41 protein-coding genes and 4 tRNA genes (2 of these 45 cut by a window edge) are annotated in these 57,671 nt (G+C 41.8%); 17 read left to right on the forward strand and 28 right to left on the reverse strand.

The features are described 5' to 3' along the window. A protein-coding gene (locus tag NDN11_RS02225; protein ID WP_251110646.1) for a hypothetical protein crosses the window boundary here: on the reverse strand, positions 1 to 449 show its 5' portion. It extends 157 nt beyond the left edge of the window; the window shows 449 of its 606 coding nt (coding positions 1-449); it begins with the start codon at positions 447 to 449; its stop codon lies off the left edge, out of view. Between the two features lie 87 nt (positions 450 to 536). Further along, a complete protein-coding gene (gene rnr, locus NDN11_RS02230) occupies positions 537 to 2,972 on the reverse strand; it encodes a ribonuclease R (RefSeq protein ID WP_251110647.1) in 2,436 nt (811 codons plus the stop codon). Between the two features lie 260 nt (positions 2,973 to 3,232). On the opposite strand from rnr, the gene NDN11_RS02235 reads away from it, so the two are divergent. The 3 genes from NDN11_RS02235 (at position 3,233) to NDN11_RS02245 (ending at position 3,533) form a co-directional block, all read left to right on the forward strand. After that, positions 3,233 to 3,322 (forward strand) — tRNA-Ser (locus tag NDN11_RS02235). Between the two features lie 11 nt (positions 3,323 to 3,333). Beyond that, a tRNA-Arg gene (locus tag NDN11_RS02240) sits at positions 3,334 to 3,410 on the forward strand. A 46-nt stretch (positions 3,411 to 3,456) separates the two neighbouring features. Then, positions 3,457 to 3,533: transfer RNA gene (locus NDN11_RS02245), tRNA-Arg, on the forward strand. Between the two features lie 119 nt (positions 3,534 to 3,652). On the opposite strand, the gene NDN11_RS02250 is transcribed toward NDN11_RS02245, so the two are convergent. Both NDN11_RS02250 and NDN11_RS02255 read right to left on the reverse strand, forming a co-directional pair. Continuing rightward, positions 3,653 to 8,029: a beta strand repeat-containing protein gene (locus NDN11_RS02250; RefSeq protein ID WP_251110648.1), complete on the reverse strand. Its 4,377-nt coding sequence runs from the start codon at positions 8,027 to 8,029 to the stop codon at positions 3,653 to 3,655. 610 nt (positions 8,030 to 8,639) lie between these two features. Next, a complete protein-coding gene (locus NDN11_RS02255) occupies positions 8,640 to 15,713 on the reverse strand; it encodes a beta strand repeat-containing protein (protein WP_502801894.1) in 7,074 nt (2,357 codons plus the stop codon). A gap of 494 nt (positions 15,714 to 16,207) precedes the next feature. On the opposite strand from NDN11_RS02255, the gene NDN11_RS02260 reads away from it, so the two are divergent. Continuing rightward, positions 16,208 to 16,284: transfer RNA gene (locus NDN11_RS02260), tRNA-Arg, on the forward strand. Between the two features lie 41 nt (positions 16,285 to 16,325). Here NDN11_RS02260 and NDN11_RS02265 read toward each other — a convergent pair. Beyond that, positions 16,326 to 17,624: an SRPBCC family protein gene (locus NDN11_RS02265; protein ID WP_502801327.1), complete on the reverse strand. Its 1,299-nt coding sequence runs from the start codon at positions 17,622 to 17,624 to the stop codon at positions 16,326 to 16,328. A 380-nt stretch (positions 17,625 to 18,004) separates the two neighbouring features. Here NDN11_RS02265 and NDN11_RS02270 point away from each other — a divergent pair, with 380 nt between their 5' ends. Together NDN11_RS02270 and NDN11_RS02275 are read left to right on the forward strand one after the other, a co-directional pair. After that, positions 18,005 to 18,502: a YcxB family protein gene (locus NDN11_RS02270; protein ID WP_251110649.1), complete on the forward strand. Its 498-nt coding sequence runs from the start codon at positions 18,005 to 18,007 to the stop codon at positions 18,500 to 18,502. Between the two features lie 33 nt (positions 18,503 to 18,535). Continuing rightward, positions 18,536 to 19,177, forward strand: a complete 642-nt coding sequence (locus NDN11_RS02275; protein WP_251110650.1) for a fumarylacetoacetate hydrolase family protein — start codon at positions 18,536 to 18,538, stop codon at positions 19,175 to 19,177. Between the two features lie 97 nt (positions 19,178 to 19,274). Here the strand turns inward: NDN11_RS02275 and NDN11_RS02280 are convergent, their stop codons facing one another. Continuing rightward, the gene (locus NDN11_RS02280; RefSeq protein WP_251110651.1) at positions 19,275 to 20,075 is read right to left on the reverse strand and encodes an AraC family transcriptional regulator; all 801 of its coding nucleotides are present in this window, start codon (positions 20,073 to 20,075) and stop codon (positions 19,275 to 19,277) included. A 107-nt stretch (positions 20,076 to 20,182) separates the two neighbouring features. Here NDN11_RS02280 and NDN11_RS02285 point away from each other — a divergent pair, with 107 nt between their 5' ends. Continuing rightward, entirely contained in the window at positions 20,183 to 21,088 is a 906-nt protein-coding gene (locus NDN11_RS02285; protein WP_251110652.1) for a DMT family transporter, read from the forward strand. A gap of 27 nt (positions 21,089 to 21,115) precedes the next feature. Here NDN11_RS02285 and NDN11_RS02290 read toward each other — a convergent pair whose 3' ends face one another. Then, positions 21,116 to 22,366, reverse strand: a complete 1,251-nt coding sequence (locus tag NDN11_RS02290) for a YihY family inner membrane protein (protein ID WP_167248723.1) — start codon at positions 22,364 to 22,366, stop codon at positions 21,116 to 21,118. A gap of 113 nt (positions 22,367 to 22,479) precedes the next feature. Between NDN11_RS02290 and wrbA the strand changes: the two genes are divergently transcribed. Further along, positions 22,480 to 23,079 carry an NAD(P)H:quinone oxidoreductase gene (wrbA, locus tag NDN11_RS02295; RefSeq protein ID WP_251110653.1) on the forward strand — a complete coding sequence of 200 codons (600 nt, stop codon included), beginning with the start codon at positions 22,480 to 22,482 and terminating at the stop codon, positions 23,077 to 23,079. Here wrbA and NDN11_RS02300 read toward each other — a convergent pair. Then, positions 23,076 to 23,450: a hypothetical protein gene (locus NDN11_RS02300; RefSeq protein WP_251110654.1), complete on the reverse strand. Its 375-nt coding sequence runs from the start codon at positions 23,448 to 23,450 to the stop codon at positions 23,076 to 23,078. The two genes, wrbA and NDN11_RS02300, sit on opposite strands and share 4 nt — an antisense overlap. 105 nt (positions 23,451 to 23,555) lie before the next feature. After that, entirely contained in the window at positions 23,556 to 24,368 is an 813-nt protein-coding gene (gene lgt / locus NDN11_RS02305) for a prolipoprotein diacylglyceryl transferase (protein WP_004657788.1), read from the reverse strand. Positions 24,369 to 24,477: 109 nt separating this feature from the next. On the opposite strand from lgt, the gene NDN11_RS02310 reads away from it, so the two are divergent. The 4 genes from NDN11_RS02310 to NDN11_RS02325 all read left to right on the forward strand — a co-directional run bounded on the left by NDN11_RS02310 (position 24,478) and on the right by NDN11_RS02325 (position 29,284). Next, complete coding sequence (locus tag NDN11_RS02310; protein WP_251110655.1) at positions 24,478 to 25,260, forward strand: NRDE family protein; 783 nt, start codon at positions 24,478 to 24,480, stop codon at positions 25,258 to 25,260. Between the two features lie 141 nt (positions 25,261 to 25,401). After that, positions 25,402 to 26,994, forward strand: a complete 1,593-nt coding sequence (locus tag NDN11_RS02315; RefSeq protein WP_167248727.1) for an alkaline phosphatase — start codon at positions 25,402 to 25,404, stop codon at positions 26,992 to 26,994. Between the two features lie 20 nt (positions 26,995 to 27,014). After that, entirely contained in the window at positions 27,015 to 28,553 is a 1,539-nt protein-coding gene (locus tag NDN11_RS02320) for an alkaline phosphatase (RefSeq protein ID WP_251111473.1), read from the forward strand. Between the two features lie 80 nt (positions 28,554 to 28,633). Continuing rightward, positions 28,634 to 29,284 carry a hypothetical protein gene (locus NDN11_RS02325; RefSeq protein WP_251110656.1) on the forward strand — a complete coding sequence of 217 codons (651 nt, stop codon included), beginning with the start codon at positions 28,634 to 28,636 and terminating at the stop codon, positions 29,282 to 29,284. A 229-nt stretch (positions 29,285 to 29,513) separates the two neighbouring features. On the opposite strand, the gene NDN11_RS02330 is transcribed toward NDN11_RS02325, so the two are convergent. The 4 genes from NDN11_RS02330 to tatA form a co-directional block, all read right to left on the reverse strand. Beyond that, a complete protein-coding gene (locus NDN11_RS02330) occupies positions 29,514 to 31,499 on the reverse strand; it encodes a PhoX family protein (protein ID WP_251110657.1) in 1,986 nt (661 codons plus the stop codon). Positions 31,500 to 31,681: 182 nt separating this feature from the next. Then, complete coding sequence (gene tatC / locus NDN11_RS02335; protein ID WP_251110658.1) at positions 31,682 to 32,446, reverse strand: twin-arginine translocase subunit TatC; 765 nt, start codon at positions 32,444 to 32,446, stop codon at positions 31,682 to 31,684. Next, positions 32,443 to 32,883 (reverse strand): Sec-independent protein translocase protein TatB, encoded by a 441-nt coding sequence (gene tatB, locus NDN11_RS02340; RefSeq protein WP_167248731.1) that lies wholly within the window; start codon positions 32,881 to 32,883, stop codon positions 32,443 to 32,445. The genes tatC and tatB overlap by 4 nt, the downstream gene beginning before the upstream one ends. A 12-nt stretch (positions 32,884 to 32,895) precedes the next feature. After that, entirely contained in the window at positions 32,896 to 33,111 is a 216-nt protein-coding gene (tatA, locus tag NDN11_RS02345; RefSeq protein ID WP_167248732.1) for a Sec-independent protein translocase subunit TatA, read from the reverse strand. A gap of 152 nt (positions 33,112 to 33,263) precedes the next feature. On the opposite strand from tatA, the gene NDN11_RS02350 reads away from it, so the two are divergent. Beyond that, positions 33,264 to 34,151: an AEC family transporter gene (locus tag NDN11_RS02350; protein ID WP_251110659.1), complete on the forward strand. Its 888-nt coding sequence runs from the start codon at positions 33,264 to 33,266 to the stop codon at positions 34,149 to 34,151. Between the two features lie 16 nt (positions 34,152 to 34,167). Here the strand turns inward: NDN11_RS02350 and rdgB are convergent, their stop codons facing one another. The 12 genes from rdgB to NDN11_RS02410 form a co-directional block, all read right to left on the reverse strand. Beyond that, positions 34,168 to 34,791 carry an RdgB/HAM1 family non-canonical purine NTP pyrophosphatase gene (gene rdgB, locus NDN11_RS02355; protein ID WP_251110660.1) on the reverse strand — a complete coding sequence of 208 codons (624 nt, stop codon included), beginning with the start codon at positions 34,789 to 34,791 and terminating at the stop codon, positions 34,168 to 34,170. A gap of 113 nt (positions 34,792 to 34,904) precedes the next feature. Beyond that, positions 34,905 to 35,372, reverse strand: coding sequence for a hypothetical protein (locus tag NDN11_RS02360; RefSeq protein ID WP_251110661.1), 468 nt, complete (start codon positions 35,370 to 35,372; stop codon positions 34,905 to 34,907). Positions 35,373 to 35,466: 94 nt separating this feature from the next. Further along, positions 35,467 to 36,054: a tetratricopeptide repeat protein gene (locus NDN11_RS02365; RefSeq protein ID WP_005185094.1), complete on the reverse strand. Its 588-nt coding sequence runs from the start codon at positions 36,052 to 36,054 to the stop codon at positions 35,467 to 35,469. Further along, positions 36,051 to 36,644 (reverse strand): methionine biosynthesis protein MetW, encoded by a 594-nt coding sequence (gene metW, locus NDN11_RS02370; RefSeq protein ID WP_016651551.1) that lies wholly within the window; start codon positions 36,642 to 36,644, stop codon positions 36,051 to 36,053. The genes NDN11_RS02365 and metW overlap by 4 nt, the downstream gene beginning before the upstream one ends. After that, positions 36,644 to 37,804 carry a homoserine O-succinyltransferase MetX gene (gene metX / locus NDN11_RS02375; protein WP_251110662.1) on the reverse strand — a complete coding sequence of 387 codons (1,161 nt, stop codon included), beginning with the start codon at positions 37,802 to 37,804 and terminating at the stop codon, positions 36,644 to 36,646. Before metX ends, metW begins: the two co-directional genes overlap by 1 nt. A gap of 126 nt (positions 37,805 to 37,930) precedes the next feature. Next, the gene (gene leuA / locus NDN11_RS02380; RefSeq protein ID WP_241271540.1) at positions 37,931 to 39,628 is read right to left on the reverse strand and encodes a 2-isopropylmalate synthase; all 1,698 of its coding nucleotides are present in this window, start codon (positions 39,626 to 39,628) and stop codon (positions 37,931 to 37,933) included. 457 nt (positions 39,629 to 40,085) lie between these two features. Then, positions 40,086 to 40,769 carry a Fe2+-dependent dioxygenase gene (locus NDN11_RS02385; RefSeq protein WP_251110663.1) on the reverse strand — a complete coding sequence of 228 codons (684 nt, stop codon included), beginning with the start codon at positions 40,767 to 40,769 and terminating at the stop codon, positions 40,086 to 40,088. Positions 40,770 to 40,872: 103 nt separating this feature from the next. Continuing rightward, positions 40,873 to 43,140 carry a TonB-dependent receptor gene (locus tag NDN11_RS02390; protein ID WP_251110664.1) on the reverse strand — a complete coding sequence of 756 codons (2,268 nt, stop codon included), beginning with the start codon at positions 43,138 to 43,140 and terminating at the stop codon, positions 40,873 to 40,875. Positions 43,141 to 43,467: 327 nt separating this feature from the next. Further along, positions 43,468 to 44,559: an alpha-hydroxy acid oxidase gene (locus NDN11_RS02395; protein WP_251110665.1), complete on the reverse strand. Its 1,092-nt coding sequence runs from the start codon at positions 44,557 to 44,559 to the stop codon at positions 43,468 to 43,470. Further along, the gene (locus NDN11_RS02400) at positions 44,559 to 45,242 is read right to left on the reverse strand and encodes a Fe2+-dependent dioxygenase (RefSeq protein WP_251110666.1); all 684 of its coding nucleotides are present in this window, start codon (positions 45,240 to 45,242) and stop codon (positions 44,559 to 44,561) included. Before NDN11_RS02400 ends, NDN11_RS02395 begins: the two co-directional genes overlap by 1 nt. Before the next feature lie 97 nt (positions 45,243 to 45,339). After that, positions 45,340 to 47,742 carry a catecholate siderophore receptor Fiu gene (locus tag NDN11_RS02405; RefSeq protein WP_251110667.1) on the reverse strand — a complete coding sequence of 801 codons (2,403 nt, stop codon included), beginning with the start codon at positions 47,740 to 47,742 and terminating at the stop codon, positions 45,340 to 45,342. A gap of 469 nt (positions 47,743 to 48,211) precedes the next feature. Beyond that, entirely contained in the window at positions 48,212 to 50,416 is a 2,205-nt protein-coding gene (locus NDN11_RS02410) for a TonB-dependent receptor domain-containing protein (RefSeq protein ID WP_251110668.1), read from the reverse strand. A gap of 248 nt (positions 50,417 to 50,664) precedes the next feature. On the opposite strand from NDN11_RS02410, the gene tig reads away from it, so the two are divergent. The 4 genes from tig (at position 50,665) to NDN11_RS02430 (ending at position 55,095) form a co-directional block, all read left to right on the forward strand. Beyond that, complete coding sequence (gene tig, locus NDN11_RS02415; RefSeq protein WP_005185077.1) at positions 50,665 to 51,996, forward strand: trigger factor; 1,332 nt, start codon at positions 50,665 to 50,667, stop codon at positions 51,994 to 51,996. A 271-nt stretch (positions 51,997 to 52,267) separates the two neighbouring features. Further along, on the forward strand, positions 52,268 to 52,873 hold the full coding sequence (gene clpP / locus NDN11_RS02420; protein WP_004775790.1) for an ATP-dependent Clp endopeptidase proteolytic subunit ClpP: 606 nt from the start codon (positions 52,268 to 52,270) through the stop codon (positions 52,871 to 52,873). Positions 52,874 to 52,914: 41 nt separating this feature from the next. After that, a complete protein-coding gene (gene clpX / locus NDN11_RS02425; RefSeq protein ID WP_016541515.1) occupies positions 52,915 to 54,225 on the forward strand; it encodes an ATP-dependent Clp protease ATP-binding subunit ClpX in 1,311 nt (436 codons plus the stop codon). Between the two features lie 153 nt (positions 54,226 to 54,378). Further along, positions 54,379 to 55,095, forward strand: a complete 717-nt coding sequence (locus NDN11_RS02430; RefSeq protein ID WP_251110669.1) for a DUF2846 domain-containing protein — start codon at positions 54,379 to 54,381, stop codon at positions 55,093 to 55,095. 14 nt (positions 55,096 to 55,109) lie between these two features. Here NDN11_RS02430 and NDN11_RS02435 read toward each other — a convergent pair whose 3' ends face one another. The 3 genes from NDN11_RS02435 to NDN11_RS02445 form a co-directional block, all read right to left on the reverse strand. Continuing rightward, complete coding sequence (locus NDN11_RS02435; RefSeq protein ID WP_251110670.1) at positions 55,110 to 55,652, reverse strand: DUF2059 domain-containing protein; 543 nt, start codon at positions 55,650 to 55,652, stop codon at positions 55,110 to 55,112. A 107-nt stretch (positions 55,653 to 55,759) separates the two neighbouring features. Beyond that, the gene (locus NDN11_RS02440) at positions 55,760 to 57,286 is read right to left on the reverse strand and encodes a fumarate hydratase (protein ID WP_004657827.1); all 1,527 of its coding nucleotides are present in this window, start codon (positions 57,284 to 57,286) and stop codon (positions 55,760 to 55,762) included. Positions 57,287 to 57,434: 148 nt separating this feature from the next. Then, on the reverse strand, positions 57,435 to 57,671 hold the 3' portion of the coding sequence (locus tag NDN11_RS02445) for an AraC family transcriptional regulator (protein WP_159886287.1). It continues 624 nt past the right edge of the window; only the last 237 of its 861 coding nucleotides appear in the window; the start codon falls outside the window, past its right edge; its stop codon occupies positions 57,435 to 57,437.

A 57,671-nucleotide genomic window follows, 5' to 3' on the forward strand; every position in this document is an offset into this window, starting at 1 on the left:
TTCAGAGATTTACTCTTTAATTCATACGAACACTTTGTCTTATTGCTTTTAGATATAACCGCAGTTGCAATAACCTGCTTTTCTGTTTGATGGCCAAAGTAATATGTATATAAATAAGGGGCTATACCACTGAACGTATAATAAAGCAGCGCAGCGAATAGAGGGGCAAGACAGATAAAGTTGAAAATATGCTGTATGGGGCCTGAGATTTGCTGTGTGAGGCTTTTAGGCATTTTCCATTGAGAGTGGTAAGCAAGATAATAGCTGAGCAATACAACACTATACGCTATGATGATGGAAAAATAGAACCCAAACTGAGCGACTCTATCCGTTGGCGTAAAGTGAGAACTTGCTGAAAAGAGATCAAAAAATCCCACAATTAGAATAAGGATGTAGAGACAACCAATGATTATTTTTTGAGGCTTTTTAGATGAATATTGATCAATCATTTTATTGTTAATATATCTTGATAACTTATGATTGTATTCACTTAAGCAAAAAGAGCAAGTCCATGACTGAACTTGCTCTAGAGTGAATTAGTCTTGTTTTGCTTTCGCATTCGACTTTTTCTTTTTCACTTTTTTCTTGGCCTTGTCTTTGCTTTCAGGCTTTGCAGACGCTTTTTTTGCAGGCTTCTTGGTATAAGAACTTGCTTTGTTCTTATCCTTTTTCTTGCGTATAGGCTTCTCACCATCTTCACTGACTTTGGATTGAGTAGAGGGCTGGTTGCCAAATACTTCTTCAGTTGTTGAAGCACGTTTCGAGCTAGAAGGATTCGCAGTACGCGGTGCTTTCTGACGAATTACACGGCCCAAATGGGTGAGTTGTTGAACTAACTGGAAGTCAATTTTACGTTCTTCCAAGTTCACACCCGCAACTTGAATCTTGACTTCATCACCGAGACTAAAGGATTGTCCGCGATTTTGCCCCACCAAACTTTGGCTCGCCTGATCATAAAGGAAAAAGTCATCACCTAACTGACTGACATGAATCATGCCATCAACATAGAGGTCTTTAAGGGTCACGAATAGTCCAAACTCAGTGACTGCACTGATAACCCCGACAAACTCATCACCGATATGCTGTTGCATATAGTGGCATTTCAACCACATGGTAACGCTACGTGATGCTTCATCAGCACGACGTTCAGTTTGCGAGAAATGTTCACCCGCATCATCTAATGCTGCACCTGACAGTGGATACACTTTTTTGTCTAAATACGCTTTGATCGCACGGTGTAGTAATAAGTCTGGATAACGACGAATCGGTGATGTGAAGTGGGTATATGCTTCATATGCCAAACCATAGTGTCCTGCATTGTTCGCACCATAATAGGCTTGCATCATTGAACGTAACAGCACCGCATGAATACTTGGTGCATCTAAACGGTCTTTGGTCGCTTCAATTACCGCCTGATAATCGGCCTGAGTTGGTTGTTCTGGGAATGGCAAACCGAGCAATTTGACGAAATCACGAACTTTTTGAATACGTGAGAACTCTGGAGCTTCATGCACCCGATAGAGCATTGGAATATCATGTTCCAAAGCATATTCCGCAGCGGCAACGTTCGCCAACAACATACATTCTTCAATCAGTTTATGTGCATCGTTACGACTACGCGGCAAGATTTCTTTGATCCCACCTAATTCGTCAAAGGTCATATAGGTTTCAATGGTTTCAAATTCCATTGCATGACGCTTAGCACGCAATTCTTTTAGCGTTTGATAAAGTTGGAATAAGGTATTCAGTGATTTATGAATGCTCTTATCTTCAGGGATGGCATTGGTTGCCCCTTCAAAATATTGCCCTACTTGGGTATAGGTTAAACGTGCTTTTGAGTGCATTACCGCAGGGTAGAACTCATATCCTGTGACTTTACCTGCGCGAGACAGTTTTAAATCACAGACCATACACAGACGGTCAACATGTGGATTGAGAGAACACAATCCATTCGACAGTGCTTCTGGCAACATAGGCAATACAAAGTGCGGGAAATAAACCGATGTACCACGTTCTTCTGCTTCTTCATTTAAAGGTGAGTCTAAACGCACATAATGGCTCACGTCTGCAATTGCCACTACGACACGGTAACCACCACCTGCACGTTTCTCAGCAAATACGGCATCGTCAAAGTCACGTGCATCTTCGCCATCAATGGTGACGAGCGGCAGATCACGTAAATCGACACGTCCTTTAAGATCTTTTGCCGAAGGTTCTTTAAAGCTTTCTGCTTCTTTCACTACAGCTTCTGGAAACTCGTAAGGCAGACCAAATTCTAGAATCGTTTGTGGGATAATAATTTCAGTATCTGCTTTATCCGCCATGGATTGAACGATGTGACCTGTTGCTAGTTCTTCACGGGTTGGGTAATCATCAATCGCAACACGCAGCATATCGCCCACTTTGGCATTGGCATGTTCAATCAGTTCTTTTTCGAGGGTAATCGGTTGGTGCTGATTTGGATTGCTCGGCTGAATAAAGTATTCACCTTCATGCTCAGCCACTTTACCAATAATCTGCTTAACACGACGTTGCGCGATTTCAGTAATAAAGCCCCAAGGCTTACCTTTACGGTCAACCGAGGTCTGACGTACCTTAACGCGGTCGCCATTAAAAACTAGGCGTAGTTCACGTTCAGGTAAAAGGATATCGTCCTGACCCGTGATATTGGCAGTACCTAGACCTTTACTATTGATATAGACCGTTGCTTCATGGCTCGGTAAATCGGTTGCAGGTTGGTATTTAAAGCCATCTTTCATAAGTTGACCATCACGAACCATGGCACTTAAACGGTGATTCAAGGCATCAATACTTTTTTGATCGGGGATATTAAAGTGATCAACCAATTCTGCATGGGACTGTGCAGTTTGTAATTGTTCTAATGTAGTTAGAATAAGAGTTCGGCTAGGAATAGGATTATCGTAACGTTGCGCTTCTGCTTTTGCTTCGGGATCGGCCCAATTTTTAGTCATATCGTTTCAATTCACATCTGGCAGATCGGTTTAGCATAAGTCATTCAAACTCTAACTGCACGTCAAAGATTGCAAGATTCTGTTTATTGTTCCGATCTGAATAAAGGAGATAACACTATATTAACAAGCGTTGAACCAAAAAATGCTGAAAAAATGTGGAAATTGATTAAAAAACATTTGATTGAACTTAAAAAGCAGAAAAAAACAGGAACATCCCTTGTGTAATGTGGTTTTAGTTTGTATTATTGCGCTCGTGTTACGGTGAGATGGGTGAGTGGCTGAAACCACATCCCTGCTAAGGATGCGTACGGGTAACTGTACCGAGGGTTCGAATCCCTCTCTCACCGCCACTTTACTTAAAGCGCTCATAGCTCAGCTGGATAGAGCACTTGGCTACGAACTAAGGGGTCGGGAGTTCGAATCTCTCTGAGCGCACCAAGTAAAGATTTAAAGTAACACATGCCTAAATAGGCACATAAGTAATGCGCTCATAGCTCAGCTGGATAGAGCACTTGGCTACGAACTAAGGGGTCGGGAGTTCGAATCTCTCTGAGCGCACCAACTTAATAGAAGAAACCGCTTAATTGCGGTTTTTTTGTGCCTGAATTTTATGATTGAATATGAATTAAATGATAAATGTAAAAAAGCCGCTGAAATCAGCGGCTTTTTAGTTGGTCTATTTAGAAATGATTGACTGAACTGAATAGATGGTCAGTTAAATTGTTTAAAGCAGATGGAAGAGAAATAAGATCGGTTAACGAACCACCATTTGGATTTGGTTCACCTACAGCGATGCCTGAAGTGACTGTGCCAGTCAACGCGTCTAAAATTCCATCCACGCTTCCGTGAGCACTGTAATCTCCATTGCCAACGCTTACACTGATTAGATTATTGATACTCTCTAATGAGCCATCGCTGAATAGGGTACTGACATGATCTTGTAAGGTATCTACTGCAATGTTGCCACTGCTAATGACGGTTTGAATCGGTTGAGCAATTCCTGCGATAACGTCTCCGCTATTTGCGCCATTATTAATGGTTCCAAGAATATCTGTAATCACACTTAGACTACCTTCACCACCGATACCACCAGTGATTCCACCGATAATCCCCGTGATTGAGCCTAAAGGACCACCTTCGCCACCACCGATACCGCCCGTAATCCCACCAAGGATGTCAGAGATTGAGCCTAAAGGACCGCCTTCACCACCGCCAATACCGCCAGTGATGCCACCGATGATTCCTGTAATTGCACCTAAAGGACCGCCTTCACCACCACCGATACCGCCAGTGATTCCACCGATAATGCCTGTGATCGCACCAAGAGGACCACCTTCACCACCGCCAATTCCACCAGTCACGCCACCGATTAAACCACCGACATCAGTGAGGTCACCAGCAATATGCTGAACCAGACCAGAAGCAGTTGAACCATTGTTAATCAATGTACCAACTACACCAGTCAGAGCACTCGCAGCGCCACCGATATCCGCACCCGCTAAATCAGAAATTGCTTCCAGTGTGCCATTTACCGTATCGCGCGAGGTCTCAAAGGTGAGGGTACCTAGATTAGTTAGATCAGTAACTGGATGAACACCCGGAAGAACACCGCCAATTGCACCACCTACGGTAGTAATCCCTGTGTTGATAATATCTGTTTTTAGACTTTCAACACCTTGAAGGACATCGATACCTGTTTGGATTACGCCCGTGACAGGGTTATTACCTAAGTCACCACCCGTGATGCCACCGATGATTCCTGTGATTGCACCTAAAGGACCGCCTTCACCACCGCCAATGCCGCCAGTAATCCCACCGATAATGTCTGTGATAGGACCAAGAGGACCGCCTTCACCACCACCAATACCACCAGTAATCCCACCGATGATTCCTGTGATTGCACCTAAAGGACCGCCTTCACCACCACCGATACCGCCAGTAATCCCACCGATAATGTCTGTGATAGGACCGAGAGGACCACCTTCACCACCGCCAATTCCGCCAGTGATGCCACCGATAATGCCTGTGATCGCGCCTAAAGGACCGCCTTCACCACCACCGATACCGCCAGTAATCCCACCGATGAGGCCACCAACATCAGTGATGTCACCAGCAATATGCTGAATCAGACCAGAAGCAGTTGAACCGTTATTAATCAATGTGCCGACAACACCTGTAAGCGAACCCGCAGCACCACCGATATCCGCACCCGCTAAATCAGAAATTGCTTCTAATGTACCGTTTACTGTATCGCGTGAGGTCTCAAAGGTGAGGGTACCCAGATTAGTTAGATCAGTAACTGGATGAACACCCGGAAGAACACCACTAATTGCACCACCTACGGTAGTAATACCTGTGTTGATAATATCTGTTTTTAGGCTTTCAACACCTTGAAGGACATCGATACCTGTTTGGATCACACCTGTGACAGGGTTATTACCTAAGTCACCACCCGTGATGCCACCGATGATTCCTGTGATTGCACCTAAAGGACCGCCTTCACCACCACCGATACCACCAGTAATCCCACCGATAATGTCTGTGATAGGACCAAGAGGACCGCCTTCACCACCACCAATACCACCAGTAATCCCACCGATAATGCCAGTGATCGCACCTAAAGGACCGCCTTCACCACCACCGATACCGCCAGTAATCCCACCGATAATGTCTGTGATAGGACCGAGAGGACCACCTTCACCACCGCCAATTCCACCAGTAATGCCACCGATAATGCCTGTGATCGCGCCTAAAGGACCGCCTTCACCACCACCGATACCGCCAGTAATCCCACCGATGATTCCTGTGATTGCGCCAAGAGGACCGCCTTCACCACCGCCAATTCCGCCAGTGATCCCACCGATGAGGCCACCAACATCAGTGAGGTCACCAGCAATATGCTGAACCAGACCAGAAGCAGTTGAACCGTTATTAATCAATGTGCCGACAACACCTGTAAGCGAACCCGCAGCACCACCGATATCCGCACCCGCTAAATCAGAAATTGCTTCTAATGTACCGTTTACTGTATCGCGCGAGGTCTCAAAGGTGAGGGTACCTAGATTAGTTAGATCAGTAACTGGATGAACACCAGGAAGAACACCGCCAATTGCACCACCTACGGTAGTAATACCTGTGTTGATAATATCTGTTTTTAGACTTTCAACACCTTGAAGGATATCGATACCCGTTTGGATCACACCTGTGACAGGGTTATTGCCTAAGTCACCACCTGTAATACCACCGATGATTCCTGTAATTGCACCTAAAGGACCGCCTTCACCACCACCAATACCACCAGTAATCCCACCGATAATGCCAGTGATCGCACCTAAAGGACCGCCTTCACCACCGCCAATTCCACCAGTCACGCCACCGATTAGACCACCGACATCAGTGATGTCACCAGCAATATGCTGAACCAGACCAGAAGCAGTTGAACCATTGTTAATGAGTGTACCAACTACACCAGTCAGAGCACTCGTAGCACCACCGATATCCGCACCCGCTAAATCAGAAATTGCTTCCAGTGTACCATTTACCGTATCACGTGAAGTTTCAAAGGTGAGGGTACCTAGATTGGTTAGATCAGTAACTGGATGAACGCCCGGAAGAACACCGCTAATTGCACCACCTACGGTAGTAATACCTGTGTTGATAATATCTGTTTTTAGACTTTCAACACCTTGAAGGACATCGATACCTGTTTGGATTACGCCCGTGACAGGGTTATTACCTAAGTCACCACCCGTGATGCCACCGATGATTCCTGTGATTGCACCTAAAGGACCGCCTTCACCACCGCCAATGCCGCCAGTAATCCCACCGATAATGTCTGTGATAGGACCAAGAGGACCGCCTTCACCACCGCCAATGCCGCCAGTGATCCCACCGATGATGCCAGTGATCGCACCTAAAGGACCGCCTTCACCACCACCGATACCGCCAGTAATCCCACCGATAATGCCAGTGATTGCACCTAAAGGACCACCTTCACCACCACCAATACCGCCAGTGACACCGCCGATAATGCCTGTGATTGCACCTAAAGGACCACCTTCACCACCACCAATACCGCCAGTAATGCCACCAATAATACCTGTGACAGTACCTAATGGACCTGTGCTACCAATGTTGGTTACATCACCAATGATATGCTGCACTGTATTTGACGCAACTGAACCGTTATTCACAAGCGTACCAACAACACCAGTCAGAGCGCTCGCAGCACCACCGATATCCGCACCGGCTAAATCAGAAACTGCTTCCAGTGTGCCGTTAACGGTATCCCGTGAAGTCTCAAAGGTGAGGGTACCTAAATGAGCTAGATCTCCAATAGGGTGTTCAGATTGGTGAACTGCACTGATAATGGTGCCTGCGACAGTATCAATTCCTGTATTAATGATTTCAGTCTTTAAGCTTTCCACACCTTGAAGGACATCAATACCTGTTTGAATGACGCCTGTTACGGGATTATTGCCTAAATCACCACCTGTAATACCACCGATGATGCCTGTGACTGCACCAAGTGGGCCACCTTCAGCTCCACCAGTGATACCGCCAATGATTCCAGTGACTGCACCAAGTGGGCCGCCCTCAGTTCCACCCGTAAGACCACCGATGATGCCTGTAACTGCACCAAGTGGACCACCATTTGTTCCACCCGTAAGACCACCAATAATGCCTGTGACTGAACCAAGTGGACCACCCTCGTTTCCGCCCGTAATTCCTCCAAGAATTCCTGTTACTGCACCAAGTGGATTGCCACTTGCGCCGCCTGTAACACCGCCTAGAATATTTGTGACTGTTGAAAGTGGGCTACTACTGCCTGTCACATTCCCCAGAATGCTAGTAATTGAACTTATAGGATTGTTGGCTGCTCCACCTGTAAGATTACTTACCGTATGAGTTACGGTATTTGTTGAAACGATATTTGTAATTGTAGATAAGGATAAAGGAGCAAGGATTGAACCGCCAACGTGTGATGTAGATGTACTACTATCAACTAAGCTTGAAGTAATACTTTTAATGGGTGAAAAAAGACTTTTGAAAAGCATAACGATACCTATATTTATAAAGTTGTGTTGTTTTGAGTAATTATTAAATTGCTATGATATTTTTGTGATTAAGGTCACATTAATCATATTTAGTGTTATATGTGGCTATTATTTTGTCAATCTGTAACGGATTGGAATATGATTGTTAAATGTGAATTTAAAATATTGAATTTTAATATATTTATTGGCTGTTAATTTTAACTAAATTTACACTTGTATTTTATTTGAAAGCTTGGAATGACTTTAATTTTAGTAGAATAAGTGTTTATTATCATGCAATTAAGGTATTGTTTTAGCTTAATCTATGCACTATAAATACTGTGTTGAAAAGAAAGTTTTAAAATTTGTTACTGGTTTGCAAAAAAATATTTCTAGTGTTTTTTGCATTTATTTAGTTAATAAAGATCAATGTTTTAAATTTTTTCTTAATTAATTTTTTTAAAATTTTAATAGATCTAAAGTCGTATTGTTTATGTTGTTATTGACTTGTTATTTAAAAAAACTTACCAATCAAATATGTTCTCCGTGCAGTATTTTGATTTTAGTTTGATGAACGAATTAAGCTGCAAGAAAAGCCACTGATGAAAGTGGCTTTTCTTATCGTTATATTTTAAAAGTGATGAAATGAGCCAAATAGATGATCGGTTAGGCTTGTTAATGGTGATGAAACCGAAATGAGATCGGTAATGCTACCACCATTTGGATGAGGTTCTCCAGCTGCGATTCCAGAAGTACTAGAAGAAACTGTGCCCGTGATGATATTCAAAATGCTATCGATACTATTACCACCATTGTCATTATTCACATGAACAAGGTTGGTTAGTCCTTCAAGTACATTCCCACTACTGAAGATATTACTCATATTCTCTTGTAATAAATCGAGTGTTAGGTTGCCACTTCCAACAACAATTTGGATAGGTTGAGCAACGCCAGAAATCACGTCACTGCCACCAATACCACCAGTAATACCGCTGAGAATGTCTGTTATTGAGCCAAGAGGACCACCGTCACCGCTGCCGATACCACCAGTAAGACCACCGATAATGCCTGTTACTGCGCCCAGAGGACCACCGTCACCGCCACCGATACCGCCAGTAATGCCACCGATGATTCCAGTGACTGCGCCAAGAGGACCGCCGTCACCACCGTCGATACCGCCAGTAAGACCACCGATAATGCCTGTTACAGCACCGAGAGGACCACCGTCACCACCGCCGATACCACCAGTAAGACCACCAATAATACCTGTGACTGCGCCAAGAGGACCGCCGTCACCACCGTCGATACCGCCAGTAAGACCACCGATAATGCCTGTTACAGCACCGAGAGGACCACCGTCACCACCGCCGATGCCGCCTGTGATACCGCCAATAATGTCAGTGACCGCGCCAAGAGGGCCGCCGTCACCACCGCCAATGCCACCCGTAAGACCACCGATAATACCTGTTACTGCACCAAGAGGACCACCATCACCACCGCCGATGCCACCAGTAAGACCACCGATAATGCCTGTTACTGCGCCAAGAGGGCCGCCGTCACCGCCACCGATACCGCCAGTAATGCCACCGATGATTCCAGTGACTGCGCCCAGAGGACCACCGTCACCACCGCCGATACCGCCAGTAAGACCACCGATGATTCCAGTGACTGCGCCAAGAGGACCACCGTCACCACCACCGATGCCACCAGTAAGACCACCGATGATTCCAGTGACTGCACCCAGAGGACCACCGTCACCACCACCGATACCGCCAGTAAGACCACCGATAATGCCCGTTACAGCACCGAGAGGACCACCGTCACCACCACCGATGCCATTAGTAAGACCACCAATAATGCCTGTGACTGCACCGAGAGGACCGCCGTCACCACCGTCGATACCGCCAGTAAGACCACCGATAATGCCTGTTACAGCACCGAGAGGACCACCGTCACCACCACCGATGCCATTAGTAAGACCACCAATAATACCTGTGACTGCGCCAAGAGGACCGCCGTCACCACCGTCGATACCGCCAGTAAGACCACCGATAATGCCTGTTACAGCACCGAGAGGACCACCGTCACCACCACCGATGCCATTAGTAAGACCACCAATAATACCTGTGACTGCGCCAAGAGGACCGCCGTCACCACCGCCAATGCCGCCAGTAATGCCACCGATGATTCCAGTGACTGCACCCAGAGGACCGCCGTCACCACCGCCGATGCCACCCGTAAGACCACCGATAATACCTGTTACTGCACCAAGAGGGCCGCCGTCACCGCCACCGATACCGCCAGTAATGCCACCGATGATTCCAGTGACTGCGCCCAGAGGACCACCGTCACCACCACCGATGCCACCCGTAAGACCACCGATAATGCCTGTTACTGCACCAAGAGGGCCACCGTCACCACCAATCACTCCACCAATTGTTCCAGTAATGATGTCGAGAGGATTGCCACCTCCACCACCGATTACACCGCCAACTAGACCAGTCACCAGATCAAGGGGACTGCCACCCTCACCACTGAGGACACCACCAACAATACCCGTGACAACATCAATAGGGTTGTAGTCGCCACTAATAATGCCTTCTACGCTAGCGGTTACACCGCCGACTGCACCTGTGACAGTACCTAAGACACCTGTGCTGTCAGCATCACCAGTCACAACCGTGACGAGATTGGTTACAGGAGTAACTAGATCACCGTGAGAGATGCTATTTAGATCGAGTACAGAGATTGCATTGCCTGAGAAATTGATTGGAATGGTAATTGGAGTCACGACGTTGGTACCATCTCCAACGCCATTGCCGATACCATAGTTATGGTCGCCATTGCCTGCACCAATACCATTACCGATACCACCAGATCCATTGCCAATCGAACCATTATTTTCGGTGTCATTGTCCTGGAAGTTATTATGTGTAGTCGTTGTAGCATTATTGGTTGAAGTTGAGGTTGCAGTACCAAATAAGGAAATGGCATTGCCAGAGAAGTTAACGGGGATTGCAATTGGTGCGACAAAGTTTGCGTCATCCGCAATACCATTGCCGATACCATAGTTATGTTCACCATTGCCTGATGCGATACCATTACCGATACCACCGCCAGAACCGACACCTGTACCGCTGCCGTTACTATTGTTGGTTGTATCATTGTCTTGGAAATTGTTATTGGTTGTCGTAGATGAATTATTGGTTGAATTTGCTGTCGCATTTCCAAAGATAGAGAAGGCATTACCTGATGCATTCACAGGCGTTGTGATCGGGATAATGATACTTGCGTCATCTGCAATACCATTGCCGATGCCGTAGTTGTGTTCACCATTACCTGAAGCGATACCATTACCAATACCGCCACCTAAGCCATCTGCACCGTTACCGCCGTTATTGCTGTTATTGGTTGTATCGTTGTCTTGAACATTGTTGTTGGTCGTGGTTGAAGAGTTATTTTGTGAATTTGAAGTTGCATCACCAAAGATTGAGAAGGCATTCCCTGATGCATTTAATGGTGTGGTAATTGGGATTACGATACTCGAATCATCTGCAATACCATTGCCAATACCGTAGTTATGCTCACCATTACCTGCGGCAATACCGTTCAGAATACCTCCAAGATCACTACCAGAACCGCTTGCTACGCCACCGTTATTGCTATTGTTGATCGTATCGTTGTCTTGGAAATTGTTATTGGCTGTTGTAGAGGAGTTGTTAATTGAGTTTGATGTTGCATTACCAAAAATAGAGCCTGCATTACCAGAGAAATTAACAGGGCTTGTGATTGGAGCGACGACATTGGCATCACTGCCGATGCCATTACCAATACCAAAATTATGGTCTCCATTGCCAGAGCCAATACCATTGCCTATACCACCGCCAACGCCATTACCAGTAGTACCACCTACAACTGTGCCGTTATTACTATTGTTGGTTGTGTCATTATCTTGCAGGTTATTGGTTGTTGTGGTTGAGCCGTTATTGACAGATGTATTGGTTGTATCACCAAAGAAGGTCCAAGAGTTACCTAAACCGTTGACTGGCGCGGTAACAGGCATGGTTACACTTGCGTCATCGCCATTACCATTGCCAATACCGTAGTTATGTTCACCATTCCCTGCACCAATACCATTGCCTATACCACCGCCAACACCATTACCTGTGGCTGTTCCAGTACCACCATTATTACTGTTGTTGGTGGTGTCGTTATCTAGCACAGTATTGGTTGTTGTGGTTGCTGCATTATTGTGGGACGCATTATTTGCATCACCAACAAAAGAAAACTCATTCCCTAAACCATTGATCGGGGTGGTGACAGGTGTAACAACATCAACGTCATCACCATTGCCATTGCCAATACCATAGTTTTGTTCGCCATTACCTGCACCAACGCCACTAAGCAGTCCGCCTACACCGTTACCAGTACCACTACCAGCACCTGTACCATTGTTGCTATGGTTGATGTTGTCATTGTCTGAGACGATGTTGGTTGTATTGGTTGTTGCTGTATTGGTTGAGGTATTACCGAGATCATTCGGATCACAGTCATTATCCAGTCCAGAGATGTTGTTACCCATGAAATTGATTGGCGTTGTGACTGGAGATGTCCAATCGGCATCGTCGCCATTGCCATTGCCAATACCGTAATTATGCTCACCATTACCAGCACTTACACCATTGAGTAAGCCATCACCACCATTGCCTGTTGTTCCAGTGACACCAGTGCCATTGTTACTATTGTTGGTTGTGTCATTGTCTTGTACATAGTTGAGTGTGTTGGTAGAACCATTATTGACAGAACTAACATCGCCACCGCCGATAACACCCGCTGAATTACCTAAGACATGAACAGGTGTTGTCCATGGGGCAGTAATATCTACATCATCACCGTTACCATTGCCAATACCATAGTTTTGTTCGCCATTGCCTGCTGCTGGACCATTACCTAAACCACCAAGGCCATTACCTGCATTTGTACCGATGCCATTGTTGCTATTGTTGGTTGTATCGTTGTCATAAACAATATTCGATGTATTGGTTGGCGCTGTATTGACGGAGTCTACATCACCACCAACGCCCGCAACTGAGTTACCAAGAACTTGGACTGGTGTCGTAATGGGTGTCGTGACGCTGGCATCATCACCATTGCCATTGCCGATACCATAGTTGTGTTCATCATTGCCTGCAGAAACACCATTTAATAGACCGCCTGCACTGCCATTGCCTGTTGCACCAACACCACTGTTGCTGTTGTTGATGGTGTCGTTATCTTCGATCACGGTAGAGGCATTGGTCGGAGCAGTATTCACCGAATTAACATCACCACCACCAATTGCAGAAACTGAGTTGCCTAGACCTTGGACAGGCGAGGTCACAGGTATGGTGACACTTGCATCATCGCCATTACCATTGCCGATCCCATAGTTTTGTTCACCATTGCCTTCGGCTGGACCGTTGGCTATACCGCCAAAACCATTGCCAGCCACACCAGTGGCATGATTGCTATTGTTGGTTGTGTCATTGTCTTGAATATGTGTGGTCGATGTCGTTGCTGCAGTGTTGACAGAATTAACATCACCGCCACCAATACCATTCACTGAGTTACCTACAGCTTGTACAGGTGTGGTCCATGGTGTGGTGATATCTGCATCGTCACCATTGCCATTGCCGATACCGAAGTTATTTTCATCATTGCCTCCGGATACACCGTTGAGTAAACCACCCTCATTACCATTAGTCGCTGATCCAACCCCATTGTTGCTGTTGTTGGTTGTATCATTGTCTTGAATCGCTGTGCTTGAGTTGGTTGAAACATTGTTTACGGAATCGACATCGTTTGTGCCTATGCCTGAAACTGAATTGCCAATTGTTTGGAATGGTACAGTGACGGGTGCAGTAAAGCTGGCATCGTCACCGTTGCCATTGCCGATCCCATAGTTCTGTTCACCATTACCAGCTGCTGGACCATTGGCTAAACCGCCAGAACCATTGCCAAGGACGCCAGTTGCATTATTACTATTGTTGGTTGTGTCATTGTCTTGAATATTGGTGGTTGAAGTTGTGGTTGATGTATTGACCGAATCTACATCACCACCGCCAATTCCTGCAATTGAGTTGCCAACTGCTTGTACAGGTGTGGTCCATGGTGTGGTGATATCCACATCTTCACCATTACCATTACCAATACCGTAGTTATGTTCACCATTGCCAGCAGATACGCCATTTAATAAGCCACCATTGCTGCCATTTCCAGCTGCACCCACACCGTTATTACTGTTGTTAGTGGTGTCATTATCTTGAATCGTTGTCGCTGAACTTGTTGATGTATTGTTGGCAGAATCTACATCACCACCGCCAATCCCTGCGACTGAATTACCAATAGTTTGGACTGGCACAGTGATTGGTGTTGTGACGCTGGCATCATCACCGTTACCATTGCCGATCCCATAGTTTTGTTGCCCGTTGCCTGCCGCTGGGCCGTTACCCAATCCACCAAGACCATTGCCGGTACCTGTTAGGCCTGTACCATTATTGCTATTATTTATGGTGTCATTGTCGTGGATTGTACTGGAGGTACTGGTTGTTGATGTATTTACCGAATTGATATCGCCACCACCAATGCCTGCAACAGAATTACCCACTGCTTGAACAGGTGTGGTCCAAGGTATGGTCACACTTGCATCATCACCGTTACCATTGCCAATACCATAGTTATGTTCACCATTCCCTGCACCAATGCCGTTAAGTAAACCAGCACCCACTCCATTGCCCGTACCAGCTACACCAACGCCATTATTGCTGTTGTTGGTTGTATCATTGTCATCAATTACACTGCTATTTGTGGTTGAAGTGCTATTAATTCCATTGATATTACCACCACCTATCGCTGCGGCTGAGTTGCCGATTGCTTGGAATGGTGTCGTAACAGGTGTGGTGATACCAGCATCGTCGCCATTACCATTGCCAATTCCATAATTTTGTTCGCCGTTACCAGCACCAATGCCATTTAATAGACCACCAGCGCTGCCGTTCCCAGCAGAACCTATGCCCGTATTACTATTGTTAGTCGTATCATTATCTTGAATTTGAGTTGAAGATGTTGTGGGTGATGTATTCACCGCGTTGATATCAGCACCGCCAACAGCAGCGATTGAATTACTGATTGCTTGGACTGGCGTGGTCCATGGCACTGTTACGCTGGCATCGTCAGCATTGCCATTTCCAACGCCATAATTATGTTCACCATTGCCTGCCGCGATACCATTTAATAAGCCACCAGCATTGCCATTGCCAGCTTGGGTACCTGTATTACTATTATTAACAATATCGTTATCGTGGATTTGAGTTGTTGATGTTGTTGGCGTTGTATTGGCCGTTGTAAGAGGTGTTGTCGTGCCTAGCCATGAAAATGAATTACTGAAAGGCTGGAACGCTGCTGTGAAAGAGGGGGTAAAGCTAAAATCGTTTGCGTTACCTAATCCTGGACCGTAGTTGTGACTACCATTCCCTGCCGCTATGTCGTTGAGCAAACCGCCATGACTCGTATTCGTACCACTATTTGTATGAGTAAGAGTGCTGCTGTCTTCGATGACTGTATTTTTTACAGTGGGTACAGTATTAACCGAAGAGGAGGATCCTTGGCTATTGCTAGAAAGAGACAGAATCCCTTTAATGGGTGATAAAATATTTTTAAATAACATGTCGATATACCTATAATTATTGGAGTTTTATTTTATTAAGCCTTAATAATTATGTGACTCCTGTCCCATAATGTGTTTATTAGTATTTAATAGTTATCTAATTAAAGTCAATATTGTGCTTTGTATCATATTTTTAAGGGAGTATAAAAATAATAGAAAACAAAGAGATGTATTTTTTCAGCGAATTTATGACTAGTTCTTATTCGGAATGCTAATTCTTTATAGAAGTTATAAAGTCGATAGAAATATAAAATCATTAGAACCGATATATTTAAAGTTTAATCATTTACTTAGGTGTGATTGAATGTTTGAAATAATTGAATATCTGTGTCGGACATTGACTGGAGAGATGTCTATGCTCATTCAAACATTAATCTGCTCGTTTTTTATTCCAATAGTCACTGGATGCCGAATCTATAGCCAGTTGAATGCAATCTTGTGAAAAAAGGCTTATCATTTGGTGGAAAGTGCGTATAATGCGCTCCATCAAATATGCGCTCATAGCTCAGCTGGATAGAGCACTTGGCTACGAACTAAGGGGTCGGGAGTTCGAATCTCTCTGAGCGCACCAATTTGAATAAATAAACCGCTTAATTGCGGTTTTTTTGTGCCTCAAATTTTTGCTTTGATTTTTTGTACAAATACGGTATTACCGCCCACCGCAGGTAGTACGTCGTGATAAGGCAGACTGCGCATTGCTCTTAATAGAAAGGGAGCTTTTTCATCGATTTTCATTGCGCTGGTCATGGTCAATAAAGTCCCGTGGTTGAGTGAGTTCAGTTTCATTTTTCCTTTAATAAAACGTAGGTCACCGCCATTGGCATAAAAATTATTTTCATCTGCCTGCGGATAATTAAAACGTAATTTAAATGCGAACGGTATATTGATGACACCAAGGCCAACATTGACTTTAATATCTGCGTCCTGCTCTTGATTTTGAACAGGAGAGGCGATCACTTTTTTAATCTGTCGAGGAAATAACTCTTGGTAGGCCAATGGACTCAGCCATTTTTGTAAAGGTTGAGGAGATTGCTTATAGAACTGATACGTGGTGGTGAAGCGCATTGTTTCCCGACCATGGGTATACAGCATACTGGTTGGTGCATGAATAATACTGACAGGTTGCTGAGCCGTTTGAATTAGTTGTGTGATTTTATTGAGCTGTTCTGCATTGAATTGTGTCGCTGGAATTTGTCCTGGGTTGAGTAGTATGGTTTCTTGTTTACTAAAACGGGTTCTTAATGCTTCTAATGTAAATGTATTGACGCTACTCGGAATACCGGGTTTTACGTCAGGGATGGCATTAAGAATTTGCTTAAAAATAAATCCTTTGGGCTGATTTAAGTCACCCCACTGAGTTAAGGTGATTAAAGTTCGGTTCTCGTCCAGAGCAAACCATTCAAATTTTCCGATTGCATAAGGAATAGGAGCGTCAATGACTAAATTGGCAATACTATTCGGCTTAATCTGGTGTTGTAGGGTGACATCTTCATTAAAGTTGAGCACAGGAATTGGGGTCGGAATCGAGACACGATATTTCATTTGAATCGTGTTGCCAGATTGTTCCACTATTTTCGCCGATTTAAGCGTTGGGAATAAACCGACATAGTGGCTGAAGTCGGTCAGTGTTTTTGCCACTTGCTGTGTATTAACGGGAACAATGATCGATGCTGAAGTAAAACCAACACTAGGCTGAGGATTACTTTTCAGTGTGGGTAATGCTGTTTTTGTTGCAGGATGGCCATAAATAAAAATATTGTTTTGGGTGTAACTGGCTAAAAGTTGCGGACTATTTTGAAAGGGTTGTAGGGCACTTGGAATATTGTCTGTCCAAGGTAAGATTTGTGCCATACAGGATTGGGACATTCCAAGTAAGAGACCACAATATAGCAGCACATTAGTATTAGCCATCACGTTCACATTCCTTGTTTTTGCGTATGTCTATAGATTGGATCATCTATTTTGAAGAATTCACCTTAATAAATTTTTAGGTTAAAAAGTAGTCGTATTGCGTATATCTCTTATCCATAATTCATTGAAATGGCCTAAAAGACTGATGTTCAGGATAAAATATACTGATGAGAAAGATTTAAAATGGCATGAAATGGTGAAAATAATTGTAGATCTAGTCTGGTCAGTATTTCTCTAACAAGCGACTTGATCTAAAACCTGAATTAAAAAGAATAGAAAAAATCACATTTAAATTTTGCATTAAATCACGATAAATGTGATTTCCCATTGGATCATTTATGTTCTAATAAGCCAGTTTTTTCAAATGTTAGAAATCTAAAATGTCTGAACAACGTCCAAGTGTGTCGGTGCGCTATTATCTAAACTTAGAAGAATCACAAGATGGTTTTGCTTTGGTCACTTTTGGAAAAAAGACCTTTAGTCGTTTTTTAACCCCTGTGATTAGTATTGCGATTATTTTGTGGGGCATCTATTTAGGTTTTTCTGGTGTTGGGCGTTATTACGTTGCTCTTGGTGCTTTTTTTCTGATTATGCAGGGTGTCATGCGATATTGGTTATTACCTATGCTGTTCAAACGCCAATTTGTTCGCTATCAATTTGGTAAAAGTGAGCAAGGGATCGATTTGTACCAAGATCATTTTGAGCTTTATGCAGCAGGTAAAAAACAAACAGCGCAATATGCAGAGGTTCAATCGTTTGCGATTGGCAAGTTGACCTATATGTTGGAGCTGAAAAGTCATACTGTAGTGATTGTGCCTAAACGTGCATTTAGCAATTCAGCAGATCAAAGCAAATTCGAGAATAGTTTTAAAAAGTAAGTTTATCGACGGTTGAAAGAACAAGGAGTTTTCATGAGTACACGTCCTTCAAAAATTGTGTGTGTGGGTCGAAATTATGCTGAACATGCGAAAGAGTTGGGGAATGCCATTCCTGATCGCGCGTTGCTCTTTATCAAGCCGCCAAGCAGTATCGGTTCTTTAGAACAAGGCGTAAGCTGGAATCAAGCATTAGGTGAGTGTCACTATGAGTGCGAAATTTGCTTGCAAATAGCACATCCTTTATCGCAAGAAACCGATCCAGCCAAAGCCTTAGAAGCAATCGGTGCGGTGACTTTGGGCTTAGATTTGACCCTACGCGATTTGCAGGGTGATTTAAAATCTAAAGGCGAGCCGTGGGAACGTGCCAAAGCTTTTGATGGTGCATGTATTCTCGCAGACTGGATTGAAGCAGATGAAATTGGTGACTTACAAGAGTTAGAGCTAATTTTGAATATTAATGGAGTAGACCGTCAGCACGGTTTTACCAAAGATATGATTTTCGATATTGGGACTTTACTGGTAGAGATTAACAAATCTTTTAGTCTTGAAGTCGGTGATGTCATTATGACGGGTACGCCTGCTGGTGTTGGAGCATTACGTGCCAATGACCAATTGATCATGAAGTTGATTACTCAGTCTGGCGAATACGACTGGAATACGTTTGTAAAAGCATAAATTGAAATACGATGGCGCTGGTTTTGTAATCAGCGCCTTTTTTTATAGCTCAACACATGTGTTTTTGTTTAACCTTAAATACAAACTCAGTCAAAGCTTAACTGCCTTGATACAGTTTTCGGAATTGGTCAGGGGTACAGTGCATCCAACGTTTAAACATATAAATAAAAGCCGATGAACTGGCATAACCTAAGTCCAAAGCAATATTCTCAATGGTTTTACCCTGATTCAACATCGACATCGCTTTCATCACTTTTAAACGTTGCCGCCATTCATGCAACGACATGCCTAATTCTTTCTGGCTATAACGGGCAAGGGTACGCTCAGTCATATTAATCATTTGTGCAAGCTGTTCCAAGGTACTGTTATCCGAAGGAAATTCATGTAAATGGGTTAATATTTTAGCCAGTGCAGGATGCTGTGTTGTAGGCAAATAACTGCCGACAAGTTCAGCATGGGTCAGTGAGTCGAGTAAGACTTGAAGCAAGCGTAAATACTCTGGATCTTGTTCAGAAAAGGGATGCTTGCGGATATGTTCGAGCAGTGCAGAAACTAAGGGTGCAGATAATAAGATGCCTGCCTGTTCAGGCATATTTTGGCAGAGTGATTCATGCACGTACAAGGTGCAATGGGTGACCTCGTTACGATTGATGCCGCTATGTTGTAAATGCGGTGGTAGCCAAATCCCATAAGGTGGTGGGGTTAAATAATGTATTTGCTCAATATTGACTTCTAATACACCGTCAAAAGCATAGATAAACTCCCCCCAAGCGTGCGCGTGTTGTGGGTAAAAAGTCTCTGCAGGTGCATCCCGAATCTGAAGCCATAAAGGTGCAGGAATATCGTTGTAGGTCGGGATTGGCTGAAAATCTTGAATCCGTTGTGCTGATTTTTTCATAACATGAGAATTGCCTGAAAACACGCATCTATTGTCGTATTTTCACTATATCATGAAAATACGACAGTCTTATATTGGTGCTCAAACCATAAAATCAGGAGCGCGCAATGGATGAGCGTAAAGCATTAGATGCAACGGCATCGGGTCTGATGATCGTACTGTGTATGATCTGGGGACTGCAACAAGTCATTTTAAAAATGGCAGCTCCTGATATTTCACCCTTAATGCAAATCGCGCTGCGTTCGGGCCTTGCAGCACTGCTGCTATTACCGTTGTTGTATCTCGATAAAAGCAGTCAGCTGTTTAATCGTCAGAATTTAAAAGCGGGTGCGCTGGTTGCCTTTTTATTTTCTTTAGAATTCTTTTTATTGGCACAAGCCTTACAGCTAACCTCAGCTTCACATGCAGTGGTACTCCTATATACCGCGCCGATTTTTGTGGCCTTGGGCTTGCATTGGAAACTTCCTTCAGAGCGTCTCAGTCTGTTGCAATGGACAGGCATTGGGATTGCCTTTCTAGGGATTGTGGTGACGTTCTTACGTACTAATTCAGGCGGGTCAATTGCGGATCGGCAGATGTTATGGGGTGACTTACTGGCTTTGGCGGGGAGTATTGCTTGGGCGGCAACCACCATTACCGTACGCTTATCCTCACTGGCGCAAGCTACAGTAACACAAACCTTGTTTTATCAATTGGCGGGGAGTTTTGTGCTGTTGTTTGGCGCGGCTCTGGTTCTGGGGCAGGCCACGATTCATTTCACCCCGTTGGTAATGGGCAGTCTAGCATTTCATACCTTGGTGGTTTCTTTCGCTAGTTTCTTGGCGTGGTTCTGGTTGCTACGAAATTATTTAGCTTCCCGCCTCGGCGTTTTTTCCTTCCTGACCCCCTTATTTGGGATGGCTTTTGGTGTGTGGTTATTGGGCGAAAAAATTGAACTGAATTTTGTGATTGGTTCTGCACTAGTCTTGCTTGGCATTGTGGTGGTGAGTTTACAGGGCTGGTTAAGGAAATAAAAAAAGACCTCGCAAGAGGTCTTTTAGTTACTTCTGTTCAAATAGGGTGGAAAGTGGAATAGATAGCTTGGCTGCTAAATAATCATTACTTTCAACCAATGAAGGGCCGAGCCGTTCCATCCATTCATCATCCTGATGGATATGCTCAACATCGGGACGTAACGGTAGTGGATAAGGCAGGGCGGTGAAGAAGCTCCAGAAATCCACCTGAGCCAGATTACGGACCAAGACATATTCGTCTTTATCTGTTCGCATAATCAGGTTTTGGGCTTCGAGTTCTAAGATAAAAGACGGTAAGCGACCGAGTTCACCCCGACCAATAATATTTAATAGCTCTTTTTCGCTGACACTTTGTCCGATTTGCTGTTTTTTATAAAATAACTCCAAAATATCCAGCATCATTAATATCGGATGACGCTTTTGTTCTTTACCTGAATGGAAGGCGGTGAGCGCATAACTGATCTCGACACCTAATAGAATTATGTTCCAAGACAAATAAATCCATAGCAGGAAAATCGGTACCGCTGCAAAGGCACCATACACGATTTCATAGCTGGTGAAGTTACTCATCACCCAACCAAAAAAGCGTTTTAAAACCTCAAAGACGGTCGCACTAAAGCACGCTGCGATGAAGGCAGAAAAAACAGGAACAGTTCGATTAGGAATGGTCCAATATAAAATGAAGAAACCGACAATCGTTAAAACAAAAGAAATGAGCCATAACAGAAACGAGCCATCGAGTTGATAGCCTGCAAAGTTATTACTCAGGATATTCATTGAAGCCACTGTTGATGACAGCACAAAGGCACTGCCTAAAACAATCGGTCCTAATGAAATAATGGTCCAGTAACGCATAAAACCGACTAAGCCAGTTCGAGTTTCCTTGACTCGCCAAATTCGGTTAAATACATTCTCGATTGAGGTCAGCATTAGTACGGTGGTGACAAACAGGAACAGCACACCAATAATGGTCAGGTTGCTGGATTTTTCGGTAAAGGCATTTAAAGCTTTGTCAAAAGCAATAGTGCTTTTCGGTAGAAAGTTACTATAGATCAGTTGTTGTAACTGCTGTCTGGCAGGCTCGAGTGCTTTAATCGAAGAGATAATCACTAAAAAAACAGTCAACATCGGCACTACTGCAAACAGCGTGGTGTAGGTGAGTCCACCTGCTTGTTCCCGACAGCGATCCGCTTCAAAACGTCGTAACACAAACACAATAAATTGAAACCATGTTTCCTCTAAAAAAGGCAGTTTTTTTAGATAACGATTTAAGATCATGGGTTCTATCCTAGTTATTTTTAATAAAAATCCGGTGTAATCACAGGATTTACTACAGCTCAAAATATAAAAAATGTCGTATAGTGTTCTTTTTAACAAAATTCTTGAAAGTGATGCAACCTTACGTTCTTGTTCTTTATTACAGTAAATACGGTTCAACCAAGCAAATGGCGCATCTAATTGCCGATGGAATTGAAGCCGCTGGCGTGACTGCTCGTATCCGAACAGTGCCGAATTTAGCTCCTGTTGTGACTCAAGCGGAAGCCAGTATTCCTGAAGATGGCGATATTTATTGTAGTTTAGATGATCTAACGCATTGTGCTGGTTTGGCCTTAGGTTCGTCAACACGGTTTGGCAATATGGCCAGTGAGATGAAGTACTTTTGGGACCAAACCACCAGCTTATGGCTGAACGGTGCGTTGCATAATAAACCAGCTTGTGTGTTTACGTCTTCTGGCTCGATGCATGGTGGGCAGGAAAGTACGTTGCTAACGATGTTACCGCCGTTGTTTCATCATGGCATGATGATTATGGGACTACCAAACTCGATTCCTGCCTTGTCCAATACCAAAACTGGAGGGACACCGTATGGTGCCAGTCATGTTAGCGGGCCACGTCATGATCAGAGCTTAAGTCAAGATGAGAAAATCTTGTGTGAAGCGCAAGGCAAGCGCTTAGGTGAAGTTGTAAAAGCTTTGGTTGGGAAATTTTAACTCAGCGAAAGTCGATATTTCCGCCCAGTTGCGACCAATTTCCAGAAAGTAAGATTGTCAGTTGGGAAGGGAATTGGAGCTAAGGCAGGATTCTGTAGCTGTATTTTTTCTGCACTTTGCTGGTCTGAGATTAAACTTGCATAGAGATAATCCAGTAGATCAACTTCGCTAAACACCTGTTTATAAGCATCTTGTAATTCGGTATTTTGATTGGCGAAACACACCCGATGCGGCTCATTTTCGCTGATATAACTGAGTCCAAGTGATTTTTCGATTTGGCTGACAAGCTGCTGATTGAACTGTAGGGGAGATAAGCTAAGAACCAGCTCATGCACTTTAAAGTTAGTGAAATGCTGACTTTGTTCTTGCATCGACTCTCTCCTAAACGGAATAGAATCAATATACGCTGTTTCCGAAAGATTGATAAATGGCTTAAATCGTCGGTCTAAAAAAGGGAGCATTCGCTCCCATTTTTATTATTTCTTTAACTGCCAGTCATAAATATTTTTACGGTAAGCGTACCAGATCATCCATAGACCAATAATAATCATTGGGAAGCTCAGAATCTGACCTTTGGTCATCCAGCCAAATAAAATGTAGCCTTGGTCTGCATCGGGTTCGCGGAAGAACTCCATAAAGAAGCGTGCAATACCATAGCCGACAAGGAATAGAGCTGAAACTGCCATACGCGGACGAGGTTTAGAGCTAAACCACCACAATACGATAAAGAGGATCAAACCTTCACATAGGGCTTGATAGATTTGCGAAGGATGGCGCACTAAACCAAGTGGATCTGTTGGGAAAATCATCCCGAATGGATAGCTCGGATCTTGTACAGGGCGGCCATATAGCTCACCACCAATAAAGTTACCAAAGCGACCGAACATCAAGCCTGTTGGTACACAGGGCGCAATAAAGTCCAAGGTCTGGAACCATGTTTTTTGGTATTTTTTACACCAAAACAGCATCGCAATCATCACACCGAGGAAGCCGCCGTGAAAGCTCATGCCACCTGTCCAGACTTGGAATAACCACAGTGGATTTTCTAAAAATTTACCAAATTCGTAGAACAACACATAGCCAACACGTCCACCGAGTACAACACCCAATGCTCCGTAGAAAACCAGGTCTGACACCATGTCGCCTGTCCAGCCATCACGTTGTTTAGCGCGATAAGAAGCTAAACCCCAGGCACATAGAAACGCCAAGAGATACATCAGCCCGTACCAGTGCACTTTGACAGGTCCTAAGCTCAGCGCAACTGGATCAATATTTGGATAGGTCAGCATTGCTGTTCCTCAATTTTATATTTTGAGCAGATTGTAGCGGAATGATGTTAAAAATGTTGTACATTCAATGTGAAAGATCAATGTTCAAAACATGTGAGAAAAATAATCTATGTGTATTGTCGCTTTTGCATGGCAAGTGCTAGATGAGATGCCTTTGTGCCTCATTTCAAATCGTGATGAGTTTTATCATCGTCCAAGTTCATCCTTGCATGCGTGGGAGCAGAGTGCAATTGTGGCAGGGCAAGATTTACAGTCTGGCGGGACATGGATGGGCGTGACTGACTCGGGGCGTTGGGCAATTGTTACCAATTTTCGTAATGGTCGCGATCAAAAAAGTTATGCGACGTCTCGCGGGCATTTGATCCAATCCTTTTTAGAAAGTGATTTAGCGCCCATCCGTTTTGCGCAACAGCTAGAATGTCAACAACAGGACTATGCTGGTTTTAATCTGTTTGTTGGAGATACAGAACAAGCAGTTTATATGAGTAACCGAGGTGAAGCCCCACAGGTTCTCGCCAATGGTGTTTATGTGGTTTCCAATGGATTAATGTCAGAGGACTGGGAGAAAACCAAACATTTGCGTAAACGCTTTACCCAAGAATTTTTACCGATGATGCAACAAACACAAATTTCTGAATCAGTAATCGATGCCGCTGCTTGGGACATTTTGGAAGATGAGCGTAAAGTGATTGCCAATCTGTTACCTGATACGGGCATTAATCCAGACATGGAAGCCTTATTGTCATCCACCTTTATTCAAAGTCCAATTTATGGGACACGATGTTCTAATTTTTTAAGATTGACGACCACAGGATGGCAATGGTTGGAGAAATCTCAACAGGGAGAGCAGCAGGGACAGGTGATTGATCTGCACATCGATTTGAATCTTTAGATTGATATATTATAACATAATTTATATATAAAACAACAAGATGAAATAATACTGTCATCAAGGTGACATAAAAGGGTCACCCAGCATTGTTATGGTCTATGCAACGAAATTACGTCCAAACAATAAATCTGGGGATATTTTATGTTCTTATCAAAGATGAGCTTTTCCAAAAAGCTATTGGCGGTCAGTTTGATGGTGATCTTATCGGGTGGTATGACAGCCTGTAACGATAATGATAATGATGAAAAAGTAGAAGTACCAAAAACACCAACTGCAAAAAATGTAATTTTCTTTTTAGGCGATGGTATGGGGATTACCACCTTAACCGCATCGCGTATTTATTCTGTTGGTGAAGATGGTGATTTGACCATTGATACGCTGCCAGAAACCGCATTTGTTCGTACCTTTTCAGAAGATGGTCAGGTGACAGACAGTGCACCTTCTATGGCCGCCTATATGACGGGCGTGAAAATGAACAATGAAGTCATTTCTATGCAGACAGGTACCATTGCATCCCCGCCTAAAGCAGATGGGACCAGTACTTGTGACGATGTTGCAGCGAATAAAGGCAAGAAACCAGCAGAAACATTACTTGAGCTTGCTAAAGCACAAGGCATGGGTACAGGGCTTGTCACCACAACCCGTATTACCCATGCTACACCAGCAACCACTTATGCGCATGTATGTCATCGTGATGCTGAAAATGACATAGCCGCGCAGCTTGTTCCTGCAGGTAAAGGTACAGGATGGGGCGCATATAACACTAAATTAAACGATGGTGTGGATGTAGTCTTGGGCGGTGGTTTACGCCAGTTTAAACCAACAACTGTGTCAGGCGGTAAGCGTGCCGATGGTCGTGATTTGGTCAAAGAAATGCAAGATCAAGGCTATAGCTTTGTAGCGAATGGTAGTGACTTGACCAAAATTGATCCAACCAAGACTAAAAAATTATTGGGCTTATTCAATGCCAGCCATATGAACTATGACCTAGATCGGACCAATAAGAAAATCGATGAGCCAAGCCTTGCCGATATGACCACCAAGGCGATTGATGTCCTTCAAGCGAAAAACAAAAGCTTCTTCTTGATGGTTGAGGGTGGACGTATTGACCATGCACTGCATGACACCAATGCGAAACGTGCCTTACAAGACACGGTTGCTTTTGACAACGCGATTAAAGCAGCGATTGATAAAGTCAAAAAAACAGATCCTGAGTTAAAGAATACACTGATCGTGGTGACTGCTGACCATGACCACACTATGGTCTTGAATGGTTATGCAAAACGTACGGGTAAATATGTGAAAGGTGGTGAGACCAGTGTCTTGGGTCTAGTGAAAAACTATAACAAAGCTGGCTATGCGACTGATGAAAACGGAACACCATATCCAATTATTGGTTTTGGCACAGGTAAAAAGCGTTTAGACAATGATCGTATCGAAGCACGTGGTGATTTAAAGGATAACGATAGCTGTAATCCAGTCAAAGTCGCTGCAGGTAAATATACTGATAGCCGTGGAACTGATATTGATAAAGAAGGTTGGTGTACTGGTACCGCGGCAGATGATTTCCAACAAGAAGCAGTGGTACAAACCGGTTTTGCGGATAGCGAAACACATGGCGGTACTGATGTGTTCCTTGGCGCAATCGGGGTCGGCTCAGATAACTTCCATGGCAGTCTCGAAAATATCGAAGTATTTAACTTAGTTCGTAAAGCCATTGGCCTAGATAAATAACAACAGACTGGAGAACGATGATGTTAAAACAATTTAAATTAGGTCAGTTTGGTATGAAAGCATCTGCTTTAACTGTTGCATTAGTCGCGGCAAGTACGGGTGCACAGGCTGAGGGTGAAGCCAAAAATATCATTTTCTTTTTGGGCGATGGTATGGGACCAACCACAGTGACCGCAAGCCGTATTTATGGTTATGGTGAATCTGGTAAATTAACCATGGACACCTTGCGTCGCACTGTACGCATCAAGACCTACTCAGAAGATGGACAAACCACGGATAGTGCGCCTTCTATGGCAGCCTATATGACGGGGAAGAAAACCCGTAATGAAGTGATTGGGATGACACCGGGAACGATTGCGGTTGAACCAAGTGCAGGTACTGCATCAGGTGAAAAAATTGCCGTATCCAATGCCATCAATAATTGCCCAACACCTGGTTCGAGTGTTGCAGCAGGCAGCCCTGCTGTAACGATTCTGGAACTCGCTAAAGCTAATGGTAAAAAGGTTGGAGCGATTACCACCACAGAATTGACTCATGCAACGCCAGCTGCGACATTCTCTCATGTGTGTAATCGTAATGCACAATTTGAGATCGCACGACAGCTTGTTCCGGGTGGTGAGGGTTATAACACCAAGTTAGTCGATGGTGTGGATGTATTAATGGGTGGCGGACGTAATCATTTCACGCCTTTTGATGCAGCCAATAATACTAGCGGGCGTATTGATAAACGTAATTTGCTCAATGAATTAAAGGCCAAAAATTATACTGTGGGTGAAACTAAAGCGGATATGGTCGCGGCCCCATTGAATAAAAAGTATATTGGTCTTTATTCAGCAACATCACATCTTGCCTATGATCTAGATCGTGTGAAAACTGCACCAAACCAGCCAAGTCTAGCTGAAATGACAGCAAAATCGATTGATTTACTACAGGCACAAGATACAGCGGGCAAAGGCTTTTTCTTGATGGTTGAAGGTGGTCGTATTGACCATGCTTTACATGGAACCAATGCCAAACGTGCACTACACGACACTATTGCATTTGATAATGCGATCAAGACGGCCTTGGATAAGATCAAGAAAACGGATCCTGAGTTAAAGAATACCTTGATCGTGGTGACTGCGGACCATGACCATACTATGACCTTTAACGGTTATACTGCGCGTACAGGAAAAACAACTGAGACCAACCCAGGTATATTAGGTTTAAGTTATAGCTATCAAGAAGCCAAAGCGACAGATACGCGTACGCGTGTGTTGGCCGATGGCAAGAAGCATGCACCGAATCTTGATGTAAAGGGTAAAACATCGACAACCTTAGTTTTTGGTAATGGTGGTGGACCACGTCCAACATCGCGTATCGATATTACTGACAATGAAGCCGCTGCAGATGATTACTTGCAACAAGTCGGCGTAAAATTCAGTAAAGTTGGCTCTGAAACGCATGGCGGTGGAGATGTCTTACTATTTGCTGAGGGTGCAGGTTCACAGGTGTTTAAAGGCACCCGAGACAATACTTGGGTGTTTAGTAAATTGAAAGAAGCATTTGGGTTTAAATAAACGCTTTATTCAATATTTTCATCATATTGCAAAAAACCTCAGTCACTATGACTGAGGTTTTTTTTTATGCAGGAAATAACATGCGTCTAGTGATGAGTTCGGTATTGCTCAGTTTGGGAATGACATCTTTGCATGCTGCACCGTTATTGAGTGCCAATATTATCCGTGAGTCTCAAAATATCGGTAATGATGGTGTGACCCGTACCAGCGTGTTTCAGGAACGTATGTATCGTGATCCTCAGAATATCTGGATTGAGCGTGTGTTACCTAAACATCATCAGCATGGTCATGAAAAAGGTGGGCATAAACATCTAGATTTAGCCGAAGCAGCTCAGCATTATTTTATTGATCAGAAAAAACAGCCAAAACTCAATTTGGTGCTGATGGAAGATAAAACTGTTGTACATTTACAAGATCCAGATGTGGATATGTTGGGTTTAAGCAATTGTTGGCCATGTGTCTATTCGTTACTTGATCCTAAAACCTTAAAAGGGATGAAGATTATTAAAAAGGATACCAATAACACTTGGTATGAAACTCAAAATAAGAAGAATAAGATTCGTGTGGAATGGGATAACCGTAACAATATTGCGAAACGCGTTGAAGTGCGTAGTCTCGATGGTTTGCGTTATGACATCATGAAAGCCAATATTCAACAGATCAATATTGCAGAACCTTGGAAGAAATATAGCAAATTCAGCAGTAAAGATTATTCAGACTTTGGTGATTAATTGAATAAAGTTGGATTGATTGAATCGGGCTCCTTTTTAAAGGGGCTTTTTATCATAAAAATAGATTGGCTGGGTGAATACTACCATTTGAATCCCTGAATAGAATGAGTCTGCTTTTTTATTATTTTATATACGTATGAGCACTAGCTGAATGATTGAATTATGATTGATTGAGATAGAAAAATGCCGACATGATGTCGGCATTTACTTTTTAAGCTGAACGCTGAAATTACGCTTTTTTCTCAATCGATGGTCCGACTGGATCAGCGGTGATATAGCCGACACTAGCACTATAACCACCATTGTAGTTGGCTAATACTTTTGCTTTTAATTCAGCTGAAAGGCTTGAGCTATCACCCGCATGTTGGAAGTTGCTCATGATATAGGTCCAGCCATTCACTGAGTCAACCGCATGTAGACCAGTAGATTCTGCACCTGCTGGTGTAGACAGAATTCGGTCTAAAGACTTGGTCTCCACGTTATAAGCCCAAAGGAAGTTATTGGTATGGTTACCACTATCTTCACCAATGAACAAAGTACGTAGAGTTTCAGAGAATTTTAAATTGTCTGGGCTTGCAATGTTGTTTGGATCAGCCGTATTGCCCAAGCTATCTACAGGAATGTCCTTGCCCATGAGAACCATATGGCTTTGGTAAGGCGTCCACTCACTATTGATCACATTGTTTAGGTGGTCAACTTGGCTGCCTTTCAGGTCATGTGCAAGTACACCGCCTGCTTTCAATGTGCTCTTGAATTTAACATTGTGTGCAGCAACCCAACCTGATTTACCTTCGATCATCGAATCTTGGATATTGGCAAGTGCAGAATAAGCAACCTTATCCTTAATATTAACGGTGGTTCCTTCCATCTTGGTGAATGCCATACTACCGCCTTTAAGGGCTGCATAACGGTGCGTTTCGAGGAAGGCAGCAGCTAATTCGATTTCTGCTTTGCTGAAACCATTATTGGCTTCTTTTAACTTGATCCAGAGTGTTTTCTTATCCAATACAATCTGCGTATAACCCGTTAAGTCTGCAGGTGCGGTGGTTAAGCTCTCCATAATGTTTTCAGCTTTAATGCCGCGAACATTGACTAAGTCTTCAATGGTTTTACTGTCGGTATGACCCAGTTTGATCCATTTAATTGGTGCTGTAGAAGTTTCATTCAACTCAGCAGTGTACTTGGCAACGTATAGCGTTCCTGCAGATAAATCTTTTTCCTTATCTGCAACAAACATAAAGAAACCGCCGTTGGTATAGTCATCACCCATGATCACGCTACGGTTGTCTGGCATGACTTGAATTAGCTCATGTGAAATACGGCCTAAGCAGTAGTGCTTAACTGCAGTACCACGACCTTTACCATCTAGAATGATTTCTGGTAAATGACCATAGTTATAGACATTGGCCGTATTTTCATTGCCATATAGATTTTTACTGTAGGCTCTTAATGTTGCTAAGGTACTACCGATTTGATCAAAGGCATCTGGTTCATATTCTTCACTTGAAAGGTGCGTATTCCAAGGTGAAAGACTGGCACCACAGGTAATCCATAGGCCATGAACTTTAGACATGTCGACATTGAAGTATTTTTTCAATGCAAGATGTCCAGTTTTTTGATCTTGGTCTAAGGTCAATACTGCAATAGGAGATGGCAACTGACCATACATACTTTGTTTGGCCAAGTTTTGTGTGGTGTACTCAAACTGAACCACATGGAAGACTGGGTTGTTGACGCCATCAACTTTTGCATCTTTGAGATGAATCATTGAAGAGCCATCTGGACAGTCAGAGAAGAATTGACGTTCTTGACCTGCAACCGATGTATCTCTGATTGCTTTGTTATTAATGTCGTAATAGCTACCTGCAATAATTTTTCCGCCGTTGATATTGTCAACTTCCATACCCGTGCGGAAAAATTCTTGATAACCTAATTTATATTCGGTTGTAGTATTGTCTTCCCAAGTCACTGTTAAACTTGATTTGACTGAAGTGGTGGCCATTTCTGCTGTGGTGGTTGGTGCCGCCATTGGCGTAAATTTGGCATTTTTAAATTTAACCAATTTTGCAGGTGGTGTAACAACGTTATTATCGTTGTCATCATTGCAACCAGTTAAAGCTGCTGCTGTGCCCATTGCCCCGAGTGGTAAAAACGGAACACCCGCGAACCATTTTAAAATATCACGACGACTTGGCTGATTGGTATTGGCTGTCATAGTAAATCCGTATATGTAATATATGGTAAATAAATCCTGATCGATTCTATGAAGCGTAGATGACAGTTTTCTGACAGTTTGAAGGCAGTTTAAAGACAATTATTATTTTATAACTGATTAATAAATATAGGGTTGTAATAAAAAATCCCCGATCAATTTCGGGGGTTTATCAACTATTTAAGTTAAGTAGATGCTTTTCTTTTTTCTAGTATTTTTCCAAACAATAAACCCAATTCAAATAGCATCCACATCGGAACTGCCAACATGATCATGGATAAGGCATCGGGTGGCGTCACAAACATCGCTACAAAAAAACATCCCACCACGATAAAGCGACGCTTGTCGATCAATGTTTGGGTGCTGACCACGCCAATTAAAATCAAAACTAAAGTAATAATTGGAATTTCAAAGGTAAAACCAAATACTAAGAAAAGTTTTAGACAGAAGCTTAAATAACTGTTGATGTCTGTCATTGGTGCAACCGTTTCAGGTGAAACGCTGATAAAGAAATGCAAAATCGCAGGCAAGGTAATGAAATAAGCAAAAGCTACGCCTAAATAAAACAGCACAATACTGCCTAATAAGAGGGGGATGGCCAAATGGCGTTCTTTTTCATACAGTGCTGGTTTGATAAATGACCAGATCTGATAAATGATATATGGCATTGCCAACATAAACGCGACAAATAAATTTAGCTTAAACGGTGCCATGAATGTTGCAGTGACATCGGTTGCAATCATGGTTGAGGTTGTAGGTAGCTGTTGTCTTAATGGTTCAGAGAGCCATTGATAAGTAGTGTTTCTAAAGGGTAATAAGCAGAAGAAAAGAAAAATCGTTACCCCAACAATCTTAAATAGATATTGGCGCAGCACAATCAAATGCTGCATCACAGGCATTTGTTGTAAGGATTCCTCAGTACTGACTGAAGTCGATGGTAATTGGCTCATACGGCAATCTTTAATTCTGTATCAAACTGTTGAGTTGATAGGTTTGGCTCAACGTTGAAAGGTAACTGCTTTTGATATTCAAGACTGAAAGGAATGATCGCTTGCTGAGAAAAAAAGTTATAAGTGATTGGAGCTTTGCTCTCAGATTGTTCTGCTTCAACTTCAGAAGGCGTTTGTGTATTTTTAAGCGCGTCTAGCTGTTGTTGCATCCTGCGTTCAAGTTCAGTGATTTTATCAATTTCTTTTTGCATTTCTTCGCGGAACTCAGAAAGGCGTAATTCTCGATCAATTTCGTTCTGAATGTTGTTGATAAACTTTTTAATTTTTCCATACCATTTCGCTACGAACCGTGCAGCTTCTGGCAATTTATCAGGACCGAGTACCAACAATGCAATCACAGCAAAGCAAAAGATTTCGGTCATTCCCAAATTCAGCATAATCGTGCTCGCTTAGCTTTTTACTGAGCTTTCAGTATTTTTAACTTGAGCATCAATGGTGCGAGGTTCATTTAAAGGTGCTGCTGTTTCTTCTTCTTTCATCGATTTTTTGAAGTCTTTGACTGCACCACCGACATCTTTACCTAAGTTTTTAAGTTTAGATGTACCAAAAAGTAGAATCACCACAATTGCAAAAATCAGTACATGCCAAATTGATAAACCAGCCATCATTCTATTCCTATAAAACTTTGGATATATCTCAACAGCTTGGCATGACAAAGATGTGACACTTATATTGCAGTTTTAAGACAGTGCATTTACCCAACGGTAAATAGTGCTAGCATAAGCAGCATATCAAGACATGATAAAAATAGATCGACATGACCTTTATTCTCCCCACCAGTGCTTTTATTTTCGGGCTGTTGCTTGCTCAATTCAAAGTCGCGGAACAGGCAAAGAAAATCTTATCCTCCTTATTGGCACGCTTATTTATTCCTGTGGTGATCATCTACAACATGGTGTTTTATCAGGCGGGTAGCTTTGCATTGATGGGATTTAGTTTCATTACATCGATTCTTCTATTCTATTGTTTTTTCCACTTTTCAAAGGATCGCTTACAAGCGCTTTGTATGAGTTATAGCAATATTGGTTGGTTAGGTTTTCCATTTGCCATCGCCTTATTTGGGGAGCAGGTCAGTGGTGCCGTGATCGCGCTATATATCGGTGGCTCACTGTTTGGCAACATTTGGGCGGTTGCTGCGGTTTCAGAAGGACCGACTAATTACGTTGCAACACTGCATAAAGTTCTTAAGTCACCTCCAGTCTTGGCTTTGTTTGCAGCCTTAATTCTATGGTTATTGGGGGCTCATCATTTGCAGGGCAATTTTATTCTAGAGGGGCTGTATGATATTGCCAAATTTGGGATGAGCTTTGCGGGGATGTGTATTTTAGGGATGTGGCTGAGACATACTAGGGTACATTTTGTTGATTTGTGGCTGAGTGCACGAACCTTAATGTTCAAACTATTGTGTGGTGTAGTGATCTGTACGTTGACCTATTATTTTTTTGCGATTCCGCAAATTGAATCATTGCTTCCTGTGCTGTTTTTCTTATTTTGTTTGCCACCTGCCGCCAATATTGTTGCTTTGGAAACACATTATCAAGGTACGGGTGTTTCAGCCCGCTATATTGCTGCGGGAACCATCGTGAGCTGTTTGGTGATTATGATCTATGGTCTAGTGCTGCATATAAAAAATGCCCTCATCTAGGAGGGCATTTTGTGTTTTAAACCAAACTGGCTTTAAACAGCTGCATTGCTTGACCGCGATGGCTAATTTTATTTTTATCAGCTTTGCTCAGTTCAGCACTCGAAACATTGAGTTCAGGCAGCCAGAATAAAGGGTCATAACCGAAACCATTTTCACCACGAGCAGCTTCTAAAATCTCACCATTCCAGATACCTTGGAAAATTTGTGGCAGTGGATCTTCGGCATGCGTGACCAGTGCTAATACGCAGACAAACATCCCTTCAATGGCTTCACCTTCTTTACGCAAAGGTGCAAGATCAGCCAACAATTTCTGATTGTTGGCAGCATCATTACCATGCTCGCCAGCATAACGCGCTGAGTAGATGCCAGGCGCACCACCTAAAATAGGTACACAAAGTCCAGAGTCATCTGCTAACGCAGGTTTACCTGAAAGCTTAGAGGCATGGCGTGCTTTGATAATGGCATTTTCAACAAAGCTGAGACCGTCTTCAATCGCATCTTCAATATCGAGTTTGCCTTGAGGAATGATCTCGACAGGAAGATTAAGTTGTTGAAAGAGATGTTCAAATTCGACTACTTTGCCTTTGTTGTTACTTGCAAGCACAAGGTTGCCTTGGCTGAGCCATGATTGGGTAGACATATCAGTTTCAGATTAGTTTAGATTGAGTGGAATTTTAGGGTGTTTTTATGGAATAGGGTAGTGTTGAATTATCGCATTCTAAAAGTTAAGAGGAATTGCTTTTTTCCATATCTTTAACTCTGTGTAGATAAGAAATTTTTTAAATCGTTTATGAAATCTTTAAATACAGTCTCTGGTTCAGAAGGCGTATATCCTTCAAAACTTAAGTAGAACTGGTCATCATAGTAATTTAATAACTCAAAAAGATCTTCATTCTCTACAGCCTTAGATAAAGCCAAGAGCTTCTGAAGAAAAGGAAATAGAAACTCTTGGCTTTTGACTAACTCTAAATGTTTTTCAATATAATCTTTTAAGAGGTTATTGACTGATTCCTTTGTTAAATCTGTATTAAATAGACTTCGGGATAATTGATTAAAATAGGTTCTAACTTGTTCTGGTGTTGATAGAAAGCATATTTCTAAAGCTAAATCATTCGATGAATCTTTTTCTAATGTCTCAATTGCCCACCTTTGGATTTCCTCTAGTGTTATTGTTTCCAATACTAGTTTTGCTTTGAATATCGCCTTTTCTATATCACTCATTTAATAAACTTAATTAAATATTAATGTTATCAATATAATAAAAAACCGACTCTTACAAGTCGGTTTTTCTATCAATCAATAGATCTAAGCAAGATTATTGCGCTTGAATCCATTTATCAGCACGGTCACGTGCGGTACGGATCTGATCTTGAGTTAGGTTAGCCGCCAAAGCAGTTTTCTTACCTTCAGAAAGACTGATCACTTTGGTGTCGAGCATGCCATCACGCGTTGAAAGCTCATACCACTGATAAGCACCAACAAAGTTTTTCTTCTGTTCTTCCATCATTGCAAGATTAAAGCTGGCACGGTTGTCACCGTTGCTTGCTGCTTTCTCGAAATATTTACGTGCTAAAACTTCGTCTTTCTTGACGCCCATGCCATCGGCATACATACGGCCAACATTCAATTGTGCCGCAGATAAACCTTGATCTGCTGCTGCCTTGAATAAAGAAAATGCTTGTTTTTCATCTTTAGCAACGTCTTTACCAAACTGATAACGCGTTGCTAAGTAAAACTGTGCCCCAGCTTGACCAGATTTTGCTGCGCTTTGCAATTCATTGATACCCATGACTGAATATCGCGCTGCCTGTGTTGCAACCGATTGAGGTTGAGCAACATAGTCAGCGTGCGCTTGTATACTGATCAGACCAAATAAAAATGTGCTGATTAATGTCTTTTTCATAGAGCGCTCACTCGATAAATTGCGACTTCACCAAATAGGTTCGGCATATGCTTACTGAGCATACTACCTTGTTGGTCACCATTAACGGCAAGTCGATTAATAATTTTAATCCGATTCTCAGCACATAAGGCTTCAAAGTCACGGAAAGTACATAAATGAATATTCGGGGTGTTATACCACATATAGGGTAAAGCTTCCGAAACAGGCATTTTTCCTTTCAATGCAAGAAAAGAACGTGTCTTCCAATGCGCAAAGTTTGGAAAAGTAATAATAGCCTGTTTACCGACACGCACCATATCACGAAGTAATACATCGGGTGCATCTACAGCTTGCAAAGCTTGTGCCATAACCACAGAGTCAAAAGACTGGTCGGCAAAACGGCTTAAACCAAGGTTTAAGTCCTGTTGGATAATATTTAACCCCCGACTGATGGCAATTGCAATCTTTTCTTGATCAATTTCTAGACCATAGGCACGAATATTGTGCTGTTTGCTCATATGAGCCAGCAATTCGCCATCACCGCAGCCTAAGTCTAACACGCTAGAGTTCGGGTTAATCCATTTTTCGGCGAGTCGTTGATCTATGCGCATTAGTGCTGCTCCTGCGATGTCGATTGCAACTGTTGTTCTCCACCTAAAAATGCGCGTAGCGTTTTCACATACAGTGGAATAGGGAATAAGAAAGAGTCATGACCTTGTTCAGCATCAATGTCTAAGTAGCTGACAGGCTTATGATTATCAATCAAAGCATCTACCAGTTCTTGAGAACGGCTTGGACTAAAACGCCAGTCTGTGGTAAATGAAATCACCAAAAATTGGCACTTCGGTTGGCTCATTGCCTTCGTCAGAGAATGTTCATATTCACGCGAAGGGTCAAAATAATCCAAGGCCTTGGTCATAATCAAGTAAGTATTTGCATCGAAATTGCGGCTAAATTGTTCGCCTTGGTAACGTAAATAGCTTTCCACTTGGAATTCGACATCAAAACCATACATAAATTTGCCCGATTTTAAATCGCGACCAAATTTTTGTTTCATGGCTTCTTCTGACAAATAGGTGATATGACCCACCATCCGCGCCAAAATCAAACCGCGTTTCGGATAACTGTCATTTTCTAAATAACGACCATGATGAAAATCTGGATCGGAAAGAATTGATTGGCGTGCAACTTCGTTGAAGGCAATATTTTGGGCTGATAATTTTGGTGCACTGGCGATGATGGCGCATTTATGTAATCGGTCTGGATAATCCAGTGACCATTGCAGGGCCTGCATGCCGCCCAGAGAGCCGCCAATCACAGAATACCAAACTTTAACGCCTAAACGGTCTGAGAGCATCGCTTGGGTTTTGACCCAGTCACGTACTGTAACCAATGGAAAGTCTGGACCATAGGGACGATTTTCATTTTCAGGATTCGGTGAGGTTGGACCTGTAGAACCATTACAACCACCGATATTATTTAAGGAAACAACAAAGAAGTGATTGGTATCAATTGCTTTTCCTGGTCCAATGCAGCTGTCCCACCAGCCCGCTTTTTTATCATCGTCATGATGATAGCCCGCAGCATGATGATGTCCTGACAGTGCATGGCAAATCAGAATGGCATTGGATTGATCTGCATTGAGTGTTCCATAGGTTTCAACCATTAAATCAAAACGAGGTAACACTCGTCCACATTCAAGTTCTAAAGGTTGTTCAAATTGAAACTTTTGTGGTGTGACTAAACCCACTGAATCCGATGGAAAAGACACTGGAATGATTCGCCCTATAATAAATCATTAATAATAAAAGGATACCAATTCAGGTATCCTTTCAAAAGTCATTTTTTCTGATATTACAACTCAGCTTTACTGACGATTATGTGATATTTCACTTACCTAAACGGCTGCTGCAGCCACTTGATCGGTGGTTAATACCCCTTGTTCAATTAAACGGTTGGTACAGGCAATAATGGCTTCGATTGATGAAGTCACGATATTGTCATGTACACCCGCACCAAATGCGCTCTTACCTGTGCCTTTCACTTGAAGCTCAATCAAGGCAAGTGCTTTGGCATTGGCACCTGAACTGATACTGCGCTCTTCATAGTTCACCACATCAATTGGTAACTGTAAGGCATTCAACATGGCTGAGATTGGGCCATTACCTTCTCCGCGGAGACGCTGAATTTCACCGTCAATTTCAACGTCTAATTCAATGATTTGTGTACCATTGATATCCGACAATTGATAATGTTTAGTTTGATAATGGCTGTTCTTCACATCCACATAGGTATTTTCGAATAAGGTCCAGATTTCATGTGCACTGATTTCTGTACCATTTTCATCGGTATGCTGCTGTACGATCTGACTGAATTCGATTTGAACACGGCGTGGCAAGGCAACGTTGTAATTCGACTCCAATAAGTACGCAATACCACCTTTACCTGATTGGCTGTTGACACGAATTACTGCATCGTAGTCACGGCCCAAGTCTTTTGGATCGATTGGTAAATATGGCATATCCCAGATTTCTTCGTTTTTCTGGAATTCGAAGCCTTTTTTAATTGCATCTTGGTGTGAACCAGAGAAAGCGGTAAAGACTAAATCACCTGCATATGGATGACGAGGGTGTACTGGTAAACCCGTACATTCTTCAACTGTTGCAATGATTTCATTGATATTTGAGAAGTCTAAGTTTGGTGCAACACCTTGGGTGTACATGTTCAAGGCAATCGCAGCAACATCAACGTTACCCGTACGTTCACCATTTCCAAATACACAACCTTCAACACGATCAGCACCCGCCATAATTGCCAATTCAGAGGCTGCGATACCACAACCACGGTCGTTGTGACAGTGAACTGAGATAATCACGCCATCACGACGCGCCAAGTTACGGTGCATCCACTCGATTTGATCGGCATAGACATTCGGTGTAGATACTTCAACTGTTGCAGGCAAATTCAAGATAACTTTATTGGTCGGTGAAGCTTCCCAGATTTCAGTGACCGCATCACAGACATCTTTGGCCACTTCTAATTCAGTTGCAGAGAAACATTCTGGGCTGTACTGGAAAATCCAGTCTGTCGCAGGGTATTGCGCTGCATATTCTTTGACTTTGGTTGCCGCGTTAATGGCAAGTTGTTTCGAACCATTGGCATCGACATTCAAGACTTTCTGGCGGAAGGTCGGTGAATTTGAATTATAGATATGCACAATGGCACGCTTTGCATCAACCAACGCTTCAAAAGTACGTTCAATCAAATGATCACGTGCCTGAACCAAGACCTCAATGTAAACATCTTCAGGAATCAAATCTTCTTCGATCAATTTACGGGTAAAGTCGAAGTCAATTTGAGATGCTGAAGGGAAACCAATTTCAATATGTTTGAAACCGATTTTAACCAACATGTGGAACATTTTTAATTTTTGATCCATATCCATCGGTTCAAAAATCGCTTGGTTCCCATCACGAAGGTCGGTACTCATCCAAATCGGTGCTTGATTGATTTCATTATTCGGCCATTGACGATCTGGTAAATCCACTCGTTGATACATACGGCGGTATTTTTTGCTTGGGTCAGCCAACATCATGAGAAAACTCCTTGTCGTAGCATGGTTGCTGAGTCAAATAAAAGGCAACGTGCTACAGATATATATGGTGTCTATAAGAATTAATTTAAAGCGAATTCGGGGATCGAGCGCCTAAAAAGTAGGCGAAAAAATTTATATGCGCGCGAGGCGCAGCATCAGGAGAAGTGCAGCGAGATGTGTTGTATGAGACGGGTGGATAAAGCCGCTATTTGTTTTCATCATCTACCATTCATATTGGGTATTTAATTTTGCAGTTATATTAATCATCTAACGATATTCAGTCTAGGCGAAAATACAGACGACTGCAAAGGTCTATAAAACATTTTAATTGGAATGAATGGGAAATATTTCCCTGTTTTTTGCGCTATTTTAATTTTAATGGGTAAAATTTCCCGTAATTTTATCAATTAGAGATAAAAAAATTGATTTTATCTCTAAGCTTTGAAAAGTGTATGAATTATAGTTCAGCCCACTTTCGCATTAGGTTGTGGTAAAGATTGGTCATTTTAATCACTTCTTGATGAGTATCACCAAGCTGCATACGCAGATTTTGGATAGACTGATCCAGTGTAAATAACATATTACGTTCTGCATCATCACGAATCATGCTTTGTACCCAAAAGAATGAAGCCGTTCGACACCCGCTACTAATCGCAGTCACCTCATGCAGACTAGATGAAGGATAGAGCACCATATCACCTGCGGGCAATTTGGCTTCATGATAGCCGTAAGTATCTTCGATGACCAACTCACCGCCTTCATATTCATCTGGCTCAGATAAAAACAGGGTACAAGATAGATCAGTACGTAACCGTTCTTTAGTGCCACGAATTCGACGGATTGAATTATCAACATGAAATCCAAAAGATTCCTGACTTTCATAACGATTGAAAAGCGGAGGGATAATATCCAGTGGTAAAGCTGCTGAAAGGAACAGGGGATGTTTACCCAATTCTTCTAAAATGATGTTACTGAGATGGTGGGTTAAAGAGTGGTCTTCAGGGAGTTGCTGATTATTTTTCACAGTAGCAGACAGAGTACCTGCTGTAACTTTTCCATTGGCCCATTCGATTTTATCCATTTCTTCGCGAAAGTACTGAACTTGTTCTTTGCTTAATACATTAGGAATATGATGGATCACGATAACTACCTTTGTGAAAACAATGAATGATAAAAAATAGCCTCATTATGAGGCTATTTTTGCAATAAAATCCATAATTAAATTATGGGTTTTATTGATAGGATTAGTACTTAAAGTTTACAGACAATACTGCACTACGACCTTCAGCTTCTGAAGCATAGTGAGATGCATAGGCTTTAGTGAAGTAACGTGTATCAGACAAGTTGTTTACATTAAGCTGTAAGTTTACGTTTTTATTCACGTCATACTTTGCCATCGCATCGTAACGAACATAACCTGGAACCCATTTGGTATTGGTTGCATTACCATAGACTTTATCCATCGCAACTGCACCAGCACCAAGAGTAACTTGTGGTAATACTTTATAAGTTGTCCATAAAGTAGCAGAGTTCTTTGGAACGTTTGGTAATTGCTTACCTTTCGCTGCATTTTCAGGAGTACAAACACCAGCACGGTTACAGCTTGGACCTGGGTTAGTATTTTCACTATCTAAATACGTATAGCCTGCGCTAACAGCCCATTTATCAGTGATATAACCGTTTAAGCCAAGCTCAATACCGTCAACTTTACTATCACCACCGTTGGTATACGTAGTTGGATCAAGTTGGATGCGCGTGTTTTGCTTCTCTGTACGGAAAATTGCAGCAGTTGCATTGAGTTTATTGTTGAATAAATCCCATTTTGTACCAATTTCAAAAGTACGTGCTTTTTCTGGATCTAGATCGCGGTTGTTTGCATTTACAGCAGGTTCAGAGCCATCACCTGCGTCGATACCGACTGGGTTTGCAGAAGTCGCAAAGCTTGCATAAATACTAGCATTTTCAGCAGGTTTAAAGGTTAAGCCTGCTTGGTAACTAAAGAAGTCCGTATTATTTTCTAATTTGACACCAGTCGCGTTAGTTTTTAATTCAGTATCAAATTTGTCCCAACGTACACCTAAGTCGAGTAACCATTGTGGTGTAATTTCGATATTATCGAGTGCATAAACGGAAGTCGATTCAGATGTCGTTGTTGTAACAGCTTTATTCGCAGTCACTGTTCCTAAGAAACGATCATTCGAATTTGGATTAAATGTTGACGTACACCAGCCATTCGATGCGACCAAACCTAAGCTACAAGCACCGTTAGCAACTGCACCACCAATTGCTTTTGTATTTGGATCGGTAATGGTGTAGCTACCCTTATCTGATTCAGCTTTACTATATTCAGCACCAACATTGAAACTATGTTTGAATGCGCCTGTATTGAATTTACCAGTTAACGCTAATTGATCAGAGAACGTATCTGTATCAGTAATACGTGTATTGGCACGACGCCAGATACCAGTATCCTTCAATTGACCTGTCGTCGGGTTAAGGAAGTTACCTTGACTGTCATCTGGTTGAGTCCAAACATAGTCATTTTTAGATTTGTTATAAACTGCTGTATTACTTAAAGTTAAGTTTTCTGTTAAGTCATGCTCTAACTTAAAAGTACCTACTTGGTTTTCTTGTCTTTGGAAATCGCGATCTTTCCAAGCATAATAGATGCCTTTTTTAACATCGATTGGTTTTCCTGAGCCGGCAGCGAAATTATTCGGGTTGTTATATGGAACACCTGCATCAGGCGTATCATCTGTTTTTAAGTAGTAATAACTTAAAGTTGCACGAGTGGCTGTGTCTAGGCCGAAGGTAATACTTGGAGCGATACCTGCACGTTTGTATTCTGCACCGTCATCACCTTGTCCTGCTTTATTGTTGTGATGTCCCATAACTACAACACGAGCCGCAACACCATTACCAAAATCTTTATTACCATCAAGGGTAATACGTTGATAATCATCTGTACCCCCTTGTACAGATCCTTCTAATGAATCACCTTTCTTTGCAACTTTAGAAATGAGGTTAACGTTACCACCAACAGAACCACCACCGCCTAAAGAAGATGAAGAGCCTTTCGATACTTCAACTTGTTCAACCGCAAACATTTCACGATTTTGAGAAGTGGCGTTACGAATGCCATCTACATACATTGAGCTTTCAGAGCTATAACCACGAATAAACGGACGGTCACCGTTTGGGTTGCCACCTTCACCCGCACCTAATGTAATACCAGGAACTGTACGCAGTGCGTCACTTAAAGTTGTAACTTTGGTATCTTCAATCAGTTGCTTTGAAATCACAGAAATAGATTTTGGGGTATCTAAAAGAGGAGCAACAAACTTAGTATTTGCAGATTTATCTACTTTGAGACTTTGTTCTTTTTCAGCTTGAGCATGAATGGTTGGTAGTTGAACTGCTTGATCCTGAGCGATGGCAGGTACTGCAATTACTGAGAGTGATGATGCAATTGCAGAAGAAACAAGCTTCTTCCGTGATTTAATAAAAGACATGAGGCACGCCTAAGAGTGTAAAAATTTATGCAAAGAATAATCATTGTCATTTCTATATTCATTTGTTTTGGATTGGATTTTTCAATTGTTTCTAATTATTACAATGGAAAGTTAAATAATTTTTCGTCCTTAATTGTTTAATAATGTTGTTAATTTGTTGATTTTTTTACTTAATCTGGAAAAACGATTGTGTTTTAAATATTGACGCTTAATTTTGATGTTATGATTTTTTTCATTTTACTGAAGTTTTATTTATATGATTTATATTCAAAAACCTGACAGGTTTTTGAATATCAGTTTGTTAAAGTGAGGTTGGGGTAAAACGGATTATTGATCAATAAAGTCATGGTTAATCTCTTTTAATGTTGCTGTTCCCATCAGGGCCATGGTGATCTCAAATTCTTCCTTTAAGATTTTAAGTACATGGGCAACACCTAAGGCACCAGCTGTTGCTAAGCCATAAATATAAGGACGGCCAATCAGTACGGCTGATGCACCAAGTGCAATAGCTTTAAAGACATCTGAACCACGACGGATACCACCATCTAAGAGTAGGGGGTAATTGGCTGGAACAACGGCTCTGATTTTTTGTAGCGCAATTAATGGCGGAATGGTGGTATCCAGTACGCGACCACCATGATTGGAAACGATCAGACCTGAAACACCATATTCGACCGCTTTCTTGGCATCGGCAGGGTGCAATACACCTTTGAGGATTACGGGCAGTTTGGTATTTCTAATTAACCACTCAATATCCTCCCATTTGGGTGCCATTTTCATCAGACCTTGGAAAATAGGATGTTCATTAGCAGCCAAATTACCGATTTTTAAATTAACCGATGCATGGGGATGTGGCATCTTATTGGGAAGTTGAAAGAAGGTTTTACGCTCTCGATCGCGGATCCCTGTATGTGGCGCGTCGATAGTGATCACGATCGCTTTGTAATTGTGTTGTTCTGCGAGTCGAATTAACGCTAATGATTTTTCTCGGTTAGCTTGCCAATAAAGTTGAAACCATTTGTAGGGATTCTCTTTATTCAAAGCTTCCATATGTGTGTTGCTTAATGTACTCAATACAAAATTACTCTGCATTAACTCGGAGGCAAGTGCTGTGGCTTGCTCGGCTTGAGGATGGAAAAGTGCCTGATGCCCAATGGGAGCGAGAAAAATTGGATGAGGATAGTCCATCCCAAATAAATTGAGCTGAGTATTGCCCTGAGAAAAATCATTTAAATGACGTGGAATAAGTCGAACATTTTGAAACTGGAGCTGATTATCTTGCACGCTCAGTTCATGCATGGCACCCCCTTGTAAATAATGCCAAGTCGCTTCTTCTAGGTGTTGAGATGCTTGTTGCTCGTAATCTGCCAGGGTTTGTAGATGAGCTGGTATTGTGGTCAATGGCGGGAGGAGTGACATTAAAAAATTCCCCATTGTCTTAATAAGTTGTGATAATGGCTAGTCAATGCAACCACTTCCTCTGTGTCGCCAAGTTGCTGTCTTAGTTTTAGAATAGTCATATCTAAATTAAATAGCATGGTACGTTGCCAGTCATCTTTGACCATGCTTTGAATCCAAGTGAAAGCGGCAATCCGACTGCCTTGGGTGACGGGTTCAACGCGATGCAGACTTGTGGACGGATATAAAATCGCATCACCAGCATCCAGCTTAACCTCGTGGCTGCCATAGGTATCTTCAACAATCAGTTCTCCACCTTCGTATTCATCGGGTTCGGATAAAAAAACCGTAATAGAAACATCGGTGCGAATCATTTGTCCTGTTTTTGAAGAAGCCTGAACAGCACTATCGACATGATTGCCATAATTGCCTTGATTTTGATAGCAATTAAACATCGGAGATAAAATATGTTGGGGCAGTGCCGCTGAGCGTAACAGCAGATTGCTTTGTAAAGAATTTAGAACAGACTGACTTAAGGATTGATAGACATCATTATGGGTATCAATCTGTAAATTATTTTTAGTTTGCTGAGCTTGTACTCCTGCGCTTTGAGAACCATTAACCCAGACTGAAGCTGACTGCATTTGTTGGCGTAGTTCTAACACTTGTTGTTTACTGAGCAGCTCAGGGATGTGCAACATCATCTTTAAAAACCCTTCAAAAAATACAGCCTGTCGAAAAAGTATACCTTTTCTGACAGGCTGAGTTCATCTATTCAATCTTCAATTTTGATTGAATAATTTAGAACTTATAGTTGAATGTTAATGCTGCTGAACGAGGCTGACCGAGCACAAAACGGCTGCCACCATTGTTCAATGCGCTGATGTAGTCTTTATCTGCTAAGTTGTAGACATTGAGGTTAAGTGATGCATTCTTGTTGAAGCTATAACCTGCCATTGCATCAAACACGACATAAGATGGTACTTTTGGCATATTGGCTGGAGCAGTGCTATCGGTATTTACACGTTTCTGTTCATCTACATAGCGTGCACCTAAACCTACTTTAAAACCAGCGATGTCATAAGTCGTCCATAATGTTGCAGTCCAATCAGGTGACCAACGTACCGAATCCGTTACTGTTTTTTCGCCAGTGCTGCTAAAGCTCTGCTGATTTTTCTGCTTGGTTTTCATGTGGGCAACACCCGCAGAAATATTCCACGCATCAGTAATTTGACCCACAACACCGAGTTCAACACCTTCAACTCGTGTTTTACCTTCTTGAACAGATTCTTTAGTAATTGGGTCAGTGGTGAATTGGTTTTCATTTTCTGTGTGGTAAACGGCAGCATTTAATGCCAGTTTGTTTTTCAGCACGTCCCATTTTCCACCCACTTCATAGTGATTGGTTTCTTGTGGTTTAGCAGCAGAACTATTAATACCTGTATCTGATAGCCCAAAGTTTGCACTGCCTGGAGGCGTGAGTGATTTTGCATAAGATGCATAAATACTACTGTTTTCAGTTGGCTTAAATAAGCTGCCCAATTTCCAACTAACTAAAGTGTCATGTGCTTGTAGATTGGTTGGGGTTTTAGTAACTGCAAGGGTATTTGAATCTGTTGCAACAGCAAGTGCATTGTAATCCGTTTCATAATAATCAACACGGACACCACCATTAAACTGCAAACGATCATTAAGTAGTTTAACTGTGTCAAACAAATAAGCAGCAGCAGTTTTGGTTTCGCCATCAGTGTAGCCACCGGTATAGACTAATGCTGGTAGGGCATCGTGGTGGTTTGGATTATATAAATTTGCCGCAGGTGTACTAGGAGCTTTCGTTCCTGGTGTTTGAGTCGATAGGGTTTTAGAAATTTGTTCTTCTTTCAGAAATTCTAAGCCAGCAACGAGGTCATGCTCTACAGCACCAGTTTTAAAATTAAAGTTCAAGGTTGATGTGTTGGCAAGAATTTTATTTTCTTGGTCCACACCTTGATACGAGCGAGAAATTGTCCAAGTATCTTTATTGTTTGGATCAAATGTGCCGTAGTTGAATTTGTAGCTATATGTATTATTTGGATTTACAGTGACATTGACAGATGGTGCATTTCCAATGGCATTAATTCCTGTTAATGCACGTTGCATTCTGTTTTTACCAAATCGAGAGATATTGGTAAATTTAATGTTCTCGGCAAAATCACTTTCAATTTTAGCAGTGACCATATCTGAGTTAATATCTTCATAGTCATTTGCATTGCCGTAAAAGTTACTACGATCGACTTCAGGTGCAGTGCGTAAAGCACTATTAATTTTCTGTGCATCGGCAGAATTATTAATCGCTTCGCGGATTTGATTTTGTAAAGCGGTATTTTTAGCGTTTGCGTAGTTAGAAGCATAACCATAATAAAAGCCATTCATACCAATGGTCGGAATACCACCATCAGGAATATTATTTTGGCGAACATGCTGAGAATATAGGTAGAAACGCGTATCTGTATTTAGACCGAAAGCAATCGAGGGAGCAATTGCCCAACCATTGTTTTCAACAACATCACGTCCTTCAACACCACCATCCTGTCCCATCACATTTAAACGAATCGCTGTACTTTCATTAATTGCCTGATTGATGTCAGCAGTTAAGCGTGCATTTTCAGCGGTATTGTAACGTGCTGAAACTTCACGACTACTTTCAGCTTTCGGTAACTTGGTGACTAAGTTGATATAACCTGATGCTGCACCACGACCCGCTTCTGAGCCAGATGGACCTTTTACAACTTCAATCTGTTCTAAGTTGAATACATCACGACTGACCGCACCAAGATCGCGGATACCATCGACATAGGTTGATGTTTGTGTCGAGAAACCACGCATCTGGAAAGTGTCACCTGCGCTAGTATTACCATTCTCACCCATTTGTAGTGTGATGCCTGGGGTATTACGTAGTGCTTCCACTAATGATGCAGCACCTTGTTCCTGTAACAGTTCTTTTTTAATGACTTGTACAGTTTGAGGTGTATCGAGTAGGGGTTGTGTATATTTTGGAGAGCTTACTGCATCTACTTTATAGGTATTTTCTGCATTTACTTCAATTGTTGGAAGCTTTGCCACACTTTCTTCTTTAGGGGCAGCATGTGCTGCTAAAGGAAGGGTTGCTGCAAGTGCAACTAAAGGTGTGGTACGGAAATGTTTACGACTTTTGATTTTTGCCATTGAGAGAACCCCTGAAATTGAAGTGTGAATGACAGAACTTTCAACCTGATGAAACTTTTACAAAAAAGGAGTAAAAGTAGATTAATTGTTAATCTATGTAACAATATGTGCGAAGTCTATTGATAATTATTATCGTTATCAATAGCTTTAGCTTCTGTATAAGGATCTGTATATATTTATTATTTTGAAATTTAAGGATATTTTTCCGAATTGGTATTAATGATGAATAATTGTGCAAAATAACAATGTAGTGATGGTTATATTTAATTTATTGATATAAAAGTTTTTTATTAAAGTTTTATTTAATTTTGATCAGGGTTTTAGAGGGTCAGATATTTGAATATAAGGGGAAGTAGGGGGATCTTTATAGGAGTATTTTTGTAAAATTGAATTTAGGGTGAGCATTTTTCACTAATCATTAGGTGATCTCTAATGACTAGTGAAAAGATTAAGATGGAAAGGACTGAGTTTAGAAAGAGAAAGTAGTGCTTAATTGAACGCGACGACCTTCTTGGGTATTACTGTAGCGGTTATAGTAGCTAGTACCAACACGCTCATAGTCATTGAAATTCTTATCAAAAACATTATACAGAGCAACGCCCAAGTTCCAGTTTGGTGTGATATTAAAATTAGAGCCTACATGTAATAAGGCATATTCTTTATAATCACCCAAAGCATCGTAAGCATTTTTTTCTGCAGTACTCATATTTTGATAAGTTTTAAGGTAGCGAGCCCTTTCGCTGCGGTATTCACCACGAGCCCAAAGTTGGATATTGTCATCTGCCTGCCATTTAAGTGAAGCATTGGCAATATGTTCGGGTGTATCATTAAGTGGTGGATTCCCAATACTCTTGTCTTTAATCTCAGTGTTTGTCCATGTGTAGTTGATACCAAACTTCCAATCAGGAACAAACTCCCAGTTAAATCCTGTTTCTACCCCATAAATTTCAGCTTTTTCAGCATTGGTTGGTCGGGTAACATTCCAAGAGCGAGTCCCTGTATCTCCATTTTCCATTAGCCAAGGTGTGCCAACACTTGCCATAAAGTTTTCACAAGCAATTTTTCCACCAAAAGCATCACTACTGGCAGCATCACAAGTTCTTTCAATTGCCCCAGTTACGATTTTGTCTTTAACTTGGCTATAAAAAGCTGTCATGTTTGCATCAAAATTAGAGCCATTACTAAAATACGTTCCAATTTCGAAGTTGTTACTTTTTTCAGGTTTTAAATCTGGATTTCCAAAGAGAGGGATTCTACCTTGTCCACCAACGTTATAGATGCCATCAGTTAAGCGTTCAAGTCTCGGCGCTTTGTAGCCCTCGTTATATCCACCTTTGAACGTCCAGTTGTCATTCGCATTCCAGACCAAATAAGCACGAGGAGTCCAGAAGTCTCCGAAGGTATCATGGTCGTCGTATCGTAAACCAAGCGTAAGTGCCAGACTATCTGTGATTGACCATGTATCTTCAGCGAAAAGACCTAACTGTTTAAAGGAGATTTCTTTATTGGCACGTAAACCATCTTTGATATTAGCTTCCCACCATTGACCACCTAGAGTGATTTTATGACCCGAGAAATGTTCAGTCGTAAATTTGGTATCAAAAGTCGTATCTTCACTTTCCAAAAGTCTTGGGGTAATGGCTTTAGATCCATTTTGAGCGCGAGACGGGATTAGGCGACCAATAGTTTCAGTTTGAATATTACTAATACTGGATTCTAAATTACCAAAGTCACTTCTCCATGTATGCGCTAAAATATATTTTTCACGATTATATTTTTGAGCTTCTGAATAGCCGCCATTCGCGCCTAAAGTGCCTAATTGCCCTTTGCTGTTATCATACCATTGCTTTGTTTGTTCATATTCCACAGATAAATCATGGTTGTCTGTAGGGGTGAGTGTTAAACGCGCACCAATTGTTTCAATATCTGATTTAGTTGGGTTATTTCCCATATTCAATGATTCATCAGTTGACTCATCATCCTTCCTAACAACATTGGATTGGTCTCTCTCCGCCTTTCTGCCTCTTAATTGTAAGCCTAGTAGATTTTTTATAAGTGGACCCGTAATAAATGCATCAGCAGAGCGTTGATTACCAAAATCAGATGAATTAGGCAGAATTGTACCTTCTAATGTCACCGAGCCTGTCCACTCATCAGTTACTTTTTTAGTAATAATGTTGACTACACCACCCATAGCATCAGAACCATAAAGTGTAGAAGCAGGTCCTCGAATTACTTCGATTCGTTCAATTGCAGATATTGGGGGAATAAAACTGTTATTGGATTCACCAAAACCATTTGGCGTTATATCACCAGTACTGTTTTGTCTTCTGCCATCTACTAATACAAGTGTGTATTCCGAATCCATTCCTCGAATACGAATATTCAAACCACCTGTTTTGCCTGCTGTTGGGCTGATATCAACGCCTTCTACATCAACTAATGCATCTGCAATGGAATTAATTCTTTTATCTTTCAAATCTTGAGCAGTAATAACTGTGATACTTGCTGGTGCATTTTTAATATCTTGTTCAAAACCAGCTGCCGATACCACAATGGTTGCAAGTTGGTGTGTGTTGGTATTTTCAGATGCTGCCGTCGTATCTGCAAAAGCGGATGTGGTCATTGCCCCAAGTAATGCGAATGAAAGGGGGTTCAAATTAAATTTACTCATAACTAGAGTTCCAAAGCTGGACGAGAAAAATAGAACAATTGTTCAAAAAGAACGCAAAGTATAATGATAATACCTATCATTAACAACAAAAAATAACGTTTGTTTTAAGATTCATTTAAGAAAACTATGATTTTGGATAAAAATGAAAATATATTTGCTTTTTTAGCATCCGATTTTGTATATCCAGAAAGTTGTCATATAATGTGGCACTTTAAAAATTGTTATTACTAACTAATATCGAGGAAGCCATGCAAGTAACGACTGAAGCGGTTTCGGGCGTTGCCCGTCGTTTAAATGTTTCTGTACCGACGAGCCGTGTTAACGAGCAATTTGAAGCTCGCTTACAACGCACTGCCAAAACTGTGAAGATCAACGGCTTCCGTCCAGGTAAAGTGCCTTTGAACGTTGTTCGCCGTGAATATGGTGCGGGCATTTATCAAGAAGTTGTGAATGACATCATTCGCGACACAGTATTTGAAGCAATTCAACAAGAAAAAATCAATGCGGTCGGTATGCCGAACATTGAAAAAGTTGAAAACAAAGATGATGCTTTAGTTTTTGAAGCGACTGTTGAAGTTTACCCAGAAGTAGAAGTGAAAGCTTTTGCTGACTTGGAAGTTGAACGTAAAGCATCAGAAATCAACGACAAAGACGTTGATGTAATGATCGAAAACTTGCAAAAACAACGTCAAACTTGGGCTGTAACTAAAGGTATGGCGAAGAAAGACATGCAAGTAACTTTCGACTTCGAAGGTACTGTTGACGGTGAGAAGTTTGAAGGCGGCGCTGCTGAAGACTTTAAACTTGTACTTGGTTCAGGTCGTATGATTCCTGGCTTTGAAGACGGTATCGTTGGTATGAAAGCTGGCGAAGAGAAAGTGATTGATGTAACTTTCCCAGAAGATTACCAAGCTGAAAACTTGGCTGGTAAAGCAGCTCAATTCAAAATCACTGTGAAGCAAGTTGAAAAAGCAAAACTTCCAGAAATTGATGCTGAATTCTTAAAAATCTTTGGTTTGACTGAAGAAGAAGGCTTAGACAAGTTAAAAGCTGACGTTCGTAAGAATATGGAACGTGAAGTTCGCAACGGTCTTCGTAACCAAGTTAAACAAGCTGCATTTGATGCACTTGTTGCTGCAAACGAAATTGAAGTTCCTACTTCAATGGTTGCTCAAGAAATTGACCGTCAACGTCAACAGATGATTCAACAGTTCACTCAACAGTTTGGTGCTCAAGGTGCAGGCGCATTTGACAGCAGCATGCTTCCTGATGAATTGTTCAAAGAACAAGCTGAAAAATCAGTTAAGCTTGGTGTATTGGTAAGCAAAGTATTGGCTGACGCTAAACTTGAAGTTGACCAATCACGTGTTGATGCTTACATTGATGACATGGCTTCTTCTTATGAAGATCCAACAGAAGTTGTTGAATACTTCAAAAATGACAAACAACAACGCGCTCAAATCGAAGCTGTTGTATTAGAAGACCAAGTTGTTGATCACATCTTAGCTGCTGCTAAAGTAAAAGATGTTGCGATCAGCTATGAAGACTTATTGAAAGAACAACAAGCTCGCCGTGGCTAATCTTTTAAAAAGTTGAATCAAGAAAAAGGCGCTTAATGCGCCTTTTTCTTTTTGGGTTTGCTTCGCTTTCATTGATGTATTTTATTATCAGTTAAAGCGTTGATGTAAGCTCTTTAAACCCTCTGTTATGAAAGTGTTAATTTAATTAGGAATTGCCAGATTTTAGTCTAAAAAATCGAATATTTCAGATTGAATCTTTTGCAATTTCATTGATTATCCCTCATATTGTTGGCATAGATCGAGTCACAATAATTTAGGAATAAGTAAACGTATGTATGTTCCAACAATTGAAAATGCTTTAGTTCCTGTTGTCGTTGAACAATCATCTCGTGGTGAGCGTTCATTCGATATTTTTTCACGTCTATTACGTGAGCGTGTTATTTTCTTAACGGGTGAAGTTGAAGATAACATGGCGAACTTAATCGTTGCGCAGATGTTATTTCTTGAAGCAGAAAATCCAGAAAAAGATATTCACCTTTATATCAATTCACCTGGCGGTTCAGTAACTGCGGGTATGGCGATTTATGACACCATGCAGTTTATCAAACCAGATGTTGTGACATACTGTATGGGACAAGCAGCATCAATGGGTGCATTCTTATTGAATGCGGGTGCAAAAGGCAAGCGTTACTGTCTTGAAAATGCTCGTGTGATGATCCACCAACCACTAGGTGGTTTCCGTGGTCAGGCTTCTGATATTGAAATTCACGCACGTGAAATTCTGTTCATTAAAGAGCGTTTAAATCGCTTAATGGCTGAACATAGTGGTCAAGATTACGAGACCGTTGCACGTGATACAGATCGTGATAATTTCATGACTGCACAAGCAGCCAAAGAATATGGTTTAGTAGATGAAGTGCTAAGCAAACGTCCCTGATTTTTAGGACCTAAGTTTAAGATTTAAGTTGTGGAGTAAATATGTCCGAACATCCTCAAGGACAAAAACATTGTTCATTTTGTGGTAAGACGCAATCTGAAGTTGGAAAATTGATTGCTGGTGAGGACGCATATATTTGTAATGAGTGTGTAGATGTCTGCTTAGATCTCGTTCAAACCAGTCAACAAGTTGAAGCAGGTGATTGGGCAACTAAAGCCCTGCCAAAACCACACGAAATACGTGCTGCCTTGGACCAATATGTGATTGGGCAAGATGTTGCGAAGAAAACCTTATCTGTTGCGGTCTATAACCACTATAAGCGTTTAAAAGTAGGCCAGTCGACTCACGGACATCAAGAGATTGAAATCGCAAAAAGTAATATTTTGCTGATCGGACCAACAGGTTCGGGTAAAACATTACTTGCACAAACACTTGCACGTCTGCTTGATGTTCCATTTGCGATGGCAGATGCAACCACTTTAACCGAAGCAGGTTATGTGGGTGAAGATGTAGAAAACATCGTGCAGAAGTTGTTGCAAAAAGCGGATTATGATGTAGAAAAAGCGCAAAAAGGCATTATCTATATTGATGAGATTGATAAGATTACCCGTAAATCTGAAAATCCGTCAATTACCCGTGATGTGTCTGGTGAGGGCGTACAACAAGCATTGTTAAAAATGATTGAAGGTACGGTTGCTTCTATTCCACCACAAGGTGGTCGTAAGCATCCACAGCAAGAGTTCATCCAGATTGATACTGCAAATATCCTATTTATTTGTGGTGGTGCATTCTCTGGCTTGGAAAAAATTGTTCAACAGCGCCAAGAGAAAGGTGGAATTGGTTTCACAGCAGATGTGAAGAATAAAGATGACAGTAAAAAAGTCTCTGAATTGTTCCGTCAAGTAGAAGCAACTGACTTAGTTAAATTCGGTTTGATTCCTGAGTTTATTGGTCGTTTGCCTGTGATTGCAACTTTAGAAGAGCTGGATGAAGAAGCATTAATGCAGATTCTGACAGAACCTAAAAATGCATTAACACGTCAATACCAATATCTATTCACCATGGAAAATGTAGACCTTGTCTTTGATGAGTCTGCATTACGAGCTGTGGCGAAGAAAGCTCTTGAGCGTAATACTGGTGCGCGTGGTTTACGTTCTATTCTGGAAAATGTATTACTGGAAACCATGTATGACTTACCAAGTCGTACGGATGTTGGTACGGTCATTGTGGATGAAGCTGTCATTAATGGTACAGCGAAGCCAACATTTAAAGCAGAGCGCTTGCCGCAAGTAGGTACGCCAGAACTGACTGAAAAGAAGGATTTAAAGGTGATTGACTCTAAATCAGCTTAATTCTCATTCATCTAAAAAAGCATGAAAGGCTTGGCTTTTCATGCTTTTTTTATTTGCAATTAGTCGTTGAGGTGTTAATCTTAAAAAATTGAAAAAATGCGCATAGTTTTGCGCTGTTAAAAATAAATCCAAGAAAACGCCTTGAGGGATGTCATGCGTTATTTAATATTGTCATTATGTTGTGCTGGGGTATTGGCTGGCTGTCAAAGTCATAAGACAGTTGAAGAAAAACCAACCGCACTGACCGCAACATTACCACCCGTAGACACAGCAAAAGAACCAGGTCTATTTGATCAGTACCATGTGGGTGGTTTTACTGTCGGTGGTTGGGTCAACCAAAAGTTAGGCCAATATTACGCACCAATCAAACCACAAAATGAACAGGCTGCGGTGGTTTATTTATATCGTCCAGATACACGTTGGAACCGTCAGGAAATTGCTGCGGCCAACTTATTTATCAATGGTCATCGTATTCCGAGCTTATTACATAATCATTATTACTGGGTGGAACTACCTACGGGAACTTATCGCTTGAGTGTGAGTCGCCCATTGGCGGGATTGCACTTCCAGAAACCGAAATATCTCGATTTTACGGTCGATGCTGCACAAACTTATTTCATTAAATATGATGAAGAAAATAAAATTTCTCGTAGTGAGCATACAGGCCCATTTATGATTACACCTGACAAGGTGGCGCATCAAGAAATCGCATTTACCCGTTTAAAGTCTTCCAGCTATAACTTTGTTGCGCAAGATGCATCGGGCAAGGTTCGCTCAAAACCTCAAGAATTAAAACCAGCAAAGTATGATGAAAAGTCAGAGATACATTTGGTTAAGCCATTTAAGCTTTGGAATCCATTAACTTGGTAGGTTTGCTTGAGCAGTTACTCATCCTGAATTAAAGGTTTGATGATGGTGAGGAACTGCTCTTTTAATTGTGAGCTCTGCTCTGGGTCATTTAAGGTTTTTTGACTTAAGTTATTCATATATTGAAAAACATTGGTACTGATTTGCAAGGTTTTTTGATTAATGGATTTACCTTCAGGTGTTTTTAAGAATTTCAAATAGGCTTGTATTTCTTCTTCGCTCAAGGTATCTGCATAAATCTTCTCGATTGCCTGAATAGTTTCAGGGCGAGCAAAGACTTTTGAACTGGTATCTTTAAGTAATTGGCTCAATTCCAACACAGCAAGATGTTCTTGTGTTGTGGTCAGTTCTTCTTTTCCTAAGACTCTTAATAAAATATTTTCAGCTTCAAGATCGAGTGTTGGTTGCATTTCATCGAGTGAGGTATTTAAAACATTTTCAAGCTCGCTCAGTCTAATCAGTTCTTTGACTGATTTACTTTGGGCTGGGGATGCAAAGGTATTTTGCACGCCAACGAGAAGGCAAAGTCCAATCACCATGTTGAACATGTATTTATTCATCTATAGACCGCCTTATTGTTCTCGTCTTTTTTATAATTTAGCAGAAGCCATAGGCAAAAAAATAGCCGAATACGATGATTCGGCTATGATTATTGTATGAGTATTATTTATGACGCAGCAGCATCAACAACTGGGATTTTACCAATCTTAGCTTGCCAGATTTTTGGTGCAGTGGCATGGATTGAAGTACCATTTACATCAACTGCAACAGAAACAGGCATATCTTCAACTACGAATTTGTAGATTGCTTCCATACCTAAGTCTGCAAAAGCAACGACTTCAGCTTCACGGACTGCTTTAGACACGAGGTAAGCAGCACCACCAACGGCCATTAAGTAAGTTGCTTGATTGTCTTTGATCGCTTCAATTGCAGCAGGACCACGGTCTGCTTTACCAATCATGCCGAATAAGCCCGTTGCTTCTAAAACTTGACGAGTGAACTTATCCATACGGGTTGCAGTGGTTGGGCCAGCAGGACCAACAACTTCATCGCCAACTGGATCGACTGGACCCACGTAGTAAATGAATTTACCTTTTAGATCGACTGGAAGTTCTTCGCCATTATTTAACATGTCGACCATGCGCTTATGTGCAGCATCACGACCTGTATAAATCGTACCGTTCAATAATAATGTATCGCCTGGCTTCCAAGCATTCATTTCTTCTTGAGTAATGGTATCAAGGTTTACACGTTTTGATTGAGAAGAATCCCACGTTACAGCAGGGTAGTCTTCAAGTTTTGGTGCTTGAATATGTGCAACGCCAGTACCATCTAACTGGAAGTGTGCGTGACGAGTCGCCGCACAGTTCGGAATCATACCCACTGGCTTACCTGCCGCATGACATGGGTAATCCTTGATTTTAATATCAAGTACTGTGGTTAAACCACCAAGACCTTGTGCGCCAATACCGAGTGCATTCACTTTCTCGAAGATCTCGATACGGAGTTCTTCCATTTTGCTTTGTGGGCCACGACGAAGTAATTCGTCCATGTTGATTTCTTCCATAAGTGCTTCTTTTGCAAGCATCATGGCTTTTTCAGCAGTGCCACCGATACCAATGCCGAGCATACCTGGTGGACACCAACCTGCACCCATAGTTGGAACAGTTTTAAGTACCCAATCCACGATTGAATCAGATGGGTTTAACATCGCAAGTTTAGATTTATTTTCTGAACCGCCACCCTTCGCTGCAACGGTAATATCAACTTTATTACCAGGAACGAGTTTGTAGTGAATCACGGCAGGCGTATTGTCTTTGGTATTTTTACGACCAAAAGCTGGATCTGCTAAAACAGAAGCACGGAGTACATTTGAGTTCTCTAGGTAACCTTGGCGTACACCTTCGTTTACAGCATCATCCAAGCTCATGGTTAAATCAAATTTAACATCTAAGCCGACTTCAAGGAAAACGTTAACGATCCCTGTATCCTGACAAATTGGTCGGTGACCTTCAGCACACATACGTGAGTTGATAAGGATTTGGGCAATAGCATCTTTTGCAGCTTTGTTTTCTTCACGATCATAAGCACGGCTCATCGCTTGGATGAAGTCTTGTGGGTGATAGTAAGAAATAAACTGCAGGGCATCCTTGATTGATGTAATCAAGTCATCTTGTTTGATGATCGTTGTCATATCAAATTTCTCTTGAGCGGGCGATTAGCTGGCGGGCTAAATTATATGACAAAAAGGAATGAATGTGGGAGTTTTAGCTTAGATTTGGCTAAAGGTCTAAAGTAAGCCTTCGATCTAAATTGCATCAACAAAAGATGCGCTTTGGATTTTAGTTTTTTCTCAGTTGAGATGGACTATAGCCAAACTGTTTCTTAAAGCGATGGCTAAAATGGCTGCTTGAGCTAAAACCATATTGCACTGCGATCTCTGTCAGATTCACTGTGGTTTGTTCAAGTGCTTGATGAGCTCGTTCAAGTCTGCGTTGCATCACATATTGATGTGGTGGCATCTGCATCGATTGTTTAAACATATGCGCAAAATGATACTCGCTGAGTTGCGCTTGCTG

It is taken from the genome of Acinetobacter sp. C26M (assembly GCF_023702675.1).
GTDB lineage: Bacteria > Pseudomonadota > Gammaproteobacteria > Pseudomonadales > Moraxellaceae > Acinetobacter.

Coding starts and splice junctions, on each gene's coding strand:
- tatA (WP_167248732.1), bottom strand. CDS start 33,111: ATGGCTGGTTTATCAATTTGGCATGTACTGATTTTTGCAATTGTGGTG.
- metW (WP_016651551.1), bottom strand. CDS start 36,644: ATGCGCATAGATCAACGACTCGCCGAAAAATGGATTAACCCGAACTCT.
- clpX (WP_016541515.1), top strand. CDS start 52,915: ATGTCCGAACATCCTCAAGGACAAAAACATTGTTCATTTTGTGGTAAG.
- NDN11_RS02265 (WP_502801327.1), bottom strand. CDS start 17,624: ATGGCTAATACTAATGTGCTGCTATATTGTGGTCTCTTACTTGGAATG.
- NDN11_RS02270 (WP_251110649.1), top strand. CDS start 18,005: ATGTCTGAACAACGTCCAAGTGTGTCGGTGCGCTATTATCTAAACTTA.
- NDN11_RS02395 (WP_251110665.1), bottom strand. CDS start 44,559: ATGTCACTCCTCCCGCCATTGACCACAATACCAGCTCATCTACAAACC.
- leuA (WP_241271540.1), bottom strand. CDS start 39,628: ATGATGTTGGCTGACCCAAGCAAAAAATACCGCCGTATGTATCAACGA.
- NDN11_RS02320 (WP_251111473.1), top strand. CDS start 27,015: ATGTTAAAACAATTTAAATTAGGTCAGTTTGGTATGAAAGCATCTGCT.
- NDN11_RS02360 (WP_251110661.1), bottom strand. CDS start 35,372: ATGAGTGATATAGAAAAGGCGATATTCAAAGCAAAACTAGTATTGGAA.
- NDN11_RS02315 (WP_167248727.1), top strand. CDS start 25,402: ATGTTCTTATCAAAGATGAGCTTTTCCAAAAAGCTATTGGCGGTCAGT.
- NDN11_RS02300 (WP_251110654.1), bottom strand. CDS start 23,450: ATGCAAGAACAAAGTCAGCATTTCACTAACTTTAAAGTGCATGAGCTG.
- clpP (WP_004775790.1), top strand. CDS start 52,268: ATGTATGTTCCAACAATTGAAAATGCTTTAGTTCCTGTTGTCGTTGAA.
- NDN11_RS02435 (WP_251110670.1), bottom strand. CDS start 55,652: ATGAATAAATACATGTTCAACATGGTGATTGGACTTTGCCTTCTCGTT.
- NDN11_RS02440 (WP_004657827.1), bottom strand. CDS start 57,286: ATGACAACGATCATCAAACAAGATGACTTGATTACATCAATCAAGGAT.
- NDN11_RS02405 (WP_251110667.1), bottom strand. CDS start 47,742: ATGGCAAAAATCAAAAGTCGTAAACATTTCCGTACCACACCTTTAGTT.
- NDN11_RS02390 (WP_251110664.1), bottom strand. CDS start 43,140: ATGTCTTTTATTAAATCACGGAAGAAGCTTGTTTCTTCTGCAATTGCA.
- NDN11_RS02330 (WP_251110657.1), bottom strand. CDS start 31,499: ATGACAGCCAATACCAATCAGCCAAGTCGTCGTGATATTTTAAAATGG.
- tatB (WP_167248731.1), bottom strand. CDS start 32,883: ATGCTGAATTTGGGAATGACCGAAATCTTTTGCTTTGCTGTGATTGCA.
- NDN11_RS02290 (WP_167248723.1), bottom strand. CDS start 22,366: ATGATCTTAAATCGTTATCTAAAAAAACTGCCTTTTTTAGAGGAAACA.
- NDN11_RS02365 (WP_005185094.1), bottom strand. CDS start 36,054: ATGAAAAAGACATTAATCAGCACATTTTTATTTGGTCTGATCAGTATA.
- NDN11_RS02430 (WP_251110669.1), top strand. CDS start 54,379: ATGCGTTATTTAATATTGTCATTATGTTGTGCTGGGGTATTGGCTGGC.
- NDN11_RS02400 (WP_251110666.1), bottom strand. CDS start 45,242: ATGATGTTGCACATCCCTGAGCTGCTCAGTAAACAACAAGTGTTAGAA.
- rnr (WP_251110647.1), bottom strand. CDS start 2,972: ATGACTAAAAATTGGGCCGATCCCGAAGCAAAAGCAGAAGCGCAACGT.
- NDN11_RS02285 (WP_251110652.1), top strand. CDS start 20,183: ATGGATGAGCGTAAAGCATTAGATGCAACGGCATCGGGTCTGATGATC.
- NDN11_RS02275 (WP_251110650.1), top strand. CDS start 18,536: ATGAGTACACGTCCTTCAAAAATTGTGTGTGTGGGTCGAAATTATGCT.
- wrbA (WP_251110653.1), top strand. CDS start 22,480: ATGCAACCTTACGTTCTTGTTCTTTATTACAGTAAATACGGTTCAACC.
- NDN11_RS02310 (WP_251110655.1), top strand. CDS start 24,478: ATGTGTATTGTCGCTTTTGCATGGCAAGTGCTAGATGAGATGCCTTTG.
- lgt (WP_004657788.1), bottom strand. CDS start 24,368: ATGCTGACCTATCCAAATATTGATCCAGTTGCGCTGAGCTTAGGACCT.
- NDN11_RS02280 (WP_251110651.1), bottom strand. CDS start 20,075: ATGAAAAAATCAGCACAACGGATTCAAGATTTTCAGCCAATCCCGACC.
- NDN11_RS02325 (WP_251110656.1), top strand. CDS start 28,634: ATGCGTCTAGTGATGAGTTCGGTATTGCTCAGTTTGGGAATGACATCT.
- rdgB (WP_251110660.1), bottom strand. CDS start 34,791: ATGTCTACCCAATCATGGCTCAGCCAAGGCAACCTTGTGCTTGCAAGT.
- tig (WP_005185077.1), top strand. CDS start 50,665: ATGCAAGTAACGACTGAAGCGGTTTCGGGCGTTGCCCGTCGTTTAAAT.
- NDN11_RS02250 (WP_251110648.1), bottom strand. CDS start 8,029: ATGCTTTTCAAAAGTCTTTTTTCACCCATTAAAAGTATTACTTCAAGC.
- NDN11_RS02350 (WP_251110659.1), top strand. CDS start 33,264: ATGACCTTTATTCTCCCCACCAGTGCTTTTATTTTCGGGCTGTTGCTT.
- tatC (WP_251110658.1), bottom strand. CDS start 32,446: ATGAGCCAATTACCATCGACTTCAGTCAGTACTGAGGAATCCTTACAA.
- NDN11_RS02410 (WP_251110668.1), bottom strand. CDS start 50,416: ATGAGTAAATTTAATTTGAACCCCCTTTCATTCGCATTACTTGGGGCA.
- NDN11_RS02255 (WP_502801894.1), bottom strand. CDS start 15,713: ATGTTATTTAAAAATATTTTATCACCCATTAAAGGGATTCTGTCTCTT.